Origin of the sequence: Enterococcus sp. 4E1_DIV0656 (assembly GCF_002140695.1) — a bacterium.
Classification (GTDB): domain Bacteria; phylum Bacillota; class Bacilli; order Lactobacillales; family Enterococcaceae; genus Enterococcus_D; species Enterococcus_D entomosocium.
The window spans coordinates 526,141-583,811 of sequence record NZ_NGLF01000001.1; the positions used below are offsets into that span (position 1 = coordinate 526,141).

Annotated in this window: 57 protein-coding genes and 1 tRNA gene (2 of these 58 only partly in view); 21 read left to right on the plus strand and 37 right to left on the minus strand. The window is 44.5% G+C overall.

What is annotated here, in order from left to right; genetic code table 11:
• The 5 genes in view from A5882_RS02420 to A5882_RS02440 are tightly spaced (at most 15 nt apart) and all read left to right on the plus strand, a layout consistent with a single transcriptional unit that may run on beyond the window.
• On the plus strand, positions 1–1,079 hold the 3' portion of the coding sequence (locus tag A5882_RS02420; protein ID WP_005233598.1) for a PTS galactitol transporter subunit IIC. The gene continues 259 nt to the left of window position 1, outside the view; 1,079 of the gene's 1,338 nt are visible here — the last part of the coding sequence; the start codon falls outside the window, past its left edge; its stop codon occupies positions 1,077–1,079.
• Between the two features lie 15 nt (positions 1,080–1,094).
• Complete coding sequence (locus A5882_RS02425; protein ID WP_008379369.1) at positions 1,095–1,379, plus strand: PTS sugar transporter subunit IIB; 285 nt, start codon at positions 1,095–1,097, stop codon at positions 1,377–1,379.
• A 12-nt stretch (positions 1,380–1,391) separates the two neighbouring features.
• Positions 1,392–2,243, plus strand: coding sequence for a class II fructose-bisphosphate aldolase (locus A5882_RS02430; protein WP_016621926.1), 852 nt, complete (start codon positions 1,392–1,394; stop codon positions 2,241–2,243).
• Positions 2,240–2,932, plus strand: coding sequence for a triose-phosphate isomerase (locus A5882_RS02435; RefSeq protein ID WP_086298299.1), 693 nt, complete (start codon positions 2,240–2,242; stop codon positions 2,930–2,932). Before A5882_RS02430 ends, A5882_RS02435 begins: the two co-directional genes overlap by 4 nt.
• Before the next feature lie 4 nt (positions 2,933–2,936).
• Entirely contained in the window at positions 2,937–3,452 is a 516-nt protein-coding gene (locus A5882_RS02440; protein ID WP_005227898.1) for a YjbQ family protein, read from the plus strand.
• Between the two features lie 102 nt (positions 3,453–3,554).
• Here the strand turns inward: A5882_RS02440 and A5882_RS02445 are convergent.
• Positions 3,555–3,627, minus strand: a tRNA-Thr gene (locus A5882_RS02445).
• A gap of 126 nt (positions 3,628–3,753) precedes the next feature.
• On the opposite strand from A5882_RS02445, the gene A5882_RS02450 reads away from it, so the two are divergent.
• On the plus strand, positions 3,754–3,990 hold the full coding sequence (locus tag A5882_RS02450; protein ID WP_005227896.1) for a hypothetical protein: 237 nt from the start codon (positions 3,754–3,756) through the stop codon (positions 3,988–3,990).
• Positions 3,991–4,168: 178 nt separating this feature from the next.
• On the opposite strand, the gene upp is transcribed toward A5882_RS02450, so the two are convergent.
• The 9 genes from upp to A5882_RS02500 all read right to left on the minus strand — a co-directional run bounded on the left by upp (position 4,169) and on the right by A5882_RS02500 (position 11,812).
• On the minus strand, positions 4,169–4,798 hold the full coding sequence (gene upp, locus A5882_RS02455) for a uracil phosphoribosyltransferase (RefSeq protein ID WP_005227894.1): 630 nt from the start codon (positions 4,796–4,798) through the stop codon (positions 4,169–4,171).
• Between the two features lie 249 nt (positions 4,799–5,047).
• Positions 5,048–6,292, minus strand: a complete 1,245-nt coding sequence (gene glyA / locus A5882_RS02465; RefSeq protein ID WP_005233585.1) for a serine hydroxymethyltransferase — start codon at positions 6,290–6,292, stop codon at positions 5,048–5,050.
• Positions 6,293–6,373: 81 nt separating this feature from the next.
• The gene (locus A5882_RS02470; RefSeq protein ID WP_086372385.1) at positions 6,374–7,402 is read right to left on the minus strand and encodes an L-threonylcarbamoyladenylate synthase; all 1,029 of its coding nucleotides are present in this window, start codon (positions 7,400–7,402) and stop codon (positions 6,374–6,376) included.
• Positions 7,403–7,578: 176 nt separating this feature from the next.
• Positions 7,579–8,436 (minus strand): peptide chain release factor N(5)-glutamine methyltransferase, encoded by an 858-nt coding sequence (gene prmC, locus A5882_RS02475; protein ID WP_016621930.1) that lies wholly within the window; start codon positions 8,434–8,436, stop codon positions 7,579–7,581.
• Complete coding sequence (gene prfA, locus A5882_RS02480; protein ID WP_005227884.1) at positions 8,429–9,502, minus strand: peptide chain release factor 1; 1,074 nt, start codon at positions 9,500–9,502, stop codon at positions 8,429–8,431. Before prfA ends, prmC begins: the two co-directional genes overlap by 8 nt.
• A 3-nt stretch (positions 9,503–9,505) precedes the next feature.
• The gene (locus tag A5882_RS02485; RefSeq protein ID WP_005227882.1) at positions 9,506–10,090 is read right to left on the minus strand and encodes a thymidine kinase; all 585 of its coding nucleotides are present in this window, start codon (positions 10,088–10,090) and stop codon (positions 9,506–9,508) included.
• A 136-nt stretch (positions 10,091–10,226) separates the two neighbouring features.
• Complete coding sequence (locus A5882_RS02490; RefSeq protein WP_042890675.1) at positions 10,227–10,808, minus strand: N-acetyltransferase; 582 nt, start codon at positions 10,806–10,808, stop codon at positions 10,227–10,229.
• Positions 10,809–10,862: 54 nt separating this feature from the next.
• The gene (locus A5882_RS02495; RefSeq protein ID WP_005233566.1) at positions 10,863–11,288 is read right to left on the minus strand and encodes a GNAT family N-acetyltransferase; all 426 of its coding nucleotides are present in this window, start codon (positions 11,286–11,288) and stop codon (positions 10,863–10,865) included.
• Between the two features lie 2 nt (positions 11,289–11,290).
• Positions 11,291–11,812 carry an AAA family ATPase gene (locus A5882_RS02500; protein ID WP_005233565.1) on the minus strand — a complete coding sequence of 174 codons (522 nt, stop codon included), beginning with the start codon at positions 11,810–11,812 and terminating at the stop codon, positions 11,291–11,293.
• Between the two features lie 92 nt (positions 11,813–11,904).
• Here A5882_RS02500 and msrA point away from each other — a divergent pair, with 92 nt between their 5' ends.
• Positions 11,905–12,423 carry a peptide-methionine (S)-S-oxide reductase MsrA gene (gene msrA / locus A5882_RS02505; protein WP_016609916.1) on the plus strand — a complete coding sequence of 173 codons (519 nt, stop codon included), beginning with the start codon at positions 11,905–11,907 and terminating at the stop codon, positions 12,421–12,423.
• Positions 12,424–12,585: 162 nt separating this feature from the next.
• Positions 12,586–13,650, plus strand: coding sequence for an iron-containing alcohol dehydrogenase family protein (locus tag A5882_RS02510; RefSeq protein WP_005233563.1), 1,065 nt, complete (start codon positions 12,586–12,588; stop codon positions 13,648–13,650).
• Between the two features lie 152 nt (positions 13,651–13,802).
• Here A5882_RS02510 and A5882_RS02515 read toward each other — a convergent pair whose 3' ends face one another.
• Complete coding sequence (locus tag A5882_RS02515; protein ID WP_369596796.1) at positions 13,803–14,597, minus strand: HAD family hydrolase; 795 nt, start codon at positions 14,595–14,597, stop codon at positions 13,803–13,805.
• 182 nt (positions 14,598–14,779) lie between these two features.
• Positions 14,780–15,598: a Cof-type HAD-IIB family hydrolase gene (locus A5882_RS02520; protein WP_016621934.1), complete on the minus strand. Its 819-nt coding sequence runs from the start codon at positions 15,596–15,598 to the stop codon at positions 14,780–14,782.
• 391 nt (positions 15,599–15,989) lie between these two features.
• On the opposite strand from A5882_RS02520, the gene A5882_RS02530 reads away from it, so the two are divergent.
• From A5882_RS02530 to A5882_RS02560, 7 genes are all read left to right on the plus strand, one after another.
• Complete coding sequence (locus tag A5882_RS02530) at positions 15,990–17,396, plus strand: TrkH family potassium uptake protein (protein WP_008379338.1); 1,407 nt, start codon at positions 15,990–15,992, stop codon at positions 17,394–17,396.
• Between the two features lie 198 nt (positions 17,397–17,594).
• A complete protein-coding gene (locus tag A5882_RS02535; RefSeq protein WP_042890677.1) occupies positions 17,595–18,944 on the plus strand; it encodes a Mur ligase family protein in 1,350 nt (449 codons plus the stop codon).
• The gene (locus A5882_RS02540) at positions 18,937–19,608 is read left to right on the plus strand and encodes a type 1 glutamine amidotransferase (RefSeq protein WP_086372386.1); all 672 of its coding nucleotides are present in this window, start codon (positions 18,937–18,939) and stop codon (positions 19,606–19,608) included. The genes A5882_RS02535 and A5882_RS02540 overlap by 8 nt, the downstream gene beginning before the upstream one ends.
• A gap of 187 nt (positions 19,609–19,795) precedes the next feature.
• On the plus strand, positions 19,796–21,388 hold the full coding sequence (locus A5882_RS02545; RefSeq protein ID WP_016621936.1) for an alpha-glucoside-specific PTS transporter subunit IIBC: 1,593 nt from the start codon (positions 19,796–19,798) through the stop codon (positions 21,386–21,388).
• A gap of 13 nt (positions 21,389–21,401) precedes the next feature.
• Positions 21,402–22,733, plus strand: a complete 1,332-nt coding sequence (locus A5882_RS02550) for a 6-phospho-alpha-glucosidase (protein WP_086372387.1) — start codon at positions 21,402–21,404, stop codon at positions 22,731–22,733.
• Between the two features lie 63 nt (positions 22,734–22,796).
• Positions 22,797–23,570, plus strand: a complete 774-nt coding sequence (locus A5882_RS02555) for a MurR/RpiR family transcriptional regulator (RefSeq protein ID WP_016621937.1) — start codon at positions 22,797–22,799, stop codon at positions 23,568–23,570.
• Positions 23,563–24,003: a hypothetical protein gene (locus A5882_RS02560; protein WP_016621938.1), complete on the plus strand. Its 441-nt coding sequence runs from the start codon at positions 23,563–23,565 to the stop codon at positions 24,001–24,003. Before A5882_RS02555 ends, A5882_RS02560 begins: the two co-directional genes overlap by 8 nt.
• 55 nt (positions 24,004–24,058) lie before the next feature.
• On the opposite strand, the gene A5882_RS02565 is transcribed toward A5882_RS02560, so the two are convergent.
• Positions 24,059–24,889: an endonuclease/exonuclease/phosphatase family protein gene (locus tag A5882_RS02565; RefSeq protein WP_005233544.1), complete on the minus strand. Its 831-nt coding sequence runs from the start codon at positions 24,887–24,889 to the stop codon at positions 24,059–24,061.
• A gap of 93 nt (positions 24,890–24,982) precedes the next feature.
• Positions 24,983–27,157 (minus strand): PTS transporter subunit IIBC, encoded by a 2,175-nt coding sequence (locus tag A5882_RS02570; RefSeq protein WP_016621940.1) that lies wholly within the window; start codon positions 27,155–27,157, stop codon positions 24,983–24,985.
• Between the two features lie 251 nt (positions 27,158–27,408).
• On the opposite strand from A5882_RS02570, the gene A5882_RS02575 reads away from it, so the two are divergent.
• Together A5882_RS02575 and A5882_RS02580 are read left to right on the plus strand one after the other, a co-directional pair.
• A complete protein-coding gene (locus A5882_RS02575; protein WP_016621941.1) occupies positions 27,409–29,673 on the plus strand; it encodes a glycoside hydrolase family 65 protein in 2,265 nt (754 codons plus the stop codon).
• A gap of 107 nt (positions 29,674–29,780) precedes the next feature.
• Positions 29,781–30,800 carry a LacI family DNA-binding transcriptional regulator gene (locus tag A5882_RS02580; RefSeq protein ID WP_005227844.1) on the plus strand — a complete coding sequence of 340 codons (1,020 nt, stop codon included), beginning with the start codon at positions 29,781–29,783 and terminating at the stop codon, positions 30,798–30,800.
• A gap of 77 nt (positions 30,801–30,877) precedes the next feature.
• On the opposite strand, the gene A5882_RS02585 is transcribed toward A5882_RS02580, so the two are convergent.
• Entirely contained in the window at positions 30,878–31,843 is a 966-nt protein-coding gene (locus tag A5882_RS02585; RefSeq protein ID WP_005233536.1) for a ribose-phosphate diphosphokinase, read from the minus strand.
• 71 nt (positions 31,844–31,914) lie between these two features.
• Positions 31,915–32,454, minus strand: coding sequence for a C39 family peptidase (locus A5882_RS02590; protein WP_005233534.1), 540 nt, complete (start codon positions 32,452–32,454; stop codon positions 31,915–31,917).
• Between the two features lie 140 nt (positions 32,455–32,594).
• Between A5882_RS02590 and A5882_RS02600 the strand changes: the two genes are divergently transcribed.
• Positions 32,595–34,487 carry a M13 family metallopeptidase gene (locus A5882_RS02600; protein ID WP_016612961.1) on the plus strand — a complete coding sequence of 631 codons (1,893 nt, stop codon included), beginning with the start codon at positions 32,595–32,597 and terminating at the stop codon, positions 34,485–34,487.
• 50 nt (positions 34,488–34,537) lie between these two features.
• Here A5882_RS02600 and A5882_RS02605 read toward each other — a convergent pair whose 3' ends face one another.
• From A5882_RS02605 to A5882_RS02615, 3 genes are read right to left on the minus strand one after another with little or no spacing between them, the layout of a single operon-like run.
• On the minus strand, positions 34,538–34,837 hold the full coding sequence (locus A5882_RS02605) for a hypothetical protein (RefSeq protein WP_008379310.1): 300 nt from the start codon (positions 34,835–34,837) through the stop codon (positions 34,538–34,540).
• Positions 34,838–35,401, minus strand: coding sequence for a cysteine hydrolase family protein (locus tag A5882_RS02610; protein ID WP_008379309.1), 564 nt, complete (start codon positions 35,399–35,401; stop codon positions 34,838–34,840).
• Positions 35,402–35,444: 43 nt separating this feature from the next.
• On the minus strand, positions 35,445–36,140 hold the full coding sequence (locus A5882_RS02615) for a 5'-methylthioadenosine/adenosylhomocysteine nucleosidase (protein ID WP_042890679.1): 696 nt from the start codon (positions 36,138–36,140) through the stop codon (positions 35,445–35,447).
• 152 nt (positions 36,141–36,292) lie between these two features.
• On the opposite strand from A5882_RS02615, the gene A5882_RS02620 reads away from it, so the two are divergent.
• A complete protein-coding gene (locus A5882_RS02620) occupies positions 36,293–36,895 on the plus strand; it encodes a class I SAM-dependent methyltransferase (protein ID WP_008379308.1) in 603 nt (200 codons plus the stop codon).
• 57 nt (positions 36,896–36,952) lie between these two features.
• On the opposite strand, the gene macP is transcribed toward A5882_RS02620, so the two are convergent.
• Both macP and A5882_RS02630 read right to left on the minus strand, forming a co-directional pair.
• Entirely contained in the window at positions 36,953–37,249 is a 297-nt protein-coding gene (macP, locus tag A5882_RS02625) for a cell wall synthase accessory phosphoprotein MacP (protein WP_005233519.1), read from the minus strand.
• The gene (locus A5882_RS02630; RefSeq protein WP_008379307.1) at positions 37,242–37,820 is read right to left on the minus strand and encodes an NUDIX hydrolase; all 579 of its coding nucleotides are present in this window, start codon (positions 37,818–37,820) and stop codon (positions 37,242–37,244) included. The genes macP and A5882_RS02630 overlap by 8 nt, the downstream gene beginning before the upstream one ends.
• Positions 37,821–38,038: 218 nt before the next feature.
• Here A5882_RS02630 and A5882_RS02635 point away from each other — a divergent pair, with 218 nt between their 5' ends.
• A complete protein-coding gene (locus A5882_RS02635) occupies positions 38,039–38,680 on the plus strand; it encodes a 5-bromo-4-chloroindolyl phosphate hydrolysis family protein (RefSeq protein ID WP_008379306.1) in 642 nt (213 codons plus the stop codon).
• A 97-nt stretch (positions 38,681–38,777) separates the two neighbouring features.
• Positions 38,778–39,971, plus strand: coding sequence for a toxic anion resistance protein (locus tag A5882_RS02640; protein ID WP_005233515.1), 1,194 nt, complete (start codon positions 38,778–38,780; stop codon positions 39,969–39,971).
• An 84-nt stretch (positions 39,972–40,055) separates the two neighbouring features.
• Here A5882_RS02640 and A5882_RS02645 read toward each other — a convergent pair whose 3' ends face one another.
• The 16 genes from A5882_RS02645 to A5882_RS02715 form a co-directional block, all read right to left on the minus strand.
• Positions 40,056–41,387 carry a cell wall metabolism sensor histidine kinase WalK gene (locus A5882_RS02645; RefSeq protein ID WP_016621945.1) on the minus strand — a complete coding sequence of 444 codons (1,332 nt, stop codon included), beginning with the start codon at positions 41,385–41,387 and terminating at the stop codon, positions 40,056–40,058.
• The gene (locus A5882_RS02650; RefSeq protein WP_086372388.1) at positions 41,381–42,067 is read right to left on the minus strand and encodes a response regulator transcription factor; all 687 of its coding nucleotides are present in this window, start codon (positions 42,065–42,067) and stop codon (positions 41,381–41,383) included. Before A5882_RS02650 ends, A5882_RS02645 begins: the two co-directional genes overlap by 7 nt.
• Positions 42,068–42,140: 73 nt before the next feature.
• Entirely contained in the window at positions 42,141–42,299 is a 159-nt protein-coding gene (locus tag A5882_RS19705; RefSeq protein WP_005233508.1) for a hypothetical protein, read from the minus strand.
• 41 nt (positions 42,300–42,340) lie between these two features.
• A complete protein-coding gene (locus A5882_RS02655) occupies positions 42,341–43,654 on the minus strand; it encodes a PASTA domain-containing protein (RefSeq protein WP_086372389.1) in 1,314 nt (437 codons plus the stop codon).
• Positions 43,647–44,321, minus strand: coding sequence for an ABC transporter ATP-binding protein (locus A5882_RS02660; protein WP_034878273.1), 675 nt, complete (start codon positions 44,319–44,321; stop codon positions 43,647–43,649). The genes A5882_RS02655 and A5882_RS02660 overlap by 8 nt, the downstream gene beginning before the upstream one ends.
• Positions 44,322–44,333: 12 nt before the next feature.
• Positions 44,334–45,788: an ABC transporter permease gene (locus A5882_RS02665; RefSeq protein ID WP_005233505.1), complete on the minus strand. Its 1,455-nt coding sequence runs from the start codon at positions 45,786–45,788 to the stop codon at positions 44,334–44,336.
• 273 nt (positions 45,789–46,061) lie between these two features.
• The gene (locus A5882_RS02670) at positions 46,062–47,447 is read right to left on the minus strand and encodes an APC family permease (protein ID WP_005233503.1); all 1,386 of its coding nucleotides are present in this window, start codon (positions 47,445–47,447) and stop codon (positions 46,062–46,064) included.
• A gap of 23 nt (positions 47,448–47,470) precedes the next feature.
• The gene (locus A5882_RS02675; RefSeq protein ID WP_008379298.1) at positions 47,471–48,337 is read right to left on the minus strand and encodes a GRP family sugar transporter; all 867 of its coding nucleotides are present in this window, start codon (positions 48,335–48,337) and stop codon (positions 47,471–47,473) included.
• 115 nt (positions 48,338–48,452) lie between these two features.
• Positions 48,453–49,490, minus strand: coding sequence for a two-component system sensor histidine kinase SapS (locus A5882_RS02680; RefSeq protein WP_016621950.1), 1,038 nt, complete (start codon positions 49,488–49,490; stop codon positions 48,453–48,455).
• Positions 49,487–50,161 (minus strand): two-component system response regulator SapR, encoded by a 675-nt coding sequence (locus A5882_RS02685; protein WP_005227794.1) that lies wholly within the window; start codon positions 50,159–50,161, stop codon positions 49,487–49,489. Before A5882_RS02685 ends, A5882_RS02680 begins: the two co-directional genes overlap by 4 nt.
• A 159-nt stretch (positions 50,162–50,320) precedes the next feature.
• The gene (locus A5882_RS02690; RefSeq protein WP_005227790.1) at positions 50,321–50,524 is read right to left on the minus strand and encodes a hypothetical protein; all 204 of its coding nucleotides are present in this window, start codon (positions 50,522–50,524) and stop codon (positions 50,321–50,323) included.
• Positions 50,525–50,543: 19 nt separating this feature from the next.
• On the minus strand, positions 50,544–52,049 hold the full coding sequence (locus tag A5882_RS02695; protein ID WP_005233485.1) for a phosphoglucomutase: 1,506 nt from the start codon (positions 52,047–52,049) through the stop codon (positions 50,544–50,546).
• Positions 52,050–52,152: 103 nt separating this feature from the next.
• Positions 52,153–52,647: a methylated-DNA--[protein]-cysteine S-methyltransferase gene (locus tag A5882_RS02700; RefSeq protein ID WP_005233483.1), complete on the minus strand. Its 495-nt coding sequence runs from the start codon at positions 52,645–52,647 to the stop codon at positions 52,153–52,155.
• Positions 52,648–52,848: 201 nt separating this feature from the next.
• Positions 52,849–54,720: an ABC transporter ATP-binding protein gene (locus A5882_RS02705; protein WP_034878270.1), complete on the minus strand. Its 1,872-nt coding sequence runs from the start codon at positions 54,718–54,720 to the stop codon at positions 52,849–52,851.
• Positions 54,710–56,449, minus strand: a complete 1,740-nt coding sequence (locus A5882_RS02710; RefSeq protein WP_034878268.1) for an ABC transporter ATP-binding protein — start codon at positions 56,447–56,449, stop codon at positions 54,710–54,712. The genes A5882_RS02705 and A5882_RS02710 overlap by 11 nt, the downstream gene beginning before the upstream one ends.
• A 186-nt stretch (positions 56,450–56,635) precedes the next feature.
• Positions 56,636–57,671, minus strand: partial view of a PASTA domain-containing protein gene (locus tag A5882_RS02715; protein WP_005233477.1) — the 3' portion only. It continues 512 nt past the right edge of the window; only the last 1,036 of its 1,548 coding nucleotides appear in the window; its start codon lies off the right edge, out of view — the gene reads right to left on this strand; its stop codon occupies positions 56,636–56,638.

The following is a 57,671-nucleotide window of genomic DNA, read 5'->3' on the forward strand; positions in this document are numbered from 1 at the left end:
CAATTTCTTATGGGACGATTTTAGGAAGTCTTGCGATTCCGATTGGTGTGGTCCTAAATGTTCTACTCATCATTTTAGGGCTGACTAAAGTATTGAATGTAGATATTTGGAATATTTGGCACGCAGCCTTCATCTCTTCTCTGATTTATGCCCTCACTGGAGACTTTGCAATGGGGATCGCGGCCACCGTCATCTATTTGATGATGATTCTTTTAATGGGAGATATTTTAGGTCCGATCATTAATAAGTTCTACGGATTTCCTAATATCACTTTTCCTCATGGTACCGCCGCACCCGGATTCATCTTTGCACTACCGATGAATTGGCTCTTTGATCGTATTCCGGGACTAAAAGATTGGAAAGCAGATCCAGAAACCATTCAGAAAAAATTTGGTGTCTTTGGTGACTCTACTGTTATGGGCTTTTTGATTGGTCTCATCATGGGAATACTTGCCGGATATGACACAGCAGGTGTCGGCCAATTAGCCGTCCAAACAGGCGCTGTGATGGTTTTGATGCCTAAAATGGTTGCTTTACTGATGGAAGGACTAACACCTATTTCTGAATCTGCAAATGAATTCGTCAAAAAACGGTTTCCTGGAAGAGAGCTTTACATCGGTATGGATGCAGCATTATCGGTTGGTCATCCAGCTGTCCTTTCTTCCTCATTGCTGCTAGTTCCGATCACTATTTTGTTAGCCGTAGTTCTACCTGGCAATACGACCTTGCCTTTTGGTGATTTAGCAACCATTCCCTTTCTGATTTGCTTGATGGCTGCTGTTTTTGGAGGAAACATCATTCGAACGGTAATTGCTGGAACGATTTATATGGTAAGCATTCTCTATATTACTTCGTGGGCAGCACCGCTTGTCACTACTGCTGCTCGATCCGCAAACTTTGATCTACAAGGAAACTCTATGATCACTGCTATGGCTGAAGGTGGTTTATGGACCACATTCCTTTATGTCGGCTTAACCAAAATATTAAGCTGGGGCGGTTTAGCCATAATTGGTGTCTCTGTTTTGTTTGGATTGATTTATGTAAATAAAATTCGTCCCAAGAAACAACTATCAAAATAATAGGAGGAAATGATAATGAAAAAACTATTGATTATGTGCGGCACAGGTGTTGCAACTTCAACAATTGTAACAAATAAGGTAAAAGAATGGCTGAAAGAAAAAGGGATGACTGATCAAGTGAAACTGTATCAATCCAAAGTGGCAGATGAGATGAATAAAATTGATGACTATGACATCGTGGTGAGTACAACGGTTGTTCCAGACTCAATCAAAGATCGCGTAATTATGGGGCTGCCACTCTTAACAGGAATTGGTACAGAAGAAATGTACGCGGAAATCGAAAAGAAAATCAAAGAATAAGGAGAATGCCCTATGTTGGTCACAACAAAAGAACTATTCGCACATGCAGAAAAACACAACTATGCATTACCTGCAGCAAATTTTTTCGACTTAACTAGTGCAAGAACATACGCGGAGACTGCTGAACGTTTAAACAAGCCTTTGATATTGGCCTTCGCTCAGTCCCATATGAACATGTTGACTTTAGAAGAGGCTGCCATGATTGGAAAATTTTTGGCAAAGAAAAGCACTGCACCTATCGCTCTGCACCTAGATCATGGTACCGATGAAGAGGTCATCAAAAAAGCCATTCATTTAGGTTTTACTTCCGTAATGATCGATGCTTCTGAGGAGCCATTTGAAGAAAATGTCCGCCGATCAAAGGAGATCGCCGATTACGCTCATAAAAATGGTGTCGTTGTTGAAGCCGAAATCGGGCACGTCGGGTCGGAAAACAGTCTGGAATCAGCCGGAAATAGTCAATCTATTTACACAGAACCTTCTGAGGCTGTTGCATTTGCCAAATTAACCGGGGTTGATTCGTTGGCAGTTTCTATTGGCACCTCTCACGGACATTATCAAGGGATTCCCAAAATAAATTTTGACGTTTTAAAGGAAATACACCTTGCCGTCAGTATTCCTCTTGTTCTGCATGGTGGGTCCTCTTCTGGCGATGAAAACCTTGAAAAATGTGCCTTAGAAGGTATCCGTAAAATAAACATTTTTACTGACTTTGTCACTGCTGCTATGAATGAAATTAACAAAAATCAACCAAATGACTATTTCGATTTACTTCACTCAGCAAGCAATGGAATGGCCAAAACACTCGAGCACTATTTTACAGTCTTTCATACCAAACCTTATCGTGAAGGAGAAAACAAATGAAAAAAAGAACCTTAAGAACGCCATTCTTTGTCGTCAATCCCAAAGCCTATCTTTATGGAAACCAAGCATTGGCATTGGCAAAAGTTGCTGATGAGTTGTCATCTTTGTATGACATCGACATTCTATTTACTGTTCAGCATGCAGACGTTTCTTTAATTAAACAGGCAACAACACATTTATTCGTCACTGTCCAACATTTAGACGGAATCGAAATTGGTCGTGGAATGGGCTATGTTTTACCCGAAGCAGTGGCAGAAGCCGGAGCTGAAGCTACCTTTTTAAACCATGCTGAACACCCCATGACATTGCAAGAACTGACTAAAGCGATTCAGCGCTCAAATGAATTGGGTCTCTTAACAATTGTGTGTGCGAATTCATTGACTGAAGCGAGAGCCGCGGCTTCCCTGAAACCGGATGTGATGGTTTGCGAGCCAACCGAACTAATTGGGACAGGACAAACCAGTGATCTTCAATACATGACGGAAACAAATCGTGTTGTTCGGGAAATTGATCCAGAAATCCTGATTTTGCAGGCTGCTGGTATATCTAGTGCGGCCGATGTTGAAAAAGCTTTGTCGTCAGGTGCTGATGGTACCGGAGGGACAAGCGGCATTGTGCAAGCAGATGATCCCGTTCAAACCCTTACAGAAATGATCAAACAAGCGGTGAAGCATAAAAAGGAGGATTAACACTGTGAAATTTTTAAAAGAGCAACTGACGTTAACTTCTAACGGGAATCGAGTGTCTTACCACAACATCACAGAAGAAGTGAAAACGATGGTTGAAAAAAGCGGAATTTCAAATGGAATCTGTCTCGTACAGTCTCCCCATACGACCTGTTCTGTTATCTTTGAAGAATACATGCATGATACAGACTTTAACGGAGATGAATTTCTTCAAGTTGATTTAAACCGAATTCTCGATAAAATTATTCCTCGTGAACTATCAGAAAATACCGATTATCGTTATCCTGGACCAAAGCATTTAGAATTTTTGATGAGTCTGGACGATCCAAACTACCCAACAGATCCAGCAACGATTTTAAACGGCGATGCCCATATTCGCTCGAGTTTTTTCGGTGCAAGCGAAAGTTTTATTTTAAGTAACGGCAAGCTAGAGATCGGCTCTGTAGGCTATATCTATTTTGTTGATTTCGATCAAAATCGTGTGCGAAATAGGACATGCCATGTAATGCTAATGGGCGAATAAGAACAGTTATCGGGTAAATCAGGAAAAATTGAGATTACTTATCACCTGCAAAAGAAAAACCATGAATCCTCTAAAAGAGGATTCATGGTTTTTCATTTCTTATGCCAGCTGCAGGATTCGAACCTGTGACCTACGCGTTACGAGTGCGTTGCTCTACCAACTGAGCTAAGCTGGCGTTGTATGGCACAAAGAAAATTATATGCAAAAACGGTTGTTTTGTAAAGAGGTCTGCTGAAAAAAATCTACTTACTGAAATTTTCCGAAAATTGTGATATAATAGAAGTATCAAGGAGGTTTTTACATGGCAACATTTGGTAAATTCGAAACAACAATTGTCCCGTCACAAGAAGGTTCAACGTTTGAGGTCGCTACTCCTGTCATGTTCACGTTCCATGGGAAGAAACAAACTGGTACCATCACAAAGCAGTTGAAAAACTCTGCGGTGGTCGAGCTGAACGAAACCCCAGAAAACCAGAAATTAGTTTCGCAAAGTAATGGTGTATTGATCATCAATTACAAACAATTAACCAAACTATAACCCGTTTAATGCAAGGAGAAAATCAGTTGATTTTCTCCTTTTTTCATTGTCTGATTTTATGAAAAGCTAAAAAAAGCCATGGATAACCGATCGAACCGTTTTGGCAGTCGATCTTCTTCCATGGCATCATTGACGAGGCAAAACTTGAAGCAGTTGCCTTTGTCTTATTTGTATTGATTTATTTTGTACCGAATAGACGGTCACCGGCATCGCCCAAACCAGGAACGATATAGCCGTGTTCATTTAGGCGTTCATCAAGATTTGCAGTGTAGATATCAACATCTGGATGGGCATCTTGCAATGCTTTCACGCCTTCTGGTGCAGCAACTAAGCAGACGAATTTCATGTTTGAAGCGCCGCGTTTTTTCAGTGCGTCGATCGCCATGATCGCTGAACCGCCCGTAGCTAACATTGGGTCAACGATAAATAATTGACGTTCATCGATATCTTCAGGTAATTTTACGAAGTATTCGTGTGGTTCTAGCGTTTCTTCATCACGGTACATCCCGATATGACCAACTTTTGCGGCTGGGATCAATTCAAGGATACCATCAACCATGCCTAGACCTGCGCGCAGGATCGGAATGATCGCTACCTTTTTACCAGATAGTGTTTTTTGTGTTGATTCTTCAATTGGTGTTTCAATCACTAGATCTTCAAGCGGCATGTCGCGAGACACTTCATACGCCATCAACATTGCGATTTCATTAACAACTTCACGGAAAACCTTTGTTCCACAGTTCTTGTCGCGGATCATTGTTAATTTGTGTTGGATCAGCGGGTGATCGATTACTTGAAATTTACCCATTTAAAAAAATCTCCTTTGGTTTTTCTCTTATTTTAAAGCAAATCGGCTCTTGTTACAACCATCTGCCACAGGCAATACTGCTTTTCCTCAAAAAAAGGATTGTGTTAGAAGGAAGGAGACAAGACGGCATGTAACACGCCTCTACGTTCATTCTAGCCCCTTTTTCACTTTTGGTGATCAAAGGAGCTGGAGCGTAGGAAAAACGCGTGAGACGTCTTGTCTGACCTTAACTTCTGTCACAGTCCCAATTTATTTGTTTTTGTAAAGTGGATAGTTGTCCGTCAATTCTTTGACTTGCGTCGCTACTTCTGCCAAGACGGCTTCATCATTTGGTTTTTCTAAAACTTTGACGATCAATTTCGCCACTTCGACACAATCTTCTTCTTTAAAGCCACGACTAGTGATCGCTGGTGTCCCCACGCGAATCCCACTCGTTTTGAAAGGACTTAATGATTCGAAAGGAATAGAGTTTTTATTGACGGTGATATTGACTTGATCCAGCAATGCTTCTGCTTCTTTTCCGTTCAAATCAAAGCCACGCACATCGATCAATAATAGGTGATTGTCTGTTGCACCAGAGACCAACCGGGCTTGTGGTGCTTGGTTGAAGACTTTCGCCATTGCTTGCGCATTGCGAATGACTTGTTCAGAGTACTCTTTGAACGACGCATCTTGTGCTTCTTTAAATGCAACAGCTTTCGCTGCAATCACGTGCTCTAATGGGCCGCCTTGAATACCAGGGAAAACGGCACTATTGATTTTTTTCGCTAAATCTTCATCATTTGTTAAAATCAAGCCGCCTCGAGGGCCGCGTAATGTTTTATGGGTCGTAGAAGTCGTGATGTCCGCATAAGGAACTGGGTTTGGATGAAGACCAGCCGCTACTAAACCAGCGATATGCGCCATATCCACCATCAATTTTGCGCCAACTTCATCAGCGATTTCACGGAACTTCGCAAAATCGATCGTACGTGAGTAAGCACTGGCACCGGCAACGATCAGTTTCGGTTGATGCTTGCGCGCCAAAATACGAACGACATTGTAGTCAATGACTTCTGTTGCAGGATCAACACCATAACTAACAAAATTATAGGTCTTGCCGCTGAAATTCACTGGTGAGCCATGGGTCAAATGACCGCCTGCGGAAAGATCCATCCCTAATACTGTATCGCCTGTTTCGATCAACGCTAAATAAGCTGCTGTGTTGGCTTGAGAACCAGAATGCGGTTGAACATTGGCATATGCCGCACCGAAAATACTTTTCGCCCGTTCAATTGCTAAGTTTTCTACCACATCAACAAATTCACAGCCGCCATAGTAACGACGACCTGGATAACCTTCAGCGTATTTATTTGTCAAAATACTACCTTGCGCAGCCATTACACCTTCTGAAACGATATTTTCAGACGCAATCAATTCCAAATTGTTTTGTTGACGATTCGTTTCTTTTTCGATCGCTTGCCACAATTCGGGATCAAACGTTTGATAATCCATGCTTACAACACCCCTTTACCTTAATGGTAGCATTGTATCACATTTCTTCATAAGCTACCTATAATGAATTCTGGTTTTTTGCTAATTTTCTTGAAAGAAACTTTGATTTGCAGCTTTTTTCAACCGATTCAAATAAGCAGCCCCTAAGCCGCTTTCTGGAAACGTGGGTGCGAATAAGACATCTAGCTCAGCAATCGATTCATCTAACGCCCGTAACCCCGCAAACAGCCCTTTTGTCGCAGCTTCCACACTGTCATCAAAAAATAAATAGATGGCTGCAGCTTCGAAGCGGACCTGCTCGGCGATCGTCGGTCCAGCTAAAACACCTACCTTAAGCTGCTGTTCTCTCGCCCAAGCCATGGCTGCCGACCAATCTTGGTCATTGACCATCATGACATTGGTATTCGGTGCATAGTGCTTGTATTTCATGCCTGGCGCTTTGGGTGCTTCACTTTCTGTTACTAAATGCTGATCGACGAGGACTTTTGTTTGTAAGACTGCTTCAAGCTGTTCTTTAGAGATTGCACCAGGGCGTAAGATGATCGGCGGTGCCGTTGGGTCACTCAAATCTAAGACCGTTGATTCGACACCGATCTGTGTCACCCCATCGTCCAAGATGCCAGCGATTTTGCCTGCCAGATCATGCTGAACATGCGCAGCTGATGTTGGGCTTGGTTTACCAGATGTATTTGCGCTAGGACCAACCAATGGCTGTTGGGCTTGTTTGATCAACGCTAACGTCTTGGTGTTGTTGGGCATCCGAAACGCCGCTGTGGATAAGCCGCCAGTAACGATGCTAGGTAAGCTGTCTTTTTTGATCGAAAAGATCAAGGTTAGGGGCCCAGGCCAGAAAGTTTCCATCAATTTATCAGCAAAAGGATGCTTGTTATCCACAAACGGTTCCAACTGCTCTGGCTCGGCAATATGAACGATCAAAGGGTTGTCACTAGGTCGTCCTTTGACTTGATACACTTGCGCAACAGCTTTTGGCAAAAGCGCGCTAGCCCCTAGTCCATAGACAGTTTCCGTCGGGAACGCCACTAATCCCCCCTCAGCTAAGATAGCTGCTGCTTCGTTTAACTGTGATTGATCAAAAATTTTTGTTTCCACAATTTATCCACATCCTTTTTTGAGAAGTTTCCACACTTATCAACATTTTCTCGTTTCTTATCCACATTTTGTGGATAAGTCGTTTGTCAAGTGTGGATAACCTTGTTCATAACTCCATTTATTCCCAAATTGTTCATTTCATAAGGTTTTTGCACTTTTTCTGTAGCAAAAAAAAATTATTTATCCACATCTTGTGGATGACTGACGAACACCATCCGATCTTGACCCGCAAGATCTTTTACTACGGTAACTTCTTTGTTGGAAAAAGCGGCTGCAAAAAGCTGTTGAACAGCTTGTCCTTGCTGGAAGCCGATTTCCAGCGCCATTTGCCCACTTGGTGCCAAACACTTCGGTGCTTGCTGTGCTAATTGCTTATAGATCGCCAATCCTTGTTCTTGAGCAAAAAGCGCCATTTTAGGCTCTTTTTCCCGTACACTGATATCCATCAGCGGCCACTCTTCAGCGCTGATATACGGCGGGTTGGAAACGATCAGATCCCATTGCTGATCTGCCACAGGCTCCAAGGTATCTCCTTGGAAAAAGCGGATCTCTGCACCTAAGGCTGTCGCATTTTCTTTAGCAACGGCTAACGCCTCTGCTGAAAGATCCACGGCACTTACCGACCACTGGGGACGTGCCAATTTTAAGGCAATGGCGATCGCTCCTGTACCCGTGCCAATGTCAACGACTCGTAGCGGCTGATCTGCTGGTAGTTTTGCCAGACAGTTTTCCACCAGCTCTTCGGTTTCTGGACGCGGGATCAAGGTTGCAGGGGTCACTTTTAAGCGATGACCATAAAATTCTTCATACCCCAATAAATATTGCGGGGGTTCATGCTGTAGCAACTGTTCAAGATCTGCTGCGATCTGTGCCTCATCTTCCCTTAGGATGGGTTGGTCCATCTGCAGCAGCCAATCGAGTTGCTGCCAGTTTTTTCGCTGTAAAAACAGGTATTGGATCGCATACCCGTCCAGTCCTTTCGTTTCTAAAAAAGAAGAAGCCCGTGAAAGGACTTCTCGATAGGTTTTAGCCATTTTGCATCTCATCTAATTTTGATGTTTGATCGTAAACGATCAGTGCATCAACAATTTCATCGAGTTTTCCAGCTAAAATTTGATCCAATTTTTGAATAGTCAACCCGATACGGTGATCTGTTACGCGGTTTTGCGGGAAGTTATAGGTCCGGATCCGTTCAGAACGATCGCCGGTACCCACTGCTGATTTACGGTTTGCATCGTATTCGCTTTGTGCTTCTTGCTGCATTTGGTCATAGACCCGTGCCCGCAAGACTTTCATCGCTTTCTCACGGTTTTTCAGCTGTGAACGCTCATCTTGCATCGCAACAGCGATCCCTGTTGGCAAGTGAGTCAAACGAACAGCAGAAGCTGTTTTGTTAACGTGCTGACCACCGGCACCAGAGGCATGGTAAATATCGGTACGAATATCTTTGTCTGCGATATCGATTTCGACTTCTTCTGCTTCAGGCATAACCACGACCGTTGCCGTAGACGTATGGATTCGGCCTTGTGATTCGGTAGACGGTACCCTTTGCACTCGGTGGGCGCCGCTCTCATATTTCAATTTTGAAAAGACGTTGTCGCCAGTGATCATCATGATGACTTCTTTGTAGCCGCCGATCCCAGTGACGTTGGCATCCATGACTTCGACTTTCCAGCCTTGGTTTTCCGCATATTTTTGATACATATTGAAAAGATCGCCAGCAAATAAGGCTGCTTCGTCGCCGCCTGCTGCACCACGGATCTCCATGATGATGTTTTTGTCATCATTCGGGTCTTTTGGCAACAACAAAATCTTGATGCGTTCTTCTAAAACGTCTTTTTCTTTTTTCAAGTCAGAGAGTTCTTCTTTGGCCATCTCAGCCATTTCTGCATCTAGGTTTTCCCCAAGCATTTCTTCAGTGTCCTTGATTCCTTCAACGACTTCTTTGTAACGGCGGTAGACTTCCACCGTTTCCCGTGTATTGGCTTCTTCTTTTGAAAGCTGCATGAAGCGTTTGGTGTCAGAGATCACGGCTGGATCACTTAGTAATTCGCCTAATTCTTCGTAACGGTCTTCGATTGCTTGTAACTGATCGTACATTGATTATTCTCCTTCTTTTTTCATTCCCGGGTGAAAGTAATGCTTGCGGCAAACTGGATAATACGCTTCATTGCCGCCGATTTGTACTTGATCGCCCTCGTAAACGGGTTTTCCGTCGATATAGTGCAAGTTCATGGTTGCTTTTTTATGACAGAACCAGCAGATGGTTTTCATCTCTTCGATTTTATCTGCGTAAAGCAGCAAGTATTTTGAGCCTTCAAATAATTCATTGCGGAAATCATTTTTCAAGCCAAAGGCCATTACAGGAATACCTAACTCATCCACGATTTTGGTGAAAGCCAGCACGTGATGCTTCTTTAGGAACTGTGCTTCGTCGATCAAAATACAATAAGGTTTATAACCGAGGTCTTTGATCAAATGAAATAGATCCGTTTCATCAAAAATCGGGATCGCGTCTCGCTCTAAGCCGATGCGACTCGAAACATTTCCCACGCCGCTTCTCGTGTCCAATCCACTTGTCATGATCACGACTGGTTTGTCTTGTTCTTCATAGTTGTGAGCAACTTTCAGTATCTCGATCGTTTTCCCACTATTCATTGCGCCATATTTAAAAAAAAGCTGTGCCATCTCGCCCATCCTTCCTCATACTCCTTTGGTATTATACTTGAAAAAGGAGAATTTTTACAGACTTAAATTCGACACACGCCGCCTTTTACGCAAGAGTTTTACGAAAAGTTAACGGATTTTTTGCTGCCGGTACTTCTTAATCATTTCTGGCTTTTCTGGCCACTTCTGCCAATACTTGACAAGCCAGTGGATATTCTGGATTTTCATTCCCATTGATATCCGTTGCAATGATCACAAAACCGAGCTGCTGGTAGAGCTTGATTGCTGCGTGGCTCCACGTTTGCGTATGAAGATACATCGGCTCGTTGGCTGCCTCTAAGACAGAAACGACTTGCGTGACCAAGCCGCGAGCGATCCCTTGACGTTGAGCTTGCGGCATTACTGCTACCCAATGGACTAGCGGAACCGGTGTACCGTCTTGCTTGGCTTTTTTCCAAGCGGTAGCCGTGCCGACCGGTGTACCTGTTTGATCAATGGCAAAAAACATTCGCTGTCCTAGCTGTGCTTGCTCGGGCATAAATTCTTTTTCAAAATACGCCAATGCCTCTTCCTCATTGTCAAACTCTCCGACGGATGTTTCGATCCGTGCCCAGTGCCTTTCGTCTCCTGCTTGGTAGCTGCGTAGCGAATAGTTATCGGATTGAATGGGCTGGATCGGTGTGCTTTTGTGTGCTCGCTTCATCCAGATTTCTGCATATGGAATTGATTTATCTAACATTGGTTGTGCCTCTCTTTCATTGGTTTCGTCCTTGTTCAATGGTTTCTTTGGGATTCAATCACGTAATTTCTTTACTAGAAAAATTTCTGTTAGCTGATTTTGCGTATGGGCGATTCTCCCGATTTCTTCATAGCCCACTCGCTGATAAAAATCTGGTGCTTGGAAATCAAAAGTCGCCGTCTGGCAATTTTCACAGCCAAATGCTTTCAACTGCTGTTCAAGATCCGTAAGAATCTGCTTGCCATACCCTTTTCCCCGCTCGGATGCTTTGACCCACAGGGTGTCAAGATAGCCGATATGATACATCGAGGCGTAGGCAATGCCACCAGCAATCACCACACCCTCTTTTTTGATTACACTGCTAAAGTTCTGATAGGTCTCTGTTTGTGTAAATGGTTTTTGATGCTTTGTGTATGCTGTTAATGCTGTTTCTAACGCAGCCAATTCTTGGTCTGTTCCTTGTTCAATGATTCGCGCCATATTCAATCACTCCTTCTTGTTTCTTGATAATCTGCGATGATCTGATCGACCGTTTCTGCTATCGTTAGGCCTTCTTTGATCAGTCTTTCCTCTGAAGATCCTTTTGGGAAAAGCAAGTCTCGCTCAAGCCACCATTTACGCATCGCTTCCTCGGATAAATAGTCTCGCTGCATTCGGGTCTGATGTCTTTTGACCGTTTCCTCGAAAGAAAGATCAAAATAATAAACTAGCTTTTTTTGGGGAAAGAGTTTCATTAGAAAGTCGAGAAAGTCTTGGTATTTTTCACGAGAATAAATCCCCTCAACAAGTATCATCGGCACTTTCCCCTTCGCATATAGGACAGCTTCTTTCATCAAACCGCTGGCTAAATTATTAGGGGTATCTTTGACACAAAAAATTTCTCGCCGAAAAACATCTTGTGAAATCAGCACTGCCTCTTCCCCAAAAACGTGCTGAACAGCTTTGGCAATAGTGGTTTTTCCGCTGCCAGAATTCCCCCGTAGTAAAATTAACATGCTTTCCATGGGCGGTTCCTTTCTTCGTTAGTAAGTTATCTAAGCATATCTCTTGTTTTTCTCTACTAGAAGCATACCATAGAAGCAAAGGAGGAATACCTATGAAAGATACGGCAATTTTTGCTGGTGGTTGTTTTTGGTGCATGGTGAAGCCTTTTGATTCACAGCCAGGCATCCTCAAAGTGGTTTCGGGCTTTACTGGCGGCCATGTCCCTAACCCAACCTACCAACAAGTAACGACAGGTACCACCGGTCACACCGAAGCAGTTGAAATCACCTTTGATCCTGAAGTCATCTCTTATGAAGAATTAGTTGCCATCTATTGGCAGCAGACAGACCCCACGGATGCGTTTGGTCAGTTTGCCGACCGTGGTGATTCCTATCGTCCAGTGATTTTTTACAATAGTGAAGAACAAAAAGCGATTGCGGAAAAATCAAAGGCGCAGTTGCAAGCTAGCGGCCGCTTTGACCGTCCGATCGTAACGAAGATCGAACCAGCAGAACCTTTTTATCCTGCAGAAGATTATCATCAAGATTTTTACAAAAAAAATGCAGCCCATTACAATGCTTATAGCGAAGGCTCCGGTCGAGCCGGCTTTATTCGCCAAAACTGGGCTTAACATTTTGGAGAACGTTCCTTACAATTCATCACTAACAGCCGATCTGCCTCGTCAGCAGATCGGCTGTTTTCTGTTTTTTCCCAAAAAGGAAATTGACAGTCAGGGCATTTTCGCGCTACACTGATTAGAAAATTCTGACGATTATAAAGGAGTGTTTGTTTGATGTTAGCTAATGAAGTCCGTCCAGGTCCAAACCGTTATATTACGGGCGATGGGGTCTTAACTGATTTGCCGGAGTATTTACGAGAGTTCCAAGAGGTAGCAGTAATTACTGGGGAGCAGTCATTCGATGTGTTTTCGAACTATTACCCTCATTCATTTGACTACCCGATCTACCGCTACGATGGATCATCGAGTTATGAAAATGCGCAAACCTTAGCTGAAGCGATCCAGCAAGCAGATGCCGTGGTGGCAATCGGCGGCGGCAAGGTCGCTGATACAGCAAAAATCACCGCCCAAACCCTTGGCGCAGAGCTGATCGTGATCCCTACATTGGTTTCCAACTGTGCGCCCTTTACCCCGGTGATCGTCGCCTATTACCCCGATCATACGATTTGTAAAATCGACTATGCCAAAAAAGGTGCCTACATGACGATCGTCGACACCCGTTTTTTACTAGCCACACCTGTTGATTACTTTATCGCAGGGATCGCTGATACCTTAGCCAAATATTATGAAATGGAAGCCATCGTCCGCAACATGGCAGAAGACGACAAGACTGCCTTAGTACGGCTAGGTTTCCAAAGCGCTCTTTTGATCAAAAACTTGCTGATTGCCGATGCGATCCAAGCTGTCAAAGACCTAGAAGCTGGGCAGCTGACACCCGCCTTTGCCCGCATCACCGACGCGATCATTGCTTTGGCAGGCGAAGTTGGCGGTTTTGCAGTAGAGTTTGGCCGCACGTCCGGTGCGCATGCGCTGCATGACGGCTTGTCTTATTTGAATGAGACCCATAGTGTCTTGCACGGCAATAAAGTCGCCTACTGCATTTGGGTCCAGCTTGCCTATACCAATGATTTTGATGTGATTGAAGAATTACGGCCGTTTTACGAAGCTTTGCACTTGCCGATGAAGCTGAAGGATCTCCACGTGACACGCCTTGATCGGGATTACTTCGCCTCGGTTCTGACCTATGCTGTCAAGGAAGAAGAAACCTTTATTTTGATTGATCCTGCGATCACACCCGAAAAAGTCTATCAGGCGATCGAAGCAGTAGAGGCGCTGTAAACCGTACAAATTGCTAAACAACTTTATATCAATAAAAAACTGTTTCCCTAATGCATTTCGGAAACAGTTTTTTTATTTGATCAAACTGACACGCAGTAGCAATCCTGGCTGCGCATGTTCTTAGCGGGCAACAGCAACTGACGCATTGCCCATCACTGCACGGCTTCACCCAGCAACCCGTTTTCTAAGCAGTATTGATAAATACCTTCCTCGGCTACGTGACCAATCACTTCGTCAGCGATCGCTTTTAACTCATCCGAAGCATTGGCCATTGCTAGACCCCAACCAACTGCCTCCAGCATCTCAATGTCATTGTTGCCATCCCCAAAGGCAATGGCTTCGGATTTATCCAAGCCATAGTAAGCCAGCATTTTGGCAATGCCGCTTCCTTTCCCGCTGCTGGCTGGAATAATATCGACTGCCCGATCCCACCAGGCGGTGATTTTCGCCTCTGTAGTATTTGCCATCACTTTGGCGTAGTCTTCTTTCCCTGAACCTAACATCACTTGGAAAATGTCTTGCTGTTGGATCAACTCTTCAAAATCTTCTGCCACGATCACTTCTTGATGAGCAAAGGAAAAATACTCAACTAAATCAGCATCTTTGCCATTGGCAACGGTACGATCCTTCGTTGCGATTGCTACTGGACGCTTGAGCGCCGTCGCATTTTCTATGATTTGCTGAACATCTTTTTTAGGAATAGGGTTTTGGTGGATCCCCTCGGCTTGATTAAAACAATACGATCCGTTAAAGGTCAAAAACGCATCGAAGGTCACGCCTTCAAATTGCGGCAACGCGATGGGACTTCTGCCAGTCGCAATGCACAACAGGATCCCTTGCTTCTTCAAGGTTTTTAATGTGGCTAACATTCTTTCAGAGATTTGCTTTTTGTTCATGTCGATCAGTGTGCCATCAACATCAAAAAAAATAATTTTCACGTTCTTCATGATCTTCCCCATTTCCGTCTCGATTTTCAAAAAATTGATGCGCTTTTCTCTCTATTGTTCCGTGCGGATCGTCGCTGTTATCTTTTATTTCTTTTATCTTCTCATAAATTGCCAGCGTTTTCTTCTGAAATCGTGAAAATTGATCGGAATACTTACCTATTTTTAAGAATCTTAAAGAACGCCTAGACTATCGGGAACAGCTGATCCAATGTGACTAATACTCCATCCTCATCATTTGAGGGACAGACAGCGGTGGCAACGGCTTTGACGTTTTCTGGCGCATTGTCCATCGCATAGCCTCTCTGGCAATAGGCTAACATTTCCAAATCATTGCCGCCATCGCCAAAAGCGACACATTGCTCAGGAGTGATCCCCCATCGCTCTACCAAGCGTGCCAATCCTGATGCTTTGTGGCAGTTAGGCACGATCAGATCCACGGAACCATGCCCACTGCCTGTTGGCACTAGCAAACCAGCTAGTTCTTTTTGAAATAGTTCCGAATAATAGGCCGTTTTTTCGACAGGAACGGTTGGGGCAAATTTCAGGATCGTGTCCTCTACTTGGGCAAAGTCATCGACCCATTGCAATTTGTGGTAATACTTATTTGTTAATTCAAAAAAAGCATCACTGACCGTTCCCCGTTCACAATAAGCACTATTGAGCCCACACATTACATTTTTAACTTCGGAGTATTTTTTACATAAATCTAAGGTTGCGAAAACCGTTTCTCGGGGAATGTCCGCTGCAAAAAGCACTGTTTCTTTGTCTTTGACAAGTGCTCCGTTTTCTGCAACAAAACTCAGCTCGTGATCATAGCCGGGAAATTGAGCCCGCAACTGGTAATACTGATTGCCGCTGGCAACGACAAACTGACAGCCGACTGCTTTCATGCGGGCCAACACGACCTTGAAGCGGGGAACATCATACGTATAATCCGTGCGCATAAAGGTTCCATCCATATCGACAGCTACTAACTTGATATCATAAGGGTTGGCATTCATCTACTTCTCTCCATTCTGGCTTTCTTTATTAAAGAAAGCGTTTTTCTCACATTATTATTTTAACATGTATATACAACTTCCGCATCCTTTTTCTTGCTAAAAAATCGATTGAAGGGATAGTGCCTCTCAAAAAAGAGACTACTGCTTTACACCATTCAATCGTGCCTACCTTTTCAAAAATCCTTACAATGATTGAAGATCATTCAAAGGCAGACCATCGCTGCCAAACACAAGGATTGATTGGCGGCTCCTTTGCCCGAATGAAAAGAATCACTCCAGAAACGTTTCCTTGCGCAATTTCTGCCCCACATAAATTCTATCCTGCTTTCTTTCAAATCTACTTGGTTCTTTGGTATACTGGGGATAGTTTAATTAGTGAGGGGTTTTTGTTATGAACTTTACCCGCTTTGCTCGCTTGACGCAGCGCAGGAGCAAGACGTTTATTTCCCAGAATGTATCTTCAATCCAAGTGATTGTTTTTTATTATATCGTGATGACGGTGGTCTCTTTGGGGCTTTTTTCACTTCCCTTCTTTCGGGAACCGGGCTCTCATGTCGCGTTTATCGATCTGTTCTTTATGGCGGTCAGCACGGTCAGTGTCACAGGGTTGACTACCTTCCCGATCAATGACGTATTTAACGACCGCGGGGTCATTTTATTGGAAGTCCTCTTTCAAGTTGGTGGTTTAGGGATCATGATGATCTCGACCTTTTTTGCGATCGTTTCACGGCGCAAAATCAGTTTAAAGCAACGCCAATTGATCATGACAGATATGAACCAGCCAAAGCTTAGCGGGATCGTTCGGATGATTCGAACGACGTTTACCATCATTTTAGTTTGTCAGTTGGTAGCAGGTACGATCTTCGCTGTTTATTTTCATCTTTACGGGTATTATGACAATTGGCGTGACGCGATCTTTTATGGGTTTTATCAAGCGATCTCTGCTGTGACCAACTCAGGGTTTGATGTGACGGGCAATTCCATCTTGCCGTTTTCCCATGATTATTTCTTCCTGACGTGTATCATGATTTTGATTTTTATCGGGGGGATCGGATTTCCAGTGATCATGGACTTTCGGGAATGGGTCCTTTTTAAAATGAAAAAACAACGCCGCCGCTTGCCGTTTCGCTTTTCTTTATTCACAAAAATTGCTGTTTTGGCTTTCGTGATCCTCTTTGTCGGCGGTACATTAGCGATCTTTTTCCTTGAGAAAGATTATTTATTCAAAGATTACAGCTTTAGTGGTATGTGGATGAACAGCATGTTTTATTCCATGACAACGCGGAATGCTGGCCTGCAGATCCATGACTTAGGCAACTTCCAAACCACGACGTTGATCGTTTTCTCCTTGCTGATGTTTATTGGTTGTAGTCCCAGCTCTGTTGGTGGGGGGATTCGGACGACGACCATTGCCATCATTGGGCTGTACCTCTATGCCTTCTTGAAAAGTGAGGACAATATCAATATCTTCGGTCGCCGGATCGATCAAGATGACGTCCGTAAATCAGTGGTGGTCTTCATGCTTTCGATGGGCATGTGCTTCTTTTGTGTCTTATTCTTGACCGCCATCGAGGATATCCCTTTGATCGCCATCATTGTTGAAGTTTCCTCGGCCTTTGGAACCACAGGGCTTTCTTTAGGAATCACGGGCGATTTATCAACCATCGGCAAACTCGTGATTGCTCTTTTGATGTTTATCGGCCGTGTCGGTATGCTGTACACCTTGATGTTATTCGTACCAAAAGAAACACGTGACTTAGGCTACGAGTACCCAACGGAAAAAATCATTATCGGTTAAAGCAGCAGCAAACCTGGCAGAAGGTTTGCTGTTTTGCTTTTCAAGCCTTTGATCATCGCAAGTAAAAGAGCCATTTATCAGAATGGTCTTTGTAGAAATTTAAAGAATCGCAAAAGCAATTTAACCTTTTTCTTGGTATATGGTATGATAAATTGAATTTGCACAACGAAAGCATTCGCTCTAATGGAGGGTTACATTATGGGAATACGAAGTCATCTGGCTGTTTCAGTCGGTAAGACCTCTCAATGGGTATTAAAGAACTTTTTCAAAGGTGGCTCAAGCCTGCCTGGTAAATTAGCATTAAAAGTTGATCCACATATATTAGATCATTTGGCGAAAGATTACCAAGTCGTCGTGATCACAGGCACCAACGGCAAAACATTGACGACTGCCTTGACTGTCAATATTTTGCGCCAAGAATTTGATGAAGTATTAACGAACCCCACCGGCGCCAATATGGTCCAAGGGATCGTTTCAACCTTTCTATCGGCACGCCCTAAAAAAGGCAAAAAATTTGCGGTTTTAGAAATCGATGAAGCCAGTCTCAGCAAAGTAACGAAGTACATCAAACCGGAATTGTTCGTTTTCACCAATATTTTCCGCGATCAAATGGACCGTTATGGCGAGATCTATACGACCTATAAAATGATCGTTGAAGGTGCCGCAAACTCACCGGAAGCAACGATCCTCTGCAATGGGGATTCGCCACTGTTCAATTCGGTGGCAACTGTCAATCCGCGGAAATACTATGGATTTGATCATTTGCCAGATGAAGAGCAGATGGCCCATTACAATACGGATGGCGTGTTGTGTCCTGAGTGTCATCACATTTTGCATTATAAAATGATCACCTATGCCAATCTTGGGAAATACTACTGCCCAAATTGCGGCTTCCATCGACCAGAATTGGATTATAAACTGACGGAAATGACTGCAATGGACAACACCTCTGCTGCTTTTGTGATCGATGGCAATGACTATCGCATCGAAGTTGGTGGGATGTACAATGTCTACAATGCGCTGGCGGCAACTGCGGTTGCGGAATATTATGGCGTAGCACCTGCAAAAATCAAATCTGGTTTGGCCTATGACGAAAAAGTCTTTGGCCGCCAAGAAGTGATCCGCATCGGGGACAAAGAATGTACGTTAGTTTTAGTTAAAAACCCTGTTGGTTTGAACCAAGTCATCGATATGATCAGCCTGTCGCCCTATCCTTTCTCACTAGTCAGCTTGTTGAATGCCAACTACGCAGATGGGATCGACGTCAGCTGGATTTGGGATGGCGACCATGAAGCGTTTGCCGATATGGGGATTCCTCAAGTGGTCGCTGGTGGTGATCGTCACAAAGATATGGCGTTGCGGTTAAAAGTTGCGGGGATCCCTGAAGAGAAAATCATTGAAACCCCTGAACTTGATGACGTCATCAAGCAAATTGCAGACTTACCAACAGAAAAAGTCTATATTTTAGCGACTTACACTGCAGTCCTGCAGCTACGCAAAAAGCTTGCGGAAAAAGGCTATATCAAAGGAGGAATGAGTCGTGACTAAGTATCAACTGGATGTTGCCCACTTGTATGGAAATCTTTTGAATACTTACGGCGATAACGGCAATCTCTTGATGTTGCGCTACGTGGCCGAAAAACTAGGCGTGACCTTCAACGCAGAAGTCGTCAGCATTCACGAGCCCTTCGATCCTGAAAAATATGATCTCGTCTTCTTCGGTGGCGGACAAGATTTTGAACAAGTGATCGTTTCACAAGATATCCAATCAAAAAAAGAAGCCCTGACCAGCTATATCGAAAATGATGGCGTGATGCTGGCAATTTGCGGCGGCTATCAATTGCTGGGTCATTACTACATCGGTGCCAACGGCGAGAAAATCAAGGGGATCGGTGCCTTGGATCATTACACCTTAAGCCAAGAAAACAACCGTTTCATCGGTGACATCGTGATCCACAATGAAGAATTCGATGAGACCTATTATGGCTTTGAAAACCATAATGGCCGTACTTTCTTAGGTAAAGGGGAAAAACCATTGGGGAAAGTCATCCAAGGACAAGGAAACAATGGCGAAGACCAAACCGAAGGCGTGGTTTACCGCAATGTGTTCGGCTCTTACTTCCACGGACCGCTTCTCGCAAGAAATGAGCATTTGGCAGAGCGCTTGATCCGCACCGCCCTTGCCAATCGTTATGGCAACGTCGAAATTTAAATACACGTACTTAGCAAACAAACCTGTTTTTCGCAGGTTTGTTTTTTTATGGGAAATTTCCCCGCAGTTGCTACCTTTTCTCTTTGTTTGCTTCTACGTTCCTATGCCACCTCGCTTTATTGTAACCGCTATCTTTCTTTTCTATACTGAGGTTGTAGTAAAAATTGAAAGGAGATGTTAAGAAATTATGATGGAAAAAGTTCAGCGGTTTGGCGGTGCGATGTTTACCCCGGTCCTCTTGTTTTCATTTTCGGGGATCATGGTCGCGCTGTGTATTATCTTTAAAAATCCGATGCTTGTGGGGAGCATCGCCACTGAAGGCTCTACTTGGTTCAACATTTGGACGATTATTGAAAACGGTGCATGGACGGTCTTCAACCAAATGGAATTACTATTTGTTATTGGATTACCGATCGGTCTCGCAAAAAAAGCCAATGCGCGAGCGGCAATGGAAGCCTTTGTCGTCTATATTACTTGTAATTATTTTATTTCTGGCATGATCGAATACTTTGGTCACTTCTTCGGTGTCAACTTTGCAGCTGATCCCGGCGGTGAGAGTGGCTTGAAAATGATCGCCGGCATCAAAACATTAGATACTGGTATTATCGGAGCAATTTTTATTTCGGCGATCGTCGTCTATCTTCACAACAAGTTTTTCGATACGAAGCTGCCTGATTTTCTCGGAATCTTCCAAGGCTCTTCCTTTGTCGTGATCCTTGGATTCTTTTTGATGTTGCCAGTCGCTTTCTTGATTGCATTGATTTGGCCGAAAGTCCAAGCTGGCATTGGGTCCATGCAAGGGTTTCTAGCAAGTGCTGGGGTCTTTGGGGTCTGGCTCTATACTTTCTTAGAGCGAATATTGATCCCCACAGGTCTCCATCATTTCGTGTATACCCCCTTTGTTTTTGGTCCTGCTGTCGTCGAAGAAGGAATCTCCAAATACTGGATGGCACATTTACAAGAATTTGCCCAATCCACCAGACCATTGAAAGAGCTTTTCCCTGAAGGGGGCTTTGCTTTACATGGCAATTCTAAGATCTTTGCTGCACCGGGGATCGCTGCTGCTTTTTATTTCACAGCCAAGCCTGAGAATAAAAAGAAAGTCTTAGCGATTTTGATCCCTGCCACTTTAACTGCCGTTTTAGCTGGTATCACTGAGCCATTGGAATTTACCTTCCTCTTTATCTCACCACCCCTCTTTGCGGTGCACGCTGTTTTAGCAGCGACCATGGCGGCAACGATGTTTGCCTTCGGGGTCGTTGGAGATATGGGGGGCGGCTTGATCGATCTGTTAGCGAAGGTCTGGATTCCGCTATTTCAAAATCATCGCAGTATGATCTTCACGCAGTTGGTGATTGGGTTAGCCTTTACTGCGCTTTATTTCCTTGTTTTCCGCTTCTTGATCCTCAAATTTAAGTTAGCCACACCAGGACGGGAAGAAAACAATAGCGAAGTCAAACTATACACCAAAAAAGATTACAAAGAAAAACAAGCCAACACTGGAACTCCAGTGATTGCTGGTGCCAATCGCTACACCGAACAAGCCGCAGTCTACTTAGAAGGGTTTGGCGGTCGCGACAACATTGATAAAGTCACTAATTGTGCTACTCGCCTAAGAATCACCGTTAAAGATCAAGACCAAGTGCTGCCAGATGACATCTTTAAAAGTGCTGGTGCCCATGGTGTTGTTCGCAACGGCAACGCCTTCCAAGTGATCGTTGGTCTGGATGTGCCACAAGTGAGAGAACAATTCGAAAAATTATTAGCTGTATCAGACTAAGGAGGAAACAAAAATGAAAAAATTTTCAATCGTGATCGCTGGAGGCGGCAGTACCTTTACCCCTGGAATCGTCTTGATGCTTTTAGAACACTTGGATCGTTTCCCGATTCGCCAAATCAAGTTTTACGACAATTTGGAAGAACGACAAGAAAAAGTGGCACAAGCTTGCGAGATTTTATTGAAAGAACGCGCACCCGAAATCAGATTTTTAGCAACCACTGATCCCGAAACCGCGTTTCAGGATGTCGATTTTGTGATGGCGCATATCCGAGTTGGCTTGTATGCGATGCGCGAAAAGGATGAAAAAATCCCTTTGAAATATGGTGTGGTCGGCCAAGAAACTTGTGGTCCTGGCGGGATCGCTTATGGGATGCGTTCTATCGGCGGTGTATTGGAGTTAGTCGATTATATGGAAAAATATTCCCCTGATGCGTGGATGTTGAATTATTCCAATCCTGCAGCGATCGTCGCAGAAGCGACTCGTAAATTGCGCCCTGATGCTAAGATCATTAATATTTGTGATATGCCAGTGGGAATCGAAGAACGGATGGCGCAAGCGATCGGTTTAGCTTCTCGCAAAGAATTGGTCGTTCGCTATTATGGCTTGAATCATTTTGGCTGGTGGACAGATATACGAGACAAAGCTGGCAATGACTTGCTGCCGCAGATCCAAGCGCATGTAGCAAAATACGGCTATTCATTGCCAGAAGAAATCGAAGCGAGCCAACATGCTGATGCCAGCTGGATGCACACCTTTGCCAAAGCAAAAGAAGTGTACGAGGTTGATCCATCCACTTTGCCAAATACCTACTTGAAGTATTACTTTTTCCCTCAAGATGAAGTGGCGCACACCAACCCATCTTTTACACGGGCAAATGAAGTCATGGCTGGCCGCGAAAAACACGTCTTTGGTGAATGCCAACGCATCGTAGAGAACCAGACAGCGACTGACACCACGCTTGAAGTGGATGAACACGCCAGCTACATTGTTGACCTTGCACGAGCGATTGCTTATAACACGCAAGAACGAATGCTGTTGATCGTGCCTAACGAAGGAGCGATCGTCAACTTTGATGAACAGGCAATGGTGGAAGTGCCTTGTATCGTCGGCAGTAACGGGGCAGAACCAATCACACAAGGCAAGATCCCTCGCTTCCAAAAAGGATTGATGGAACAACAAGTCGCCGTAGAAAAATTAGTCGTGGAAGCTTGGGCAGAGGGTTCTTACCAGAAGCTGTGGCAAGCACTGATTCTTTCAAAAGTGGTCCCAAATGCCCGTGTAGCCAAAGAATTACTCGATGAATTGATCGAAGCAAATCAAGCCTTTTGGCCAGAATTACACTAGCCAGCGTTCTTCGCCTCCCCTCCTGGCTTTTCAGCTATACTTAATCAATAAGGAGGGGTTTTTGTGAAATTACAGTATTTGATTCAACAGCACCAAGCAGAGTTAAGTGAACTTGATCGTGGCATTCTGAACTATATTCTTTCCCACGGCGATACCGTTCTATCTATGGGGATCGTCGAGCTATCCGAGCAGGTTCACGTCTCAAAGTCATCTATTTTACGGTTGACGAAAAAACTTGGTTTTTCTGGCTATTCCGAGTTCAAATATTTTCTACGGCATCAGCAAGAACAGGCAACAACGATTTCGCAGCAAAAAACGATTTTTGAAAAGCAACAAGAGGATATTTTCGCCACCCTAAACTATGTAAAAACAGTAGACTTAGCTGCCCTCAACCGCTTGTTTGACCGCAGCAAAACCATCTACTGCTACCCAACTGGGTTCTCCCAAAAGAAAGCACTGGAGGAGTTTTCCAAAATGATGCTTTCTATGGAAAAACGAGTGATCGTATTGCCGAACAAAACGGAATTTGATATGGTCATGCCGATGATCACTGCCGAAGATTGTGTGATCATCGCCTCACTCAGCGGCGAAACAGAAAACGTCAAAGAGAATCTGACGACTTTTGCGATTCGTCAGATTCCCGTTTTGACATTGAGTGCGCCAGGAGATAATTATTTTGCTCGCCATTCAACGTTTCACCTGACCTATTATTGCGATTTTTTTCAAATCGGTCGCAAGAAAATCCCTAGCCAGTCTTTGATCGGACTGAGCTGCTTGATTGATTATTTGATCCGTTCCTACGGACTATTCACTTTACAGGAGGGCAACCATGACTAAACGAAAATGGGCGTTTCCATTGATTTTACTGAGTTATTGGCTTTTGATCGCCGGTGCTTACTATCTTTATCTTTCCTTGACTGCCTTCAACCATGGGATGACCTTTGCCCAGTACCTCAACTCGCAACCGTTAGCCGCTTTAGGGGTCTTGTTAAGTAGTCTCCTTTTGCTGCAAGGGGCTTGCCTGTACTTTATTCAACGGTTTTCCATGAGTAAAAAAGGCCTTTTGGGACAGTATTTATTCCTGATCTTCTTCCAACAGTTGCTGACAGCGAATGTCATCGGCGCAGGACTCGTCTTTTTTACAAGAAGAAGTCTTTCGAGTCAGGAGGAAACCGCAACTTGGGGCGAAAAGAGTTTTACCTATGGGGCATTAGCATTCATTCTTTTATTGAGTTTATTCTTTTTCCTCCTTGTTCGATCAGCGATTTAACTTCCCCAAAAAGAAAAGCAGTGCCGGTTGGCACTGCTTTTTGCTGTCGCTCATGTTAGTTTGGATCTGTTTTTGAAGCAAAAACCACTTTGATTCCAAAGTGATCGCTGACGATTGGAGTACGCGTTCCGTCAAAAACGACTTCATATTCCGTTGCTTGCAGGTCTTTTGATGCAAAAACATAATCGATCCGCAACGCTTCTCGATTGTCTTGCCAGCCATCAATGGCTTTAACGACAGAGGCTTCCCCGGTCGTTTCAGCAGCCGTTAAAAAGCTGTCTTGCAGCTGTAAGGAGCTGTCAAGGACCAGTTGATGCCCAGAACTGGCCGCATCGTTGTTGAAATCTCCTAGAATCAATAAGGTATCTGCCCGTTCTGCTAAAAATGCTTCTGTCTGTTGCCACTCGTAGGCAAATTTACCGTCTTGCCACCAAGAAAAGTGACAGCTAACGACTTGTACGATCTGCCCATCGGCTTCAGTCACGCCGCTCAGGTTTTTGCGCGTGGTATGATCCCAGACATCCGTGGCTTGTGAAGCAAGATATTCTTTGGCAATGATGGGCTGTTTGGACAATAAGGCATTGCCTTCGTGGTAAATGTCATAGCCTACGTGACTGTAGGTCCATGACCAATAGTAGTCACAGTCTAACAGTTGCAGTTCTTCCACTAGGCGTAAAGCAAAATTGTCCTCCTTGATTTCCACCAGCGTATCTGTCGGGCAATAAAGCCCATCAGGAACGATGGTTTGAGCAGCGATCGTTTGGTTGACTTCTTGCAAGGCGATGATGTCATAGTCGCCTGTTGCAATCTCTTGTGCGATCATTTTGCATTTTTCTAGCTGATTTTCTTCTAACCAGCTATGGGTGTTCAATGTTAATACCTTCATGAATAAGGCTCCTTCTCTCGGTTTGCTTGTACGATTCCTTTTAAAAATAAAAGAGAGCGGGTCAACAAAAGAGTCGACCCGCTTGTCATTTTATTATAGTTTTACGATTCCAACAACTGCGGCTGCTTGTTGCTTGCCGATTTGGGTCAATTCAAAGGAATCGATTTGATCGCTGTTGGTCAACACTACAACGATGGTGGTGTCTTTGCCAGCAGCACTTACTGCAGCGAGATCCATCTCCGCTAACTTGTCACCGACCGCCACTTGTTGTCCTTCAGTGACAGCTACCGTAAAGGGTGCACCGTTTAAGTCAACGGTATCTAAGCCCATGTGAACCAATACTTCGATGCCTTCATCAGAAAGCAAGCCGATCGCATGTTTCGTTGGGAAGATGTTGGTGACTTTCCCGCTGATTGGTGCGACAACTGTCGTCTGCTCTGGACGTATACCATAACCGTCACCCATCATTTTTTCCGCAAACACTTGGTCTTTGACAGAGGTGATCGGCATCACTTCTCCAGTGGCAACGGCAGCTAGTTCAGCTGTCACGCCTTGGCTTTGATGGGTAGTGGTTTCAGCTGGTGCTTGACTAGCAGTCGGTTCGGGAATCGTGACACCAGAATCTAAGATATCTTGAATGTCTGATTTTAAGACATCTGCTTTCGGTCCATAGACTGCTTGCACACCGTTGTCTTTTACGATCAAGCCTAAAGCCCCTGCGGCTTTCCACGCTTTTTCATCGCCGACCGCTTCTCGATTTTTCACAGAGACCCGTAAACGAGTCATACATGCATCAACGTCGGCGATATTTTCACGTCCACCTAATAAATGAATGATTTTCACGACTTGTGAATCTGGGTTCAAGTTGCCATCCGCCGAAGCAGTTGCTGGCGCATCGCTGGCCCCTTCTGTTTCATAGTTGCCGTTTCTACCTGGTGTTGCAAAGTTGAATTTTTTGATCAAGAAGTTTGCCAAGAAATACATCCCGACACCAAAGACGATGGTCACTAACACAAAGTTGATCAAATCTTGTCCTAAGCCGGCATTGATCGCCATTGGGGTACGGGTCAACAACTCGATATTCCCAAAAGAATGGACCCGTAAGTTGACGATATCCGCCATCGCAAATGCCGCCCCTTGTACGACTGCATAAACGATGTAAAGCGGTACGGCAGCAAACATAAACATGAACTCCAACGGTTCTGTTACCCCTGTCAAGAAGACAGCGATGGCAGCTGATAAATACATAGAGGTATATTTGTGCCGTTTGTCCGCATCGACATTGCGGTACATGGCATAAGACAAGCCCATCAAGATCCCAGATGAACCAATCATTTGTCCAACTTTAAAGCGGGCAGGAACAAAGTTTTCCAATAAAAATTGATATTGTGACGTATCTCCAGCATTGCGCATATTCACTAGATCTGTTGCCCAAGCAAGCCATAATGGGTCTTGTCCAAAGACTTGGGTGCCGGCTTGTGCCCCAGAAAGAATTGTGTAGGTTCCACCTAATTCGGTGTAATTGATCGGGATCGTCAACATATGATGCAGCCCGAATGGTAAGAGCAGCCGCTCCAAGGTTCCAAACAAGAAAGGTGCTAAAACGGGCGCACTTTCTTGTGATTGCGCGATCCATAAACCGAAGTTGTTGATACCGGCTTGAATGTAAGGCCAAACGATTGATAACACTAATGCGACGACTACTGAACGGGCAATCACCACGAAAGGGACGAAGCGTTTGCCGTTAAAGAAGGAAAGCGCATCCGGTAATTTGCGGAAATTATAGTATTTGTTGTAAGCTGTTGCCCCCACAAAACCGGCGATGATCCCGACAAAGACGCCCATGTTCAAAGCAGGTGCTTCTAATACACTAGTAAAGAAACCGTCGATCATGATCTTTGTCCCAAACAACGTATGGGTAAAGGCGCCTTCTTCGGTTAACATCGCGCTCGTCACGCCAAAGATCGAACCAGTGATCCGATTGATCAAAATAAAGGCGATCCCGGCAGCAAATGCCCCACCAGCTCGCTCTTTAGCCCAACTACCACCAATAGCTAATGCAAATAATAAATGCAAGTTACCAATAATTGCCCAACCAATGTTTTCAATGACGCCTCCTGTGGTGATCAAGAATGCCCAGTCGGCATTGATCATTGGGATCGTTTTCCCAATACTGATCATCAAACCAGCGGCTGGCATAACAGCGACAACCACCATTAGCGCTTTTCCGAATTTTTGCCAAAATTCGAAGCTCAATAATTTTTTCATCTTCCTTCTTCCTTCCCTGAATCGATTTACGCAATCGGTTTCTTAATGATTTCATTCTAACGGAGAAAAAAGATTTTGTAAACCCAGAAATATCAAAAGGTATTCTATTCGCTTTTTCGCCTTTATCTAACTGAATCTTTCCTTCTCGATGTTTCCTAATAGGAAATTCTTTAAACGCAACAACTTTCACTTGACGATGCAATCGTTTGCGCTTATGATAGAGATATCAAAAAGATTCTGGAGGGACTTTCATGAAAAAAATCCAACGATTGTTCGAGATCGATCCATGGAAAATCGCGACATCTACCTTAGATAAAGAAAATCGTCGACTGCAAGAGTCGCTAACAAGCATCGGGAATGGCTACATGGGAATGCGCGGCAACTTTGAAGAACAATACAGCGGCGATCATCACTTAGGTACCTATATCGCAGGTGTCTGGTACCCAGACAAAACCCGTGTTGGCTGGTGGAAAAACGGCTATCCTGACTATTTTGGCAAAGTGATCAATGCGGTCAACTTTATTGCAATGGATCTATTTATCAATGACCAATTAGTCGACTTAGCAAAAATCAGCCCAAGTGATTTCCATTTAGAACTAGACATGGAAACTGGGATTTTACGCCGCAACTATACTGTGACTTTAGCAGGTGCAACGGTTAAATTCTCTTTTGAACGCTTCTTGAGCATCGTAAAACGTGAACTTGCCCTCATTAAGATGGATGCTGAGATCATTGAAGGCGACGCTGAGATCAAAGTCATTTCTAAACTAGATAACAACGTCCATAACGAAGACAGCAACTACGACGAACGTTTCTGGGAAGAATTGGCTCATGGCCAAACCGAAACCTTCCATTACTTGACGACTCGGACCGTAGAAAATAATTTTGACATTGAACGCTTTACTGTCACTTCTGCTATGCGTCATAGCCAAACACCGATTGATTCCGTGAAAAGCGAACTTTGCGTCGCTGATACCTTTGCCTTTTCTGGGGCAGCCGGTGACACCTTCTCATTGATCAAAGAAGTCTTGATCGTTACGAGTCGTGATGTTCCCGCTCATGATCATCCAGCAAAAGTCACCGAATTAGGCACTTTATACAAAGCAGATTATGATGCGTTGCGTGCAGAACAAGTCGCTGCTTGGAAAGCCCGCTGGGATTTAGCCGATGTGATCATTGAAGGCGATGCTGCGGCGCAACAAGGGATTCGTTTCAACCTGTTCCAATTGTTTTCAACCTATTATGGCGAAGACGAGCGCTTGAACATTGGACCGAAAGGCTTTACTGGTGAAAAATATGGCGGTGCGACTTACTGGGATACCGAAGCCTATGCAGTCCCATTGTATTTGGCATTAGCAAAACCAGAAGTGACCCGCAACTTGTTGAAATACCGTCACAACCAATTGCCGCAAGCCCATATCAATGCGCAAAAACAAGGCTTAGCAGGTGCCCTTTACCCAATGGTGACCTTCACTGGGATCGAATGCCACAATGAGTGGGAGATCACTTTCGAAGAAATTCACCGAAACGGTGCCATCGCTTATGCCATCTACAACTATACGAATTATACTGGCGATACAAGTTACCTGAAAAAAGAAGGATTAGAAGTGTTAAGCGCGATTTCACGTTTCTGGGCAGATCGTGTCCACTATTCAAAACGTCAGCAAAAATACATGATCCATGGCGTCACTGGACCAAACGAATACGAAAACAATATCAATAACAACTGGTACACCAATAAAATGGCTACTTGGGTCTTAGCTTATACCTTAGCCAGCTATGAAGCCTTCAAAGACGAAGCGACTGTCACGATCTCTGACGAAGAGCAAGCCAAATGGCAAGACATCATCGACAATATGTACTTCCCAGAAGACCAAGAGCTTGGAGTCTTCGTCCAGCATGATACCTTCTTAGACAAAGACTTGATGCCCGTTTCCGATCTTGATCCAAAACATTTGCCGTTGAACCAAAATTGGTCGTGGGATCATATCTTGCGCTCTTGCTTTATCAAGCAAGCCGATGTTTTGCAAGGGATCTACTTCTTCGGCGATCAATTCAGCAAAGAAGAAAAACAACGGAACTTTGATTTCTATGAGCCGATGACAGTGCATGAATCTTCCCTTTCTCCAAGTATCCATGCGATTTTAGCAGCGGAATTAGGCATGGAAGAAAAAGCGTTGGAAATGTATGAGCGGACTGCTCGTCTTGATTTGGACAATTACAACAATGATACCGATGATGGCTTGCACATCACTTCTATGACCGGCAGCTGGTTAGCGATCGTTCAAGGCTTTGCTCAAATGAAAACCGATCACGACCACTTAGGGTTTGCGCCATTCTTACCTAAAACGTGGAGCCGCTATGCCTTCCACATCAACTATCGTGGACGTCTGCTCTTTGTTTCCGTCAATGAGTCGACGGTGACTTTGAAAAAAATCAGCGGTGAGGCATTGCCAATCAAGGTGTATGGCAAAGACTATGTTTTAGAAGACGAAATCAGTACAGCGATTAGCTAAACAAGCCTTCTGAAAGAAGAAATGTCTGCATTTCTTCTTTCTTTTGATTGGCTCTACCCTTGTGCCGACACTTTGTGATACTATAAGCTAAAAAAGGAGGGAAATCAGTGAGCATTACGGTCAAAGATGTCGCCAAAAAGGCTGGCGTCGCTACATCCACGGTTTCTCGTGTCGTAAACGATCATCCCAGTATCTCTGAAGATACTAAGAAGAAAGTGCGCAAAGTAATGGCAGAAATGGGCTACGTCCCCAATCTTGCGGCTCGAAATCTCGGCAAACAGATATCTAGTGCCATCGGCGTGATCTTGCCGCCCCTTGATTCGAAAGAACGACTAGGAAACCCCTTTTATTTAGAAACGATCGAAGCCATCAATGAAGAGGCCCGCCATCATCAAATGACGGTTGCCGTTGCCTCCGCCCGTGACTTTGCTACATTACTAAAAAACGTGGAACGAATGCACCTGCAAAAACAAGTAGATGGCTTTATCTTGGTCTATTCCGATGAAAAAGACCCCATCATCGATTATCTGGTCGAAAAAGAAGTCCCCTTTACCTTGATTGGTCAACCATACAGCAATGAAGACAAAATCGTTTTTGTCGATAATGACAACCAGTTGTTAGGCAAGCAAGCAACCGAGCATCTGATCGCCCAAGGGCATACGAAGATTTTATTTGCTACTAATACGACCCATGAAAATCTGTATTTCGAACGTTTTTTCGGCTACCAAAAAGCCATGATGCTGGCAAATCTCCCCTTTTATCCAGCATTGACCTTTGAAAAAGCGGAAGATTACGTCACGTTTGAAGAAACGATCAAAGAATCCCAAGCAACTGCCATCGTCGTGATCGATGATCTGTTCGCTGTGCGGATCATTCAATTAGCGACGATGTATGGCTACAAAGTCCCGGATGACTTATCCATCATCAGTTTCAATAATTCGATCTTTGCTACTTTGACACACCCGTATTTGACTAGTATCGATATCAACGTGTTGTCCTTAGGAAAAATCGCTACCGAACGGCTGATGGCGCAATTGAATCATGAAGATTCAAACGGCGTACAGCTGGTCGTACCACATAAGCTGATCAAACGAGAAACGGTCTTGAACCGCAATCAGTTGAACTGATCCGCTGTGTCTGGTCCACTTCCCCCACACGCAAAAGCACCCGCTGTCCCTAGGGATAGCGGGTGCTTTTCATATTTTTATTTATACTCTTTGCTTTCCAGGCGGAACAATGGACTCATTGGTGTATTTTCGTGAATGCGGCGAACGGCTTCCCCCATCAATTCAGCACAAGAAATGTAGTGCAGTTTTTCTGGATGGCGTTCTTCGCTGGTCCAACAAGAATCGGTGACACAAATCCTTTCAATCGCTGATTGATCCAAAATTTCTTTAGCTGGCGGCGAAAGTAAGGCGTGAGACACACAAGCATACACTTCGCTGGCACCAGCTTCCTTCAACAAGTCTGCCGCTTTTGCCAATGTATGGCCGGTATTTAAAATGTCATCAACTAAAATACATTTTTTCCCAACGACATCACCAATCACATAGCCGCCATCGGCTTCATCTTGATCGACGATCGCGATCGCTGTATCTAAGTATTCTGCCAAACTACGGGTCCGTTGGACACCGCTGTTTTTTGGTGAAACAACGACATAGTCGTCACCAGTCATTTTTTGTTCGCGATAATAATGGGCAAACAATGGGATCGTAAAGAGATTATCCACTGGGATGTCGAAAAATCCTTGAACTTGGACGGCATGCAGATCAAGCGTCAAGATCCGAGAAGCCCCTGCTTCCACCAGCATATTGGCAATCAATTTTGCAGTAATCGGCTCATGCGGGTTGGCGGTTCGGTCTTGCCGCGCATATGCGTAATAAGGCAAAACGACATTGATGGTCTTCGCACTAGCCCGTTTCATCGCATCGATCATGATCAGCAACTCTAAATAATGATCATTGACGGGTTCATTCGTCGATTGAATGATATAAATATGGTCGCCCCGCACACTTTCTTCAATATTGATGGCAATCTCTCCATCACTAAACTGTGTCACTTTTGACTTCCCTAGTTCTGTACCGAAAACTTTCGCAATGTTTTCTGCTAATGGTAAATTTCCATTTAAACTAAAAATTTTCAACGAACTATCTTTATAACTTTCGCCCATGATTGCCTCCAATGAATGTGGTTGTTTTCTTCTATTCTAGCACAAAGTGACTGTTTTTTTAACCGTCTCGTTCAAGGAAGTGTGACGGTACCGTTTACCCAACTGGCGGGAATTACTTTTTTGTAGTTGCCCCAGTTGTCATGAACTTTAAAATAGCGTTCTCCGCTGGCGGTTTCGGCGTAGGCGTAAGCCACGACCCAATGATTGCCATATGTGCTGCCTAAAGGCTTCAAAATACCGATGATCACCGGTTTGCCTTCGTCGATTCGTTTGCACGCTCGATGCCAACCGCCAACAACGGTCGCACGTCCGCGGTAAGGCAATTGGAATTGATCGAAAAACCGAGTCAAACCATGACTGACTTGCCAAGCGATCGTCGGCAACCCATGAGGCTGAATCAGCACACGCAGCATTTCCGTCACTACTGTCAGATCCCGCTGTTTTTTTCGACGAAACGCTTTCGGGATGATCGTTTCATCGATGTAATCTTGATAGTAGGCCAAAAAGACGGCTGCCGCATAGGTGCCGCATAAATACCCTGAAGGAGTGACCCACTGCTTATACGGACGAAACCGCTCTTCGGCGATCCCTTTCCACTCTACTTGTTCCATCTCGTTCACCTGCCTTTTTTCTTATTATACCTTAGATTCTCCTCCTACTTGGATCAAAACCCTTTTTCGTCTAGAAAACTTTTCTTTGCGTCCTTACAGATTTTGTTTCATAATAGTAGAAAGCGAGAGGAGCGAAAGACATGACAACCTTGTTAAAAGATGATTTTTATGACTATGTAAATGGCGAGTGGCTGGAGACCGCTGTTATTCCAGCAGATAAACCCGCTACGGGTGGATTCCAAGATCTCGTTGACGGAATCGATTCCTTAATGATCGCAGAATTTGAAAATATGGCACACGATCCCCATGCTACGCCAAAAGGCCGCATGAAGGATGCTGTGGCTTTTTACCGCTTAGCCAGCGATTTTGCCCAACGAGAGGCAGCTGGCGCTACTGAAGCAAATGCACTATTAGCAAAAATCGAAGCGTTGCGTTCTTATGAGGAATTGAATCAGCAACTGGCAAGTTTCGTTTTAGATGGCATTGCCTTGCCTTTCCAACTGGATGTCGATGCAGACATGAAAAATGCGCAAATGAATACTTTGTCGGTCTATCCGCCTGCTACTATTTTGCCGGATAAAACCTATTACACAGAAAATCCCCAAGCAGGCGAAATGCTGCAAGTCTACTTTGAGATGGCCGTCAACGTTTTAGTTGCTTACGGAAAAGACCAAGCAGAAGCGGAATCGTTGGTAGAGCAAGCGATCGCATTTGATAAATTGATCGCCCCTCACGTCCGCAGTGCGGAAGAAAGTGCGGATTATAGTAAAAACTACAATCCTCGCTCCTTGGAGGAATTTGCAAAGCAAGCTAGCAAGATCGATTTTACACAACTCTTGACAGCCCTTTTACCAGGTACACCAGAAGAGCTGATCGTAACGGAACCCGCTTACTTTGAAGCCTTTGACATTATTGTTTCTGATAGCCATTTTGAACTCTTGAAAGGCTGGATGATCGTCAACCAAAGCTTGCGCTATACTAGCTATCTGAGTGAAGAATTGCGTCAGTTAGGCGGAACCTACAGTCGCTACTTATCAGGGATCGATGAAGCGGCTCCCCAACAAAAAGCGGCTTATTACTTAACGATGGGTCATTTTAGTCAAGTGATCGGTGATTATTATGGACGCAAGTACTTTGGGGAAATGGCGAAAAAAGACGTCAAACACATGGTGGAAACAATGATTGCTGTCTACCAAGATCGTTTGCGCAACAACACGTGGTTAAGTGAAGAAACCCGCCAAAAAGCGATCATCAAATTGAATCGTTTAGGCATCCATGTCGGGTACCCTGATCAAGTTCCTGCTATTTATGATCAATTGCATACCGATGAAGAGAAAAGTCTGCTGGCAAATGCCCTGCATTTCAATCGTTTGTTCCGAGAAGATGGCTTCAAAAAATGGCAGCAGCCCGTGGATCGCGAGGAATGGGAAATGTCCGCCGCTACCGTGAATGCCTACTATCACCCATTTAAGAACGTGATCGTTTTCCCAGCCGCAATCTTACAAGCGCCCTTTTATAGTTTGGAACAATCCACCAGCGCAAATTATGGGGGGATCGGCGCGGTCATTGCTCATGAGATCTCCCACGCCTTTGACAACAACGGGGCAAAATTTGATGAATATGGTAATTTAAACAATTGGTGGACAGAAGAAGATCTGGCCCACTTTGAACGCTTAGCTCAAGCGATGATCGACGAGTTTGATGGCCTGCCCTTTGCCGGCGGTACCGTCAACGGAACATTGACTGTTTCTGAAAACATCGCCGATGCAGGCGGACTAAGCTGTGCGCTAGAAGCAGCGCAAAAAGAAAGCGATGTTTCTTTAACAGACTTCTTCACCAATTGGGCGAAGATTTGGCGTACAAAAGCCAAAGAACAATACCAACAGCTCTTACTGGCGATCGATGTCCACGGACCAGCTAAACTACGGGCCAATATCCAAGTCCAAAATATCGATGAATTTTATACAACCTTTGATATCAAACCTGGTGACCCTATGTATCGTGCACCAGAAGATCGTGTGCAGATCTGGTAAACAAAAGCGCAAGCAGATTTTTCTGCTTGCGCTTTTTCTTCGCCAATTGTTTATTTCTGTAAAGCTTTTTTCATCATACTAATCACAGAATCGAATTGAGAATGCTCATTGACGACTTGATCGGCTTTTTGTCGATTGGGGCGGTCTTTTAGAAAGTCGAAGATTTGGTTTTCATTCTGGATTCCTAGTTTAGCCATAAACTCATCCAAGTTCTGAAAATCTGTATACTTTTGTAAGAAGTCATTGTTCAACAACGCCTTCACATCAAGATTCCCTTTTTGATACGCTTGATAAAGGCTAGTCAGTTCACTGAAACTGAAATTTGCTTTTAATTGATCCATCCATCCCATTTATGCTTCCTCCTTCGCAGAAATGATTTTCGCACCAAGGGTATTTTCAAAATGGCGTAGTGCCCATTCATGTCCGACCGCGTCAAAGCTGGCAACGGTATCTGCATCGATCACCAGTTGGTAGCCTAAATTATAGGCATCCACTGCTGTATGCAAGACACAGATGTCGGTACAAACGCCGGTCAGGTACAATTCCGTGATCCCTCTTTCCCGGAGTCGGATGTCCAAGTCGGTACCACTAAACGCTGAGTAATGGCGCTTGTCGATCCAATAGACATTTGGCGCTTCCTGATAGGTTTCATAAAGCGGGGCTAAACGACCATAAAGATGTCGCCCCGCACTGCCCGCAAGATTGTGGGGTGGGAACAAGCGGTTTTCAGGATGATAGTTGTCTGTTTCCTCATGACGATCAATGGCAAAAACGACATACTCACCGGCTTCGATAAAGGCTTGCGTCCGAGCCACTAAGGCAGCTTCAATCGCTTGCCCAGCAGCACCCGTCGTCAATCGTCCCTCATCTGCAACAAAATCAAACGTATAATCAATGGATAGTAATGCTCTCATGCTTCCTTCCTCCTCTTACGGATCGGCTCTCCTGTTTTTTAAGTTACTTTAATGTTTCAACGAATGCCAAGACCATTTCAGCGGAACGCTTGCCAGCTTCTAAGATAAACTCATCAAAAGAGACGGTTGCTGCGTGGTCGGCGGTGTCGCTGATCGCGCGCACGATTAAGAAAGGAATATTGAATTGCTGCGCAGTCTGTGCGATCGCGGCTCCTTCCATCTCACAAGCCAAGGCATCTGGAAAATGTCCTAAAATCTCCTGTACTTTTTGCGGGTCATGAATAAAGCTGTCACCAGTAACGATCAGTCCCTTTTTCACGGTATGATGGGTCGCTTCTGCGGCTTTCGTCATCTCACTGATCAAATAGCGGCTGGCTTCATAATACAAAGGCATCCCACCAGGCAACTGGCCATATTCATAACCAAAGCCAGTCACATCGACATCAAAATAGGCCACTTTATCTGAGATCACTAAATCCCCTACTTGTAAACCGGCACCGATCCCACCAGCTGATCCAGTATTGATCACCATATTGACCCCGTATTGTTGGATCAGTAAACTAGTGGTGATCGATGCCAGAACTTTACCAATACCTGAACGAACGACGATCACTTCATGATTGCCGATACTTCCTGAAATAAATAGTGCGCCGCCGCGTTCCCAAGAAAGCGGTGAAATCAACTGTTCCCGCAACGTCTTGATTTCTTCCTCCATTGCACCAATAATACCAATTTTCATGTGTTTGCCTCCTGCTTCTCGTTTATTTTTCATCCTTTAAAATGAAAAACAACAGAAATTCCCACGTATCTACTGACGTGTTTTTTCTCCTTTCATGATAAACTAGTTTTGACGAAACGAACAGTTTTTTGTCATTATCAAAGGAGGCACTTATGTCTGAAATTTTCAACGCCATGGCAGCAAAATACGATACCCCTGAACGGATCGCGTTAGCACAATTAGTCACCCAAACCCTTGAACCTTATTTTAAAGACAACCAGCACCAAACTCTGATCGATATCGGCGGCGGTACCGGCCTAGTAAGTCTGCCCTTAGCAGCTTATGTCCAGCACTTAGCCATCTGGGATACTGCCCCTGGCATGATCGAGGTTTCTGAAAAAAAAATCAACCAACTGCAGCTGGCCAATGCTTCTGCAACTGTCCACGATCTGCTGCAAGAATCCTTACAAGCAAAAGCAGACGCTGTGCTGCTATCCCTCGTCTTGCTGCATATTCCTGACACAGCCGCTATGATGGAAAAACTATACGCCTTGCTACAGCCAGGAGGAACCCTTTACCTAGTGGATTTCCTCAAAAATCCCGCCGTGTCTCACCCGCTGGTTCATAATGGGTTTGACCCTGCTGCATTGACTCAACTGACAGAGGCGATTGGGTTTACCGACACTTCCTTTACCGTTTTTCATGAAGCGGATCATTTGTTCATGAATCAGCCAGCGGCCATGTTTTTAGCTATTTTGAAAAAGCCGACCGAATAACAAAAAAGCCGCACTTGCAGAAGATGCAGGGGCGGCTTTTTCTTAGTACTAGATGAATCACAACAAAAAGATCGCCAAACCGACGACGACTAACAATAAAGTGACGATCACAATGGCTTTCATTAAAAAACGGTTCAGATCCCGAGATTTCTGGTTCTCACCGGCACGGGTCTTCGTGATTTCTTTGTTTTTCTTGCGCACTTTTCGGTAGTGGTTATCAATTTGTTTTTCTTTTTGTTTCCATTCTTTCTTGCTTTGCTTTTCTACGATTTGCTGATTACGTTCAGACGCCGCTTGTTCTTCTTCGCGTCGGCGTCGAAGTTCACTGCGGGTGATCAATGGTTCTTTAGGCAAGTCCGTTCCTCCGTTTCAATTCCAGCAACTCCCAAAATTGGATCGCAAACACGGTCTTCGCATCACAGATCGTTCCATCAGCGATAGCGGCTTGTGCTTGCTCTAAGCTCAATTCATAGACTTCCAGCACTTCGTCTTCGTCTTGCGGTAAGGGATTTGCCACTTTTTCCAGCTCTTTCGCATAATAGACGTGCAAGATTTCATTCGCAAATCCTGGTGAAAGGTACATAGAAGAAACATGCTCTAGCGTTTTTGCGCGATAGCCAGTCTCTTCTTCCAATTCCCGGGCGCCAGTCAAATCTGGACGTGCGCCTTCTCCTGGATCGATTTTGCCTGCTGGTATCTCTAAAATCACTCGCTCTAATGGCTTTCTGAATTGGCGAACGAACAGCATTTTGTTCTCACTCGTCAAGGCGATCACGGCCACCCCACCTGGGTGGAAGACTAGTTCGCGTTTACTGGTTCCACCATTGGGCAAGGAGACATCATCAACCACCACATCAATGATTTTGCCATGGAAAATTTCATTCCGTTGGATCGTTTTTTCTTCAAAATCTTTAAATTCTAACATCTATCGACACCTAACTTTCCTCATACGTCTTATCTATCAAACACTTTAGCATAATTTAGAAAAAATATCTTCTTAAGAAATAGCAAGAAAGCTTATGAATTTACTAAAAATCGGAAAATCCACCCCAAGTCTGATATTTTTCTTTTAGTGAACATGCTAAAATAAAGATGTCGAATAACCCAATCTACTTGTCCAAGAGATTTTTAGGAGGAGGAAAAATGAAAAAAAACATCTGGCTGATCGTTGGTGCGATCGTCCTCATCAGTATTATTTTTAACGTAGTAGGCGATTCATTTGCGAGCCTATTATTAATCGTCGGTGCGATTTTAGTCTACGTCGGTATCAGAGGACGTAAAGTTCCGGCAGCGGATCCACAAGTTTTGCCTTCTTTAACGAGAGAACGAGAAGCCCATTACTTGAAAAGCGGAATGACTGCTCGTGAGATCGAATTGTTCCGTGAAACGATGAATCAGACGAAACACCAAATCGATAAATACCAAAAAAATATCACTAGCAATAACAAGTTAAAAGCCATTGACTTGCGTCACGATGCCTTGCGTGCCTCAAAAGCTCTTTTCAAAGAACTCGTAAAAGAACCAACTAAACTGCCTTTGGCAAGTCATTTCCTTTATACCCACTTGCCCAATATGGTCGATTTGACCGATAAGTTCATTGAAATCAATAGCCATGAGATCAAAAGTCGTGAGACCTATGATAAAATCGAAGAAAGCACACAAATTATCGAGCAAATGGCTTCCTTGATCGCCAAAGACTACTCCCAATTTGTAGCAGACGATCTTGATGACATGGATATTGAGTTATCCATTGCCAAACAAAGCATAAAACGAGATAATGAATAGGGATAGATTCTGATTGGCAACAAAAAAAGAATCTAAAAAAAAATCTAGCCCAGGCTAGATTTTTTTCGAAAGCAGACAATTATTAGGAGGAGTTATTATGAGTGACACACCAAATCAAGTAAAACCCGTAACGGATACGCTTGACGATTTATTGAACAACCCATTTTCAACCCCTGTCGACACTTTGACCACTACTCAACAAGCGGAGATCAGTCAGCTGAAAGAACAGCAAACAGCACCGCGTTTGATTGACAAATTACCGCCAGAGCGTCAAGCACAGGCCCAAGAATTAGCCAGCAAGATCGATGCAACTGACCAGCAAGCAGTCATCACCTATGGTGCAGCTGCCCAAACCAAACTTGGGGAGTTTTCCCAATCTATGTTGAACCATGTCCAAGCAGCTGATATCGGCCCTGTGGGCGACTCATTGACTGAGTTGATGTATCGCTTGCAAGAAGCCAATCCAGATGAACTGCGTGCAGGTGAAGGCAACTTATTCAAGCGGATGTTTGGTAAAGTAAAACAATCCATTTTTGAAATCACCGCTAAATACCAAAAAATCGGTGCCCAAATCGACAAGATCGCCGTCAAATTGGATAAAGAAAAAGACGGTTTGCTAAAAGACAACCTGATGTTGGAACAGTTGTATCAAAAGAACAAAGATTACTTCGATGCATTGAACATCTACATTGCCGCTGGCGAGTTGAAGATGCAAGAATTGCAAACCAAAATCATTCCTGAAGCCATGAAAAAAGCAGAAGAAACGAATGATCAAATGGACGTACAGATCGCCAACGATTACACGCAATTCCTAGATCGTTTAGACAAACGGACCCATGACTTGCGCTTGGCACGTCAAATCACGATCCAACAGGCACCGCAAATTCGCCTGATCCAAAACACGAACCAAGCGTTAGCAGAAAAAATCCAAGCTTCTGTCAATACAGCGATCCCGCTATGGAAAAACCAAGTGGTCATTGCCTTGACTTTATTGCGTCAAAAAGATGCAGTTACGGCACAGCGCCAAGTTTCTGAGACCACCAATGATCTATTGAAGAAAAACTCAGAAATGTTGAAAGTTTCTGCTATTGAAACAGCGAAAGAAAACGAGCGCGGCATCGTCGACATCGAAACATTGCAAAAAACACAAAACGACCTTGTGGAAACGATCCAAGAAACATTACGGATCCAAAAAGAAGGAAAAGAAAAACGTCGTGCTGCCGAAGTGGAATTGGGTCATCTAGAAGAAGACTTGAAAGACCGCTTATTGGATTTAACTAGCAACAAGTAAATTTCACCTATCAAAAGAGGACTTCCATTCATGGAGTCCTCTTTTTTTGAAAAATTTTATTTAAGTGAAGGCAGCGATCCAATCTCAATGAAATGAAACTTCAAAATGATTGACGCCGTCTTGATCCACCGTCAAACTGATTTGCGCCTGCAGCATTTCTGTGATGGCTTTGGCGATGGCTAAACCTAACCCATAGCCGCCTTCTTGATGATTGCGAGAAGGATCCCCGCGGTAGAAGCGGTCAAAGACATAGGGAATTTTTTCTTCGGGGATCGGACAACCACCGTTGGAGACTTGCAGCACTGTCTTTCGTTGCCGTTCGATTAGGGCCACTGTGACTGTTTCTCCAGCGGGCGTGTATTTCAAGGCATTGTCTACCAATATCATGGTCAATTGCCGCAAGGCTTGCTCATTGCTTTCAAGGCGCACCTGTTTAGCGATCTGTTCCTGATAGTGGATCCCTTTTTCCAGCGCAATCGCCTCCATGCTTTGATAAACACTTTGCACGACTTGACTGGCATCGATCACCGAACGCACCATTTCTTGCTCGGCACTTTCAAATTTGGTCAACAGCAATAAGCTATTTACTAGCTCATCCATCCGTTCGGAACCTAACTGAATGTTTTCCAGCCATTTCATTTGGCTTTCCAAGGTTTCTTCTGGACTGCCAGCTAATACCTCAGCATTGACTTGAATGATCGCCAGTGGTGTTTTCAACTCATGGGAAGCGTTAGAAACAAACTCTTTTTGTTTGCGCCAAGCCAGTTCCACCGGTCGCAAGGCTCGATTGGCCACATAAAAACTAGCGATATAAATACTGGCTAAAGCTAAAACGCCGATGAGCAAAAGCGTGTTTCTTAAGTTGCTTAGACTGGTTTTGTAGTCGGTGACGTCAAAGAACAGCACTTGATAAAATGGCTCGTAATTATTGATACTGGTGGAATATTCCCCTATTGCATCGTAATCGATTGAGTATTGATTGAAAGAAGTCACTAAAAAGAGCGCATACCGCCAATTTCGACCATTCACCTTCACTTCGTTAGGAATCTCCCCTTGTTTCGCCGCTGCATCGACCAAGGCTTCATAAAGCTCGTTTTGATCGACGCTCTCATCAATACTTTGAATCACGACATCCATTTGGCTAATGTCAAGTAGAGCGATCTCTCTGAGCTCACTGGTACTATTCGTGATGGTCAACATCATTGGATACTCAGGCTCTGTCAGTGATTGCCGCACTTCCTCCTCATCCAAAGGTACCGCAGCTAGGGTGTTTGCTTCTTGCGAGATCAATGATTGGATCTCGTTTTCAATTTGGGTGGCATTCAAAATATAGATAAAGGTAAAGGCACCTAAGACAATGATTGAGATCAACGCCATATTGAACCACAGCATTTTATTTCGCAATTTTTTTAACATGGCGGCTCCTTGCTCTGCAAAATATACCCCGCATTGCGGATCGTGCGAATGCCGATATCCGCTTCAAGCAGCGTCAGTTTTTTCCGCAGCAAAGACACATAGATTTCAACGCGGTTTTCTTCCACATCGGGATCAAAGCCCCAAATTTTATTGATGATGGTTTCTTTTGATAAAATCACTTTAGGTCTGGCTAAAAATAGCTCCATCAGTTTCATTTCTTTGGGTGACAGCACCACTTGATTGCTAGGCGTGGCTAACTGCAGCTCATTACGATCTAAGCCCACGTTGCCAAAGGCTAACTGGTCTTCTTGATAATCCAAATCTTTTCTTCTGCCTAGCGAACGAATCCGTGCCAGCAACTCTTTCATTTGAAAGGGTTTCGTCAAGTAATCATCTGCCCCTGCATCCAAGCCGAGTACTTTGTCATCGACTTCGCTTTTGGCCGTCAACATAATGATCGCCGTGCGAATATTTTGCTTGCGTAACGTCTTTAGCAATGTGATCCCATCGATTTTTGGCAGCATGATATCCAAAACGAGAATGTCATATACACCACTCGCTGCATAATCTAGTCCGGTTTCGCCGTCAAAGGCCAAATCAACGGAATAATGCTGTTTTTTCAATAAGCTGGCAACCGCTTCTGCGATCGATGGCTCATCTTCTACGAATAAAATCCGCATTGGTCAGTCCTCCTTTTACACTCATCATTTCTTTTTCAATCACTTTTCGGTAAGCACAATCATTCCTGTAGGATCATTCCAATTGTTCTCCAATAAAACGTTCTGTTGAAACGATCCGCACGTGTTCGCTGGATTGATGAATCCACATGTGTAGCAACAATGCTACCATACCGCTTAGTAAAAACACAAACAGCTTTTTCCTAAGGTCTTGAAAATTCTCTTGATGACGCATGGGTTTCCTCCTTCTTGCAGGTCATCGATAAATCCGCTCGACTATTCTGGATCAGTAGCCGCTGGGGCTGTCTGATTGCCTAAGCTGATATCGAAGGTAATCGTATCTTCTAACGGTAAAAACTGATTGAACTTGCTCATCCCCACGATTGTCCCGTAGGGTTCTGCTGAGTTGACGTAACGGACTTGATAGCTGATGTTCGCCCCTTTTGAACGGAATTCATCAAAGAAGAGTTTTTGCAGATCCCCTTCAAGGATCTCGCTTCGACGGTAATCTTTGATATAAGGTTGACCTGCCGAATAGACGACTTCAATGCCTTGGTCATCTTTGCTGGTTAAGACGGTCCCGGCGGTCTCACTTTGCGAGATCAATTGTCCATAGGGCAGACTCTGAGTAAACTGCATCCGCATCCGCACAGTGACACCCTCAACAGCGGCCTGGGCATCATCTGGTAAAATCGTTGAAAAGTCTGGTACGGTGACCCCTTTCCCTAGGGAAATCGTTACTTGAAACGCATCCCGTTTCGCGATTTTTTCTTTTGGTGCCACGCTTTGTTCAATGACTTTGCCTTCTTCCACAGTATCCGAAGCCTGTTCTTTGACTTCAAGCTCCAGCTCATGGGCTTTCCCCCATGTTTCTACCTCTGTACGGGTTTTATCACTAAAGTCTGGTACTTCAATATCTTTTTCAAAGGTTTCTTCGCCTTTGGAATAAAAGACTCGTCCGACATCTCGACGATGATAGTTCTCTTGTGAGACTTCTTTATTGGTAAATTCTACTCGAATCGGTGCTTTTTCCTCGATCTCATCGTGGTATTCATCGACGATCGTCAAATTGCTTGCTTGATTTTTTTCGATCCACTCTGCTGCCTCGTCCCTCGTCATTTCCATAAAGTCTGGCAATGCCAATTTCTCTTCTGGATCAGGTCCTTGGCTCACGGTTAGATGCAGAGTGCTTCTTTTTCTGACTCGACTTCTGGCAGCTTCTGCTTGGGCGATCACTTGATTGGCTGGGGCTTCATCATAGGCTGGTGTGACATCAACCGCAAGATCATGTTCCGCTGCCCATTCTCTGACCTCTGAGATCTCTTTGTCCACAAAGTTATCCAACCGGACATACGCCAATTGGAAAAATAAAAAGCCGCTGAGTATAAAGAGTCCAAGCAAGGCAGCTAACCCTAGCAGTCGTTTTTTTCGCCGCTTCTTTTTGAAGGAGGGATCATGTTCGATCCCCTCTTCTAAAGAAGCTGAACCTTTTTCTTTTCGGGAAGCACGGGAAGAAGGTACTTCGGCTGCTGCTGATTCCTTGTCTGGCTGTTTCGGTTCTTCTTCAAACTTCGATAAAAAATCACTCATAGGCCGTCAACGCACCTTTTTTTAAGTAAAAAGTCTGATCTGACTGCTTGGCGATCTCGGTCGAATGGGTCACTACGATGATGCACTTGTTGTGGATCGCCGCTAGTTCTTTAAAAATATCCACGATTTCTTGTTCCATGCCTTCATCCAAATTCCCGGTAGGTTCATCGGCTAAAATGATATCAACGTTGGTCGCTAAAGCACGAGCGATGGCGACCCGCTGCTGTTCCCCACCGGAAAGCTGATTGACGAAACGATCGGCTTTCGTGGAATTGATGCCGATATAGTCCAGCAAACGATACGCAATTTGATCGTGCTGATCCGGGAGTTTGTTGTCTGAAATCGCCATCGAAACAAGGACGTTTTCTAAAGCCGTCAAATAAGGGATCAAGTTGTAACTTTGAAAAATCAGACTGATTTTGTTGCGGCGATATTCTTCATAACCGATCATTTTGATATTTTTTTCTTCAAAAAATACTTCCCCATCGGTTGGCTGATCCAATGCACTGATCAAGGAAAGAAAAGTGGTCTTTCCTGAGCCTGATTTTCCTAAGATCGTGTAAAATTTGCCTTTTTCAAAGGAGATATTGGTTTTATCTAAAATTTTCCGGCGATTCTCGCCATCTTGGTAGTAATACGTCATGTCTTTTGTTTCTAAAATTGCCATGTTCATCGCTCCTTACAGCATGATTTTTTTCGGATTCAACCGTAAAATGTACAACAGCGGCACCACTGCCGAAAGCAAGATCGTCACGATCCCAGTCGCTAAAAAGGCGATCACATAAGATAAGGTATATTGAACGCGAAACGCCTCGTTGATCGTCGCTTGGTCGATTTTCGGTGCCCCCACAAAGAATTGTTCCATCCCTGCCTGGTTTGCCTCTAGCATACTGCTGGCTAACAAAGATTCAGAAACCATCTTGCCCAGCATATTCCCTGTAACCAAGGAGATCAGCATTGCACTGACACCAATCAACAGGAGTTCGATCACAATCTGTGCAAACACGTATTTCCGGCGTTCACCTAACGAAAGGTAGATGCCTAACTCATATTTACGATCACGGGTAAACAACACAATGATCAAGGAGATAATAATCAAGGAAGCAATCACCGCAATCACTACGACATACGAGGAAATTTGTGATAAGCGATTCATACTGGTTCCCACACGGTCATACTCATCCGTAGAAGCATTGACCTTATAGCCATTTGGCAAGAGTGGTGTCACCTCTTGTTTGAATTGTTCTGCATCTTCTGGTTGATTCAAAATAAATTGCGGGGTAAAGAAATCCTCGTCAGATCCGGGGTCTGTCGCTGGAAACGCCGCTTGTCGCCCCGCACGTTCCTCTTCAACAATCGTTTTCACAGCATCATTTGGCATATAGATCCGATTGAAGGGACGATCATCAAAAGCAAACGAGCTGACTCCCCCCTCTTGTCCTTGTTCATTCGCTTTTTCTAAGCTGGTATTTTTAAAGATCCCGACGATTTCGATAGGATAATCATTGCCTTTTTGTTTCTCTGGATCTCCACCAGATGAATAATCGATAAACTGTCCATCTAATACCATGGTGTCACCAACGGTCAAGCCGTTTTCCTGAGCCACCTCTTCAGAAATCAACCCTACACGTTTTCCGGTACGCTGTTCCTCTTCTGTAAAGAAGCGTCCCTGTGTTAAATTCACCGTATCTTCTTCAAAATCCAACGGTTGTAAGAGATTGGTTCCTGTTAAATAGACCCAAGAATCCATACCTCCAGAAACCATGATATTCTCGTTTTCAACTTCTGGTCTAAAACTATAGGGTTTGAATTTATCAACAGCAATCATTGCTTCTCGCAAATAGTCATACTGTTTGACTTCCGAGCGCTCGCCAATTTGTTTGATCAGCTCCTCCGGCAGCGGCTGAATCTCCTCCATACTTGCGCCGCCCTCACTATTTGCCATCAAGGCTTCATAGTCGATATCGATCGTTGCGAGGGAACCTAATTGGTTTTTGATCTGCTTTTCGACATTTTGAGTCGACTGATTGACCGCAATTGCGCCAGCGATCACATTTCCTAAAATTAGAATAACAGCAAACAATATTGCAGATTTTCCTCGCTTTCTCGTCACACTCAGCCATGCCCGTTTCATATAATTCAATTGCCAACATCCTCTCTTTTTTTCTCTAACAAAAGCATACTGGATGAACCTTTAGCGAATCTGTCATTTGGAAAATTTCTCAAAAAAAGCAGATTCATAGAGGACTTTTGATCAAGAAAGACTGTCATTGCAATGATCAGCACCAGAAATGACCACTATTTGAATAACAAAAAAAGCCTCCTAAAACGCTGCTTATAGGAAGCTCGGCTATATTTACATAAAAAAAGACAAAAACCGCATCCGGGTCTTTGCCTTTTCACAATCCTATTCGTCAATTTTCTCATTTAATTCGCTGTTACGATAGCCATATACAAAATAGATCGCGATTCCGATCACTAAGGAGATCCCAAAAACGATCCAGGTCGCCGTTTGTAGACGGGTCATCAAGAAGAGACAGCTGGCAACGGACAACAAAGGCAATAACGGTACCAGTGGTACTTTGAATTCGCCTTTAGCAGGTGGGCCCATCATCTTCCGCAGCTTGATGATTCCTAAGGACATTAAGATCATATACGACAATGCCGCAATGTTGGTCAATTCTGCCAAGATATTCAATGGGAAAGCTGCCGCAAAGAAGAAAGCAAAAACACCCGCGATGTAGGTCGCTTTCTTTGGTGTTTGATGCTTTGGATCAATGGCTTGCATCGCTTTTGGCAATAACCCATCTTTACTGATGGCATATAACAGACGCGCCAAGGAGTACATCATAGCGATCGTCACTGTTAATAAGGTCAAGATCGCACCCACAGAAATGATTGATCCGACAACCCCATGACCGACATAACGCATCGCAAAAGCTACCGGATCATTGACTCCTAATTCAGCAAACGGAACGATTCCCGTCATGATCAGTGTGACAATGATATAAAGGACAGTTGCGATCGCAATGGAACCAATGATTCCTCGAGGGACATTTTTCTTGGCATCTTCGACTTCTTCCGCCGCCATTGCGACGGCATCAAAGCCAAGAAAAGCAAAGAAAACTAACGCTGCACCATTAAAAACGCCTGAAAAACCAAAGGGCATAAAGGGCTGCCAGTTGTCTGGTTCCACGAAAAAGGCACCAAAGACGATAAACAAGAGGATCACGCCGAATTTGACCCATACCATGGCATTGTTCAAACGTAACGCTTTTTTCGCTTCTTGGCTGACCCACAAGGTTACAAAAATAATGACTAAACCAGCGATCAAATCAATGTAGGTCCCCTTGCTTGGGTCATAACCGCCCGTCAACGCAGTTGGTAAATGGATATCCGCACTGGCCAAAAAGCCTTGCACATAGCCTGACCAGCCAGATGCCACCGAAGAAACGGCCAATAAGAACTCGCAAATCAAAAACCAGCCTGCCAGCCACGCGGTAAATTCACCAAAAACGACATACAGATACGAATAGGCGCCCCCTAAAACGGGGATCCGAGAAGCAAATTCCGCAAAAGAAAGCCCTGATAACACAACAACGATACCAGCTACAACAAAGGAAAGAATCAATGCCGGTCCGGCATACTCAGCAGAAGCAGTCCCTGTAACAACAAAGATACCTGTGCCGATAATGGCGCCGATCCCCAACATAATCAAATCTTTTAACTTCAACTCTTTTTTTAAATTCGTCACACTTTCCCGTTGTATGACTTTTTTTCGAAATAAATCCATAACTCCTCCTCAAAAATATACGTTTATGTTGCTTTCATATACCCCAGCAAAACACCGCCGATAATCACCAGCAGACAACCAATCACCACATACCGCAGTTCTTTTTTGGTTTTCTTTTCGCCGAGAATAAAAATCCCGCCTAGCGTTGAAATGATGATTCCCATCTGCGACAATGAGAAGCCCACCGCTAGTCCGACTTGCTGAACCGTGATCAGCATGCAGACATTGCCGATGCCCCATAACAATCCTGACAAGGTATTTTTCCCTACAAAACGGTCGACCTTCGTCTTTCTTAAAGCAAATAGGCTGGCACCGATCAGCATCCCGACACTTTGTGGCAAAATGATCGCCAATGGGTCCAATCCTGCCCAAGTAATCAAAATCGTATAGGCGCCGTACCCAATAGTGGATGAGATCAATGCCCGAAATCCTTTAGGAAAATCAAGCATCTTGCTGCCGGCTTCTACCGGACTTTCACCATCTTGGCGAGCGGTCAGATAAGCCCCGATCACCAATAAGATCAACGCGCTAACACCTAATGCATAATCGCGGGTCTGGGTCCATTCCGCAAAAAACAATGCACCGGCGACCGTATTTAAAATCAGCTGCATGCCGGTTGAAAGCGGCAGTCCAACAGACACACCTAAATATTTCATGCCATGGAATTGACCGTTTTGACCGACGGACCAAAAGAGACCAGACAAAAGACCGATCAAAATCACCTTTCCATCAATCACTGGCATCGTCACAAAATATACGACCAGAGAAAAGAAAAAGGCACCAATCGTCATTCCTAGCGTTTGCTGGTTCGCATCCCCGCCAAGTTTGGCACTTACTAAACCAATGCTGCCCCACGCAAACATTGGTACTAATGCAACGAGTATCTCCATTTCATTCATCCTTACCATTCAATTTTAAACACAGGCTTTAGTGTATCAGTGAAAACGTTCTAGGGACAAGTGATTTTTGTCAAAAAACACAAAAAGATACTCGAAAAAAAGCAGATTAGCGTTTTTCCTCATAATAACTCAACAAGGGAAAGAACAGCGTCATGGTGGTTCCTTTTCCAACTGTCGACGAAGCCGTTAGCTCGATGCCTAATTCCTTCGCTAAACTTTTCGCTAAAAAGAGCCCTAATCCCGTCGAGTGGGTGTCCGTTTGGCGCCCATTTTCGCCCGTAAAGCCTTTATCAAAGATGCGACGCATGTCTTCTTTAGGAATGCCGATCCCACTATCTTGCAAGTGGAGATAGGTTCCTTGGGCATCTTTTTCGATCCGAATTGTCAGCTGCCCATTTTGTGGTGTGTACTTAACGGCATTGCTGACCAATTGTCGAAAGATAAAGCCGAGCCATTTTTCATCGGTCAACACTTGCTGATCCTCACCTTCAACGGCATAGTGCAGGTTCTTTTGGATAAAATAATTTGCCTGACTGCGTAAAACCGGCTGGATGACGGCTTTCAATGAAATTTCTTGGACCAGATAATCTTTTGAAAAGCTGTCCAAACGGGCGACGTACAAGACTTGCTCGACGTATTCGTTCATGCGGTTCAATTCATTTTCTAGTAAGATGAATTTTTCATCTGGAATATCAAATTCGATCGAATGCAAAAGCAATCGTGATGCGGCTAAAGGTACTTTGATTTCATGGACCCACGAATCGATGTATTCCTTTTGTTCTTCTTGATTGCTGACGACTTGCTGCATCAATTCTTGGTGCTCTCGGATCAACTGATTGATGTAAGATTCGATCCGTTCTTCTTCCGCCGAGCGTGCTCCTTGCAAGTAGTTTTGCAGCAAGCTGTCTCCGGGCTTGGGGGTGATTTTTTGCCAAAAACGCCGCTTAGATAAGTAGCTGATTGCCAAAAAGAACACCATCAAGACACTTTGCATCAAAAAGAGATAGCCGACTGTACCCCAATCCATCGGGGAATGAGGAGTCAGCCAAAAAACTAAGACCGTCAACACGAAAAAGACCAGCCAGCCAATAAACAGCAGCCAACGATCTTTCAAAAAACTGCGCAAAACCCGCCACTTTGTCATGGTACGATATACCCTTGACCAACCTTGGTTTCAATGTAGCCATTCATCCCCGCTTGTTCGATTTTTCGTCGCAAACGATTGATATTGACCGTCAAGGTATTGTCATCTACAAAACGCTCGTCATCCCATAAGGCCCGCAAGAGTTTTTCACGACTTAAAATCTTGCCGTGATTTTTCATCAAAATATACAGCAGGCGGTATTCGTTTTTGCTAAGATCGATGCTTTCGCCATTGATATACATGCTGCTGTTGTCGATATTGAGGGTCAAACCGTTATGCACTAACGTCTCGCTGCTGCTTTCTACATAGTTGTAGGAACGGCGCAATAAGGCATTGATTTTTGCAATCAGAACGTCGATCTCAAAAGGTTTTGTCACAAAATCGTCCGCCCCCATATTCATGGCCATGATCATATCCATATTGGTATTGCGACTGGAAATAAAAATGATTGGTACTTTGGAAGCTTCGCGGATTTTTTGACACCAATAGTAGCCATCAAAAACCGGCAAATTAATATCCAGTAAAATCAGTTGGGGCTCTTGTTCTTCAAAGTCAGTCAACACTTGATGGAAATCCGTCGTGCCAAAGGTCTCAAACTGCCATTTTTCTAGTTCTTCGATAATCAGTTGGCGAATCACCGCTTCATCTTCTACTACCATTATTTTTGCCATATCCGTGAATTCCCTCACTTTGCGTAATTTTCTCCTCTTTACTTTATCAAATATCAAAAACGAATGCGAACATTAATCGCCGTTTTTAGCAAACCCTAAAAAACCTCTTCACTGTCCTGAGGAATCAGTGAAGAGGCAAACAAAAAACGGACGACTAGGTTACTCGATGATCTCAACAGTCTCAATTAGTAGTTTTCCGATAAACAATAAAATCCCATCGAAAAAAAGCACACTCATGTTGACACCTAATAGCATTGATAACCGTTCAACGACATCGATTTTTGGTCGTTTGTTCAAATAACGAAACAAGAAAAAATTCACACCATACGTCACTGCCATGATCAGCAGCATCAAGATCACCATTTTAGTTCCCTGCTTTTCTTCAAATTTTTGGTTGCTGTGCTAAAAACTGTGTCAGTTTGCTTTGATCGATGGCTTCATACTGCGATAGGAAGCGACCGATTGCTTGAACGACTGCCGGTAGATGACCCGCTTCATCATTTTCGATCTGCAGCACCAGCAGTGGTTCGTGCAAGCTCATTCGCAGCAAGAACCAGCCTTGGCCATAGGGCGCTGTCAAGTTGATGCGAATGCCTTCCTCATTTTCTGGATCGATCTGCCAGCCTGGCAGCAAATGATCGGCTAAATCCGCGATCACTTGGCGACCATAGTCTTGATAGTCGGCTTTTTGGATCGCAAAGCGCAATTCTTGGGTCTCGGCGGGTTGTTGCAACGCCGCGATCAGCTCATCCAGTGTCGTGCCTTGCTGTTGCAATTGTGGCAGCATCATCAAGAGCTTGGCGATCACGTACGCCCCGTCATCTAAAAAGAAATTTTCTTTAAACGCGGCATGCCCGCTGGTTTCGATGGCTAACTGTGTGTCCAGTCCTGCTTCATTCAATTCAATCGCTTTGTTGATCACATTGCGGTAGCCAGAAATATAGCGTACTTGCTGTCCTCCCAGTGCTTCGATAAAAGTTTTTAAATGATTGGAGGTTGGCGAATTGGTGACGATGCGCGTGCCTGGGTGTTCCGCTAAGATGATCTTGCTTAATACAGCAATCATATTGTTGCGGTTCAAGGGCTCACCGCTTTTGGTCACGACAGCCGAGCGGTCGACATCGGTATCGAAAATAATGCCTAGATCGGCTTGTTCTCGTAAGACGGCTTCACGAATACTTGCCATCGCCTCTTTATTGTCTGGATTAGGGATATGATTGGGAAAATGCCCATCCGGTTCTAAAAATTGCGAGCCATTCGTATCTGCCCCTAGCGGCAGCAACACTTTTTCAGCAAAAAAGCCGCCGGCACCATTGCCTGCATCAACAATGATCTTTAATCCAGCCAAAGGTTTTTCCTCATTGGTTCCCATCCCTTGGCGAATTTTTTGCAGTAGATCTTGGGCATAGGGCGTCAGCAGGTCTTTTTGCTGATAGCTTCCTTTTTCCGCTGCCTCATGAACGGTAGTGTGGGTCAAAATATAGTGGATATCCATTTTTTCGGCACCGCCTTGGCGGCTGAAAATTTTTATTCCATTAAAGTAATAAGGCAAATGACTAGCTGTCAGCATCACACCAGCATCACAGTCGAAATCCGCAAACTGTGTGCTCATAAACATGGCTGGTGTCGTTGCCAAGCCACAATCGATCACTGCCACGCCTTCTTGCTGCAGCTGTGCCATCAACACTTCTTGCAGTGCTTCGCCACTCAAGCGACTGTCACGACCGACTGCCACGCGAAAAGGTCCGCTGCCCTTTGTTTCCAACCAGTTGCGCAAGCCCGAAGCAACTTGCCGAACCGCTTGCTCCGTCAGCGTCACCTGTTCTTTTTCTGTTGCGATCGCAATCCCTCGAATATCAGAACCATTTTGCAAATCAACGATGTTCATTTCCTCCACCCCTTCTTGTAACCGGAATCAATTTTATTATACCAGAGAAAAAAGGAAATGAAATTGCTTTTTAGTATTTTTTACTATAAATAGTTTGCTTTCCTTATTCTTTAAACGGAATCCCTTCCAGTTGCAGTAGTCGGCGTTTGGTTGCTAACCCGCCCCGATACCCCGTCAAGCGGCCGTTTTTTCCTAACACCCGATGACAAGGAACCACGATCATCATTGGGTTACGCCCCACTGCGTTGGCGACAGCTCGGACAGCGGTCGGACGTTGAATGCGCAGCGCCAAGTCACTGTACGTAGTGGTTTCACCATAAGGAATTTGGGTCAGTGCTTGCCAAACGGTTTGTTGAAACGGTGTCCCTACAAAATCAAACGCAAAAGTAAACGTCACTGGTTCCCCTGCAAAATAAGCTTGCAGCTGCGTTTCAATTACTGGATCAAGGTCAGCTATACTACTGATTTCAGCCAATGGAAAGAATTTGAGTAATTCATGATGATCCTGCTGCCGACCAAAATACACTAGCCCTTTTTCCGATTGGACCACCTCATACCATTCTTCGTCTAAAACGATCTTTGCCAATGCTAGTTTCATATTTTCACCTCGTGGAATCCATTTTCCGCAGCACAACTGCTTACGTGCTGCCGCCGTTCTACGGCTGTCTCAGTGACAGTATACCATTTTTTCGAGCTGCGCAAAAAAACCGACTGGCTTACTGCCAATCGGTCGTTGCAAACAAGGGGAAAATAGGCAGATCGCCAGTCGCTGCAGCTTCAAGCCGTAGCAATGGCAGAATCAATCCAATTCGATTTTCCCAGTATATAGCTGATAATAGGTGCCTTTTTCTGCCAACAGCGTTTCATGGGTCCCCCGCTCAATGATACGGCCATGATCCATCACCATGATGGCATCGGAGTTTTGGATTGTAGACAATCGATGGGCGATCACAAACACGGTCCGTCCAGACATCAAACGATCCATCCCTGATTGGACGATCCGCTCTGTACGGGTATCGATGCTTGAGGTGGCTTCGTCTAAGATCATCACTGGCGGATCAGCGATCGCTGCGCGAGCAATTGCCAACAGCTGCCGTTGACCTTGGGAAAGCCCTTCGCCATCGCCCGTGATCACGGTGTCGTATTTTTCTGGCAAATGATTGATAAACATGTCGGCATTGGCTAGTTTCGCTGCTGCCAGCACTTCTTCATCACTAGCATCCAGTTTTCCGAAGCGAATATTCTCGCGAATCGTTCCAGTAAACAAATGGGTGTCTTGCAAAACGATTCCTAATGAGCGACGGAGGGATTCCAGATGGATTTTTTCAATATTGATACCATCATAGCGAATCTTCCCGTCTTGGATGTTGTAGAATCGATTGATCAGATTGGTGATCGTTGTCTTACCAGCACCTGTTGCACCAACAAAGGCAACTTTTTGCCCAGGCTCTGCATACAGATTGATCTCATGTAAGACCAGTTGATTATCGACATAGCCGAAATCAACATCTTCAAATCGCACGTCTCCCGTCACTTCCGTATAGGTAATGGTTCCATCCTCGTGGGGATGTTTCCACGCCCACGTGCCTGTTCGTTCTTTGGTTTCAACTAGTTGACCTTGCGACCATTTGGCATTGACCAGTGTGACGTAGCCATGATCGATTTCTGGCGTTTCATCTAATAGGTTGAAAATTCGCTCAGCACCGGCTAATGCCATGATCACAAAGTTGATTTGTTGTGATACTTGGCTGATAGGGCCATTCAATGAACGGCTCAGTTGCAAGAAAGAAGCGATCATCCCGACCGTCAGTCCAGAAACACCATTGATGGCAAACAGGCCACCAATGATGGCGATCAAGACATATTGGACATTTAGTAAGTTCATCATGATCGGCATCAAGGTATTGGCATTGACATTGGCTTTAGTGGCACTTTCTTGCAGTTGATCATTTAAGGCATCAAATTCTTCCATGACGATTTTTTCATGATTGAAGATTTTGACGACTTTTTGTCCGTGCATCATTTCTTCGATATACCCGTTGACAGCGCCTAAATCTCGTTGCTGTGCGCCAAAGAAGCGGCCGCTGCGGCGAGAAATGATGCGGATCACATTCAGCATCAAAATAACCGACAGCATCACGAACAGAGTCAATGGAACACTGATGGAGAACATGGCGATAAAGACAGAACAAAAGGTTACCGCCGCCATCATCAAGTTTGGAATACTTTGGGAGATCATTTGACGCAACGTGTCCGTATCGTTGGTAAAGTGACTCATGATGTCGCCATCTGAGCGGGCATCAAAGTAGCCGACTGGTAGAGACTGCATATGTGTAAACATTTGGTCACGGATTTTTTTCTGCGTGCCCTCACTGATCTTGACCATCATAAAGTTATAGATCAGTGCGGCCAAGATCCCAATCAGGTAGATGATCGCCATTTGGACGATCGCCCGAAACAAGCCGCCAAAATCAGGATTGGCTTGCCCTAAAAGCGGTGTGATATGATCGTCGATCACGACTTGTAAAAACAACGAACCACGAACGTTGGCAAAAGCACTTAACAAGATCATAACAACGACGAATAGGAGTTGTCCTTTGTAGTCGCCAAACATCGTTCGCAATAAACGTTTTAATGTACGCTTGGGATTTGCTGCTTGTCTATTCTTCACCTTCACCAAATCCTTTCTGCTGCGAATGGTACACTTCTTGATAGATGGCATTGTTTGCCAACAATTCTTCGTGGGTACCGATGCCATTGATTTTGCCATCATCCATTACGATGATCCGGTCGGCGTCTTCGATCGAATTGATCCGTTGGGAAATAATGATCGTCGTCGTTCCCGGAATTTCTCGTTTCAAGCCTTCGCGGATACTGCGATCGGTTTTGGTGTCGACGGCACTAGTAGAATCATCGAGAATCAAGATTTTCGGTTTCTTTAATAAGGCACGGGCAATCGTCAACCGTTGTTTTTGCCCACCGGAAACATTGTTCCCTCCTTGTGAGATCTGCGTTTCATATTTATCAGGAAACTCTTGAATGAAGGGATCGGCTTGTGCGATCGTCGCCACGCGCTGGATCTCTTCATCCGACGCCTCTTCATTGCCCCAACGTAAATTGTCGTTGATGGTGCCGCTAAAGAGTACATTGTTTTGCAAGACCATACTTACTTGGTCCCGCAATGCTTCTAAATCATAGTCGCGAACATCATGACCGCCGACGATGACACGCCCTTCAATCACATCATATAAGCGCGGGATCAGCTGGACGAGGGTGGATTTCCCGCTCCCGGTTCCACCAATGATCCCAATGACTTCACCGGATTCGATGCGTAGATTCGCATCGGTCAGCGCCAACTTGTTTTTGTCATTGGCGTAACTAAAGCCGACATTTTCAAAAATGATGGAGCCGTCTTTGATTTCTTTGACTGGCTCGGCGGGATTTTTCAAGTCACTTTCTTCATCTAATACTTCCACGACCCGTTCTGCCGACGTTCGTGCGATCAAAATCTGCACGAAAGCCATCGACATCATCATCAAGCTCATCAAAATCTGCATCGTGTAGTTGAACATGCTGACTAATTCACCCGTCGTCAGGCTACTTTGTTCCACGATCAACTGGGCACCAAACCATGACAAGAGCAACATACATGTATAGACTGCAAATTGCATCAATGGCATGTTAAAAGAGACGATTCGTTGCGCAAGCGTGAAATTCCGATAAACATCGGTGGACACTTCGCCAAACAGTTCTTCTTGTTGTTCTTCTCGGACATACGATTTCACGACGCGAACCCCTTGTAGATTCTCTTGCACCACATTATTCAAGCGGTCATAAATGCGGAATACTTTTAGAAACAGCGGGTGGGCAAAACGAATCACTAAAGCAAGGCCAATCGCTAAAATCGGTAAAACAACTAAGTAGATCGTCATAAGTTCTGGGCTGATGGTGCTAACCATTGCAAGTGAGAAAATCAGAACTAACGGACTGCGGACCAGAATACGAATAATCATTTGATACGCATTTTGGACGTTGGTCACGTCAGTGGTCAAGCGGGTGATCAAACTGGAGGAAGAAAAGCGGTCAATGTTTGAAAAGGAAAAATCTTGGATTCGGCGAAACAGATTGTGCCGCAGGTTGCGGGCAAAACCAGCCGAAGCGATCGCTGCCGTTCGTCCGCCAAGCGTTCCTAAAAGTAATGCGATCAAGGAACATAAAAAAAGCAAGCCGCCATCTCTTAGAATCACACCGGCGTCTCCTTTTTCGATCCCTTGGTCGATCATCATGGCCATGATCAGGGGCATAATGACATCTAAGGCAACCTCTCCTGCTACATACACTGGGGTCAGCAAGCTGTCCTTCTTATAGCTGCCAACATTCGCGAGTAATTTTTTTATCATTTGTTTCGTCCCTTCTATAGATGGCACTGCGGAGCCATTTTTTCTCGTTACCATCAAGTTTACTTTATCGATCCAGCGATTTCAAGCGGCTCGCTCGTGTTTTTTTTACAATTAGTAAGTAAAAACACCCTTCCAAGGAAGGGTGCTTACCTTTTGATGCTGTGTGAAAAAGTGTCGGTTGCGAGATTATTCGGCAGCAGATGAACTAGCGGTACTGACCGGTTCATCCGCCTCCCCGCCATCCTCTGCCGGCGGTGTTTGGGTACTGCCTTGCAGATTGCCGCGGCTGATACCGATGGTGATCCACGTTTCTAGGGGAATGAACTCGCCGTAGCGGCTCATTTCAACGACGGTTCCTTTTGGTTCCGCCGAATCGACATAGTAGATTTCGTAATAGACATTGGCGCCTTTTGATTTGTATTCATCAAAGAATAGTTTTGGCAAGTCGCCTTCCGTTGCTTGGAAACGGATGTCTTTCAAATACGGTCTACCTAATGAGTAGACGACTTTGACAGTTGGCAAAGTATCGCTTTCGCTGTACTCTTTGCCCGCTTCCTCCGACTGACTCAAGAAACTACCATACGCCACTTGATCGGAATAGACCGTGCTGACTTGCAGCGGGATTTTTGATTCTAGTCCTTGGGCTTCTTCGATCGTGTATTGTGAAAAATCTGGAACGGTCAAAGCTTGGCCTTTTGAGACCTTCACCACAAATTCTTCTTTTTTCGCAAGTTTGCTGCCTTTGACTGGTTCTTGTGAAACGACCAGATCCAGGGCGACACTGTCAGAAAAGACGGTTTCTTCTTTGTATTTCAAGTCATTCTTTTTCGCCCATTCAGAAGCTTCACTTTTGGCTTTGCCTGTAAAATCAGGTACTTCAATATTTTTTTCAAAGACTTCTTTGCCCTTTGAATAGTAGACACTCAAACGGTCTTTGCGTTTGTATTCGGCTAAATCAAGCTCTTTGTTGGCCGCCTCTTGTTTGATAAAAGCTTCTGCTGCTACATTGTCGTCAAATTGTTCGATCAAAGAGAGGTTTTCGGCTTTATTGCTAGCGATCCAATCTTTTGCTTCGGTCACTTGCATCGCTGAAAAATCCGGTAGCTCTAAGCGTTCTTCAGGATCAGGCCCGAGACTCGCCGTCAGTGTCAGTGTGGCACCCTTCTTGATTTTTTTCTCAGGGTCGACACTTTGGTCGATTACTTGGTTGACGTCTTTGTCA

Bases quoted from the DNA above. Each gene is read 5' to 3' on its own strand.
- A5882_RS02425 (WP_008379369.1), top strand. From the start codon at position 1,095: ATGAAAAAACTATTGATTATGTGCGGCACAGGTGTTGCAACTTCAACA.
- A5882_RS02430 (WP_016621926.1), top strand. From the start codon at position 1,392: ATGTTGGTCACAACAAAAGAACTATTCGCACATGCAGAAAAACACAAC.
- A5882_RS02435 (WP_086298299.1), top strand. From the start codon at position 2,240: ATGAAAAAAAGAACCTTAAGAACGCCATTCTTTGTCGTCAATCCCAAA.
- A5882_RS02450 (WP_005227896.1), top strand. From the start codon at position 3,754: ATGGCAACATTTGGTAAATTCGAAACAACAATTGTCCCGTCACAAGAA.
- upp (WP_005227894.1), bottom strand. From the start codon at position 4,798: ATGGGTAAATTTCAAGTAATCGATCACCCGCTGATCCAACACAAATTA.
- glyA (WP_005233585.1), bottom strand. From the start codon at position 6,292: ATGGATTATCAAACGTTTGATCCCGAATTGTGGCAAGCGATCGAAAAA.
- prmC (WP_016621930.1), bottom strand. From the start codon at position 8,436: ATGGCTAAAACCTATCGAGAAGTCCTTTCACGGGCTTCTTCTTTTTTA.
- prfA (WP_005227884.1), bottom strand. From the start codon at position 9,502: ATGTACGATCAGTTACAAGCAATCGAAGACCGTTACGAAGAATTAGGC.
- A5882_RS02485 (WP_005227882.1), bottom strand. From the start codon at position 10,090: ATGGCACAGCTTTTTTTTAAATATGGCGCAATGAATAGTGGGAAAACG.
- A5882_RS02490 (WP_042890675.1), bottom strand. From the start codon at position 10,808: ATGTTAGATAAATCAATTCCATATGCAGAAATCTGGATGAAGCGAGCA.
- A5882_RS02495 (WP_005233566.1), bottom strand. From the start codon at position 11,288: ATGGCGCGAATCATTGAACAAGGAACAGACCAAGAATTGGCTGCGTTA.
- A5882_RS02500 (WP_005233565.1), bottom strand. From the start codon at position 11,812: ATGGAAAGCATGTTAATTTTACTACGGGGGAATTCTGGCAGCGGAAAA.
- msrA (WP_016609916.1), top strand. From the start codon at position 11,905: ATGAAAGATACGGCAATTTTTGCTGGTGGTTGTTTTTGGTGCATGGTG.
- A5882_RS02510 (WP_005233563.1), top strand. From the start codon at position 12,586: ATGTTAGCTAATGAAGTCCGTCCAGGTCCAAACCGTTATATTACGGGC.
- A5882_RS02515 (WP_369596796.1), bottom strand. From the start codon at position 14,597: ATGAAGAACGTGAAAATTATTTTTTTTGATGTTGATGGCACACTGATC.
- A5882_RS02520 (WP_016621934.1), bottom strand. From the start codon at position 15,598: ATGAATGCCAACCCTTATGATATCAAGTTAGTAGCTGTCGATATGGAT.
- A5882_RS02530 (WP_008379338.1), top strand. From the start codon at position 15,990: ATGAACTTTACCCGCTTTGCTCGCTTGACGCAGCGCAGGAGCAAGACG.
- A5882_RS02535 (WP_042890677.1), top strand. From the start codon at position 17,595: ATGGGAATACGAAGTCATCTGGCTGTTTCAGTCGGTAAGACCTCTCAA.
- A5882_RS02545 (WP_016621936.1), top strand. From the start codon at position 19,796: ATGATGGAAAAAGTTCAGCGGTTTGGCGGTGCGATGTTTACCCCGGTC.
- A5882_RS02550 (WP_086372387.1), top strand. From the start codon at position 21,402: ATGAAAAAATTTTCAATCGTGATCGCTGGAGGCGGCAGTACCTTTACC.
- A5882_RS02560 (WP_016621938.1), top strand. From the start codon at position 23,563: ATGACTAAACGAAAATGGGCGTTTCCATTGATTTTACTGAGTTATTGG.
- A5882_RS02565 (WP_005233544.1), bottom strand. From the start codon at position 24,889: ATGAAGGTATTAACATTGAACACCCATAGCTGGTTAGAAGAAAATCAG.
- A5882_RS02570 (WP_016621940.1), bottom strand. From the start codon at position 27,157: ATGAAAAAATTATTGAGCTTCGAATTTTGGCAAAAATTCGGAAAAGCG.
- A5882_RS02575 (WP_016621941.1), top strand. From the start codon at position 27,409: ATGAAAAAAATCCAACGATTGTTCGAGATCGATCCATGGAAAATCGCG.
- A5882_RS02585 (WP_005233536.1), bottom strand. From the start codon at position 31,843: ATGGGCGAAAGTTATAAAGATAGTTCGTTGAAAATTTTTAGTTTAAAT.
- A5882_RS02590 (WP_005233534.1), bottom strand. From the start codon at position 32,454: ATGGAACAAGTAGAGTGGAAAGGGATCGCCGAAGAGCGGTTTCGTCCG.
- A5882_RS02600 (WP_016612961.1), top strand. From the start codon at position 32,595: ATGACAACCTTGTTAAAAGATGATTTTTATGACTATGTAAATGGCGAG.
- A5882_RS02605 (WP_008379310.1), bottom strand. From the start codon at position 34,837: ATGGGATGGATGGATCAATTAAAAGCAAATTTCAGTTTCAGTGAACTG.
- A5882_RS02610 (WP_008379309.1), bottom strand. From the start codon at position 35,401: ATGAGAGCATTACTATCCATTGATTATACGTTTGATTTTGTTGCAGAT.
- A5882_RS02615 (WP_042890679.1), bottom strand. From the start codon at position 36,140: ATGAAAATTGGTATTATTGGTGCAATGGAGGAAGAAATCAAGACGTTG.
- A5882_RS02620 (WP_008379308.1), top strand. From the start codon at position 36,293: ATGTCTGAAATTTTCAACGCCATGGCAGCAAAATACGATACCCCTGAA.
- A5882_RS02630 (WP_008379307.1), bottom strand. From the start codon at position 37,820: ATGTTAGAATTTAAAGATTTTGAAGAAAAAACGATCCAACGGAATGAA.
- A5882_RS02635 (WP_008379306.1), top strand. From the start codon at position 38,039: ATGAAAAAAAACATCTGGCTGATCGTTGGTGCGATCGTCCTCATCAGT.
- A5882_RS02640 (WP_005233515.1), top strand. From the start codon at position 38,778: ATGAGTGACACACCAAATCAAGTAAAACCCGTAACGGATACGCTTGAC.
- A5882_RS02645 (WP_016621945.1), bottom strand. From the start codon at position 41,387: ATGTTAAAAAAATTGCGAAATAAAATGCTGTGGTTCAATATGGCGTTG.
- A5882_RS02650 (WP_086372388.1), bottom strand. From the start codon at position 42,067: ATGCGGATTTTATTCGTAGAAGATGAGCCATCGATCGCAGAAGCGGTT.
- A5882_RS19705 (WP_005233508.1), bottom strand. From the start codon at position 42,299: ATGCGTCATCAAGAGAATTTTCAAGACCTTAGGAAAAAGCTGTTTGTG.
- A5882_RS02655 (WP_086372389.1), bottom strand. From the start codon at position 43,654: ATGAGTGATTTTTTATCGAAGTTTGAAGAAGAACCGAAACAGCCAGAC.
- A5882_RS02660 (WP_034878273.1), bottom strand. From the start codon at position 44,321: ATGGCAATTTTAGAAACAAAAGACATGACGTATTACTACCAAGATGGC.
- A5882_RS02665 (WP_005233505.1), bottom strand. From the start codon at position 45,788: ATGAAACGGGCATGGCTGAGTGTGACGAGAAAGCGAGGAAAATCTGCA.
- A5882_RS02670 (WP_005233503.1), bottom strand. From the start codon at position 47,447: ATGGATTTATTTCGAAAAAAAGTCATACAACGGGAAAGTGTGACGAAT.
- A5882_RS02675 (WP_008379298.1), bottom strand. From the start codon at position 48,337: ATGGAGATACTCGTTGCATTAGTACCAATGTTTGCGTGGGGCAGCATT.
- A5882_RS02680 (WP_016621950.1), bottom strand. From the start codon at position 49,490: ATGACAAAGTGGCGGGTTTTGCGCAGTTTTTTGAAAGATCGTTGGCTG.
- A5882_RS02685 (WP_005227794.1), bottom strand. From the start codon at position 50,161: ATGGCAAAAATAATGGTAGTAGAAGATGAAGCGGTGATTCGCCAACTG.
- A5882_RS02690 (WP_005227790.1), bottom strand. From the start codon at position 50,524: ATGGTGATCTTGATGCTGCTGATCATGGCAGTGACGTATGGTGTGAAT.
- A5882_RS02695 (WP_005233485.1), bottom strand. From the start codon at position 52,049: ATGAACATCGTTGATTTGCAAAATGGTTCTGATATTCGAGGGATTGCG.
- A5882_RS02700 (WP_005233483.1), bottom strand. From the start codon at position 52,647: ATGAAACTAGCATTGGCAAAGATCGTTTTAGACGAAGAATGGTATGAG.
- A5882_RS02710 (WP_034878268.1), bottom strand. From the start codon at position 56,449: ATGATAAAAAAATTACTCGCGAATGTTGGCAGCTATAAGAAGGACAGC.